General features: G+C 28.4%; 61 protein-coding genes, 3 tRNA genes, 1 other RNA gene and 1 pseudogene (2 of these 66 cut by a window edge). 56 read left to right on the plus strand and 10 right to left on the minus strand.

Going from position 1 to position 57671, the window contains the following annotated elements; genetic code table 11:
• Nucleotides 1-703 carry the 5' portion of a 23S rRNA (guanosine(2251)-2'-O)-methyltransferase RlmB gene (gene rlmB, locus HL033_RS03430; RefSeq protein WP_218193898.1) on the minus strand. The gene continues 65 nt to the left of window position 1, outside the view, so the window shows 703 of its 768 coding nt (coding positions 1-703); the start codon lies at nt 701-703; the stop codon falls past the left edge of the window.
• 154 nt (nt 704-857) lie between these two features.
• On the opposite strand from rlmB, the gene HL033_RS03435 reads away from it, so the two are divergent.
• From HL033_RS03435 to HL033_RS03585, 31 genes are all read left to right on the plus strand, one after another.
• Nucleotides 858-940 (plus strand) — tRNA-Tyr (locus tag HL033_RS03435).
• A gap of 8 nt (nt 941-948) precedes the next feature.
• Nucleotides 949-1019: transfer RNA gene (locus HL033_RS03440), tRNA-Gly, on the plus strand.
• Between the two features lie 49 nt (nt 1020-1068).
• A complete protein-coding gene (gene tuf / locus HL033_RS03445) occupies nt 1069-2253 on the plus strand; it encodes an elongation factor Tu (RefSeq protein WP_218193899.1) in 1185 nt (394 codons plus the stop codon).
• An 11-nt stretch (nt 2254-2264) separates the two neighbouring features.
• Nucleotides 2265-2594, plus strand: coding sequence for a 30S ribosomal protein S10 (rpsJ, locus tag HL033_RS03450; protein WP_218193900.1), 330 nt, complete (start codon nt 2265-2267; stop codon nt 2592-2594).
• On the plus strand, nt 2587-3246 hold the full coding sequence (gene rplC, locus HL033_RS03455) for a 50S ribosomal protein L3 (protein WP_218193901.1): 660 nt from the start codon (nt 2587-2589) through the stop codon (nt 3244-3246). The genes rpsJ and rplC overlap by 8 nt, the downstream gene beginning before the upstream one ends.
• 43 nt (nt 3247-3289) lie before the next feature.
• Entirely contained in the window at nt 3290-3910 is a 621-nt protein-coding gene (rplD, locus tag HL033_RS03460; RefSeq protein WP_218193902.1) for a 50S ribosomal protein L4, read from the plus strand.
• Complete coding sequence (locus tag HL033_RS03465) at nt 3907-4197, plus strand: 50S ribosomal protein L23 (RefSeq protein ID WP_218193903.1); 291 nt, start codon at nt 3907-3909, stop codon at nt 4195-4197. Before rplD ends, HL033_RS03465 begins: the two co-directional genes overlap by 4 nt.
• A gap of 5 nt (nt 4198-4202) precedes the next feature.
• Nucleotides 4203-5033, plus strand: coding sequence for a 50S ribosomal protein L2 (rplB, locus tag HL033_RS03470; protein ID WP_218193904.1), 831 nt, complete (start codon nt 4203-4205; stop codon nt 5031-5033).
• Nucleotides 5034-5040: 7 nt separating this feature from the next.
• Nucleotides 5041-5325 (plus strand): 30S ribosomal protein S19, encoded by a 285-nt coding sequence (gene rpsS, locus HL033_RS03475; protein WP_218193905.1) that lies wholly within the window; start codon nt 5041-5043, stop codon nt 5323-5325.
• A gap of 5 nt (nt 5326-5330) precedes the next feature.
• Nucleotides 5331-5675, plus strand: coding sequence for a 50S ribosomal protein L22 (rplV, locus tag HL033_RS03480; protein WP_218193906.1), 345 nt, complete (start codon nt 5331-5333; stop codon nt 5673-5675).
• Between the two features lie 4 nt (nt 5676-5679).
• Complete coding sequence (gene rpsC / locus HL033_RS03485; RefSeq protein ID WP_218193907.1) at nt 5680-6315, plus strand: 30S ribosomal protein S3; 636 nt, start codon at nt 5680-5682, stop codon at nt 6313-6315.
• A gap of 18 nt (nt 6316-6333) precedes the next feature.
• The gene (gene rplP / locus HL033_RS03490; protein ID WP_218193908.1) at nt 6334-6744 is read left to right on the plus strand and encodes a 50S ribosomal protein L16; all 411 of its coding nucleotides are present in this window, start codon (nt 6334-6336) and stop codon (nt 6742-6744) included.
• Between the two features lie 9 nt (nt 6745-6753).
• Nucleotides 6754-6957 (plus strand): 50S ribosomal protein L29, encoded by a 204-nt coding sequence (rpmC, locus tag HL033_RS03495; protein WP_218193909.1) that lies wholly within the window; start codon nt 6754-6756, stop codon nt 6955-6957.
• Entirely contained in the window at nt 6950-7177 is a 228-nt protein-coding gene (gene rpsQ, locus HL033_RS03500) for a 30S ribosomal protein S17 (protein WP_218193910.1), read from the plus strand. The genes rpmC and rpsQ overlap by 8 nt, the downstream gene beginning before the upstream one ends.
• Nucleotides 7178-7188: 11 nt before the next feature.
• The gene (gene rplN, locus HL033_RS03505) at nt 7189-7548 is read left to right on the plus strand and encodes a 50S ribosomal protein L14 (RefSeq protein WP_218193911.1); all 360 of its coding nucleotides are present in this window, start codon (nt 7189-7191) and stop codon (nt 7546-7548) included.
• Nucleotides 7548-7874, plus strand: coding sequence for a 50S ribosomal protein L24 (gene rplX, locus HL033_RS03510; RefSeq protein WP_410522094.1), 327 nt, complete (start codon nt 7548-7550; stop codon nt 7872-7874). Before rplN ends, rplX begins: the two co-directional genes overlap by 1 nt.
• Before the next feature lie 8 nt (nt 7875-7882).
• Complete coding sequence (rplE, locus tag HL033_RS03515) at nt 7883-8416, plus strand: 50S ribosomal protein L5 (protein WP_218193912.1); 534 nt, start codon at nt 7883-7885, stop codon at nt 8414-8416.
• 9 nt (nt 8417-8425) lie between these two features.
• Nucleotides 8426-8731: a 30S ribosomal protein S14 gene (rpsN, locus tag HL033_RS03520; protein WP_218193913.1), complete on the plus strand. Its 306-nt coding sequence runs from the start codon at nt 8426-8428 to the stop codon at nt 8729-8731.
• Between the two features lie 19 nt (nt 8732-8750).
• Nucleotides 8751-9149, plus strand: coding sequence for a 30S ribosomal protein S8 (gene rpsH / locus HL033_RS03525; RefSeq protein WP_218193914.1), 399 nt, complete (start codon nt 8751-8753; stop codon nt 9147-9149).
• A gap of 12 nt (nt 9150-9161) precedes the next feature.
• A complete protein-coding gene (rplF, locus tag HL033_RS03530; RefSeq protein ID WP_218193915.1) occupies nt 9162-9701 on the plus strand; it encodes a 50S ribosomal protein L6 in 540 nt (179 codons plus the stop codon).
• Between the two features lie 16 nt (nt 9702-9717).
• A complete protein-coding gene (locus tag HL033_RS03535) occupies nt 9718-10083 on the plus strand; it encodes a 50S ribosomal protein L18 (RefSeq protein WP_218193916.1) in 366 nt (121 codons plus the stop codon).
• Nucleotides 10084-10094: 11 nt separating this feature from the next.
• A complete protein-coding gene (gene rpsE, locus HL033_RS03540; protein WP_218193917.1) occupies nt 10095-10619 on the plus strand; it encodes a 30S ribosomal protein S5 in 525 nt (174 codons plus the stop codon).
• Between the two features lie 23 nt (nt 10620-10642).
• Complete coding sequence (gene rplO / locus HL033_RS03545; RefSeq protein ID WP_410522095.1) at nt 10643-11083, plus strand: 50S ribosomal protein L15; 441 nt, start codon at nt 10643-10645, stop codon at nt 11081-11083.
• 14 nt (nt 11084-11097) lie between these two features.
• Entirely contained in the window at nt 11098-12402 is a 1305-nt protein-coding gene (secY, locus tag HL033_RS03550) for a preprotein translocase subunit SecY (RefSeq protein ID WP_218193919.1), read from the plus strand.
• A gap of 8 nt (nt 12403-12410) precedes the next feature.
• Nucleotides 12411-13055, plus strand: coding sequence for an adenylate kinase family protein (locus tag HL033_RS03555; protein ID WP_218193920.1), 645 nt, complete (start codon nt 12411-12413; stop codon nt 13053-13055).
• Between the two features lie 59 nt (nt 13056-13114).
• The gene (rpsM, locus tag HL033_RS03560) at nt 13115-13486 is read left to right on the plus strand and encodes a 30S ribosomal protein S13 (protein ID WP_218193921.1); all 372 of its coding nucleotides are present in this window, start codon (nt 13115-13117) and stop codon (nt 13484-13486) included.
• Nucleotides 13487-13501: 15 nt separating this feature from the next.
• A complete protein-coding gene (rpsK, locus tag HL033_RS03565; protein WP_218193922.1) occupies nt 13502-13879 on the plus strand; it encodes a 30S ribosomal protein S11 in 378 nt (125 codons plus the stop codon).
• Nucleotides 13880-13995: 116 nt separating this feature from the next.
• Nucleotides 13996-15030, plus strand: coding sequence for a DNA-directed RNA polymerase subunit alpha (locus HL033_RS03570; protein WP_218194521.1), 1035 nt, complete (start codon nt 13996-13998; stop codon nt 15028-15030).
• A 10-nt stretch (nt 15031-15040) separates the two neighbouring features.
• Nucleotides 15041-15436: a 50S ribosomal protein L17 gene (rplQ, locus tag HL033_RS03575; protein WP_218193923.1), complete on the plus strand. Its 396-nt coding sequence runs from the start codon at nt 15041-15043 to the stop codon at nt 15434-15436.
• 11 nt (nt 15437-15447) lie between these two features.
• Nucleotides 15448-17814 carry a phenylalanine--tRNA ligase subunit beta gene (gene pheT, locus HL033_RS03580; protein WP_218193924.1) on the plus strand — a complete coding sequence of 789 codons (2367 nt, stop codon included), beginning with the start codon at nt 15448-15450 and terminating at the stop codon, nt 17812-17814.
• An 808-nt stretch (nt 17815-18622) separates the two neighbouring features.
• The gene (locus tag HL033_RS03585; protein ID WP_218193925.1) at nt 18623-20668 is read left to right on the plus strand and encodes a ComEC/Rec2 family competence protein; all 2046 of its coding nucleotides are present in this window, start codon (nt 18623-18625) and stop codon (nt 20666-20668) included.
• 574 nt (nt 20669-21242) lie between these two features.
• Here HL033_RS03585 and HL033_RS03590 read toward each other — a convergent pair.
• The 3 genes from HL033_RS03590 to rpmH are packed head-to-tail and all read right to left on the minus strand — an operon-like array spanning nt 21243 to nt 23086.
• Nucleotides 21243-22550, minus strand: a complete 1308-nt coding sequence (locus HL033_RS03590) for an alanine/glycine:cation symporter family protein (RefSeq protein ID WP_218193926.1) — start codon at nt 22548-22550, stop codon at nt 21243-21245.
• A gap of 30 nt (nt 22551-22580) precedes the next feature.
• A complete protein-coding gene (gene rnpA / locus HL033_RS03595) occupies nt 22581-22961 on the minus strand; it encodes a ribonuclease P protein component (RefSeq protein ID WP_218193927.1) in 381 nt (126 codons plus the stop codon).
• Nucleotides 22952-23086 (minus strand): 50S ribosomal protein L34, encoded by a 135-nt coding sequence (rpmH, locus tag HL033_RS03600; protein ID WP_218193928.1) that lies wholly within the window; start codon nt 23084-23086, stop codon nt 22952-22954. The genes rnpA and rpmH overlap by 10 nt, the downstream gene beginning before the upstream one ends.
• A 561-nt stretch (nt 23087-23647) precedes the next feature.
• Here rpmH and HL033_RS03605 point away from each other — a divergent pair.
• From HL033_RS03605 to pstB, 4 genes are all read left to right on the plus strand, one after another.
• Nucleotides 23648-24508 (plus strand): 4-hydroxybenzoate octaprenyltransferase, encoded by an 861-nt coding sequence (locus tag HL033_RS03605; protein ID WP_458693036.1) that lies wholly within the window; start codon nt 23648-23650, stop codon nt 24506-24508.
• A 25-nt stretch (nt 24509-24533) separates the two neighbouring features.
• Nucleotides 24534-25028, plus strand: coding sequence for a flavin reductase family protein (locus tag HL033_RS03610; protein WP_218194523.1), 495 nt, complete (start codon nt 24534-24536; stop codon nt 25026-25028).
• 1351 nt (nt 25029-26379) lie between these two features.
• Entirely contained in the window at nt 26380-27156 is a 777-nt protein-coding gene (gene dapB / locus HL033_RS03615; RefSeq protein ID WP_218193929.1) for a 4-hydroxy-tetrahydrodipicolinate reductase, read from the plus strand.
• A gap of 53 nt (nt 27157-27209) precedes the next feature.
• A complete protein-coding gene (gene pstB / locus HL033_RS03620; RefSeq protein ID WP_218193930.1) occupies nt 27210-27968 on the plus strand; it encodes a phosphate ABC transporter ATP-binding protein PstB in 759 nt (252 codons plus the stop codon).
• Between the two features lie 1136 nt (nt 27969-29104).
• Here pstB and tgt read toward each other — a convergent pair.
• The gene (tgt, locus tag HL033_RS03625) at nt 29105-30295 is read right to left on the minus strand and encodes a tRNA guanosine(34) transglycosylase Tgt (protein ID WP_218193931.1); all 1191 of its coding nucleotides are present in this window, start codon (nt 30293-30295) and stop codon (nt 29105-29107) included.
• Between the two features lie 555 nt (nt 30296-30850).
• Between tgt and rpmF the strand changes: the two genes are divergently transcribed.
• Genes rpmF through HL033_RS03640 form a run of 3 tightly spaced genes read left to right on the plus strand, consistent with a single transcriptional unit; the run spans nt 30851 to nt 33035 of the window.
• Nucleotides 30851-31033, plus strand: coding sequence for a 50S ribosomal protein L32 (gene rpmF / locus HL033_RS03630; RefSeq protein WP_218193932.1), 183 nt, complete (start codon nt 30851-30853; stop codon nt 31031-31033).
• A gap of 46 nt (nt 31034-31079) precedes the next feature.
• Nucleotides 31080-32075 carry a phosphate acyltransferase PlsX gene (gene plsX / locus HL033_RS03635; protein WP_410522110.1) on the plus strand — a complete coding sequence of 332 codons (996 nt, stop codon included), beginning with the start codon at nt 31080-31082 and terminating at the stop codon, nt 32073-32075.
• The gene (locus HL033_RS03640) at nt 32076-33035 is read left to right on the plus strand and encodes a beta-ketoacyl-ACP synthase III (protein WP_218193934.1); all 960 of its coding nucleotides are present in this window, start codon (nt 32076-32078) and stop codon (nt 33033-33035) included.
• A 670-nt stretch (nt 33036-33705) separates the two neighbouring features.
• On the opposite strand, the gene HL033_RS03645 is transcribed toward HL033_RS03640, so the two are convergent.
• Complete coding sequence (locus HL033_RS03645; protein ID WP_218193935.1) at nt 33706-34134, minus strand: nucleoside deaminase; 429 nt, start codon at nt 34132-34134, stop codon at nt 33706-33708.
• Nucleotides 34135-34287: 153 nt separating this feature from the next.
• Between HL033_RS03645 and HL033_RS03650 the strand changes: the two genes are divergently transcribed.
• The 3 genes from HL033_RS03650 to HL033_RS03660 all read left to right on the plus strand — a co-directional run bounded on the left by HL033_RS03650 (nt 34288) and on the right by HL033_RS03660 (nt 38000).
• The gene (locus HL033_RS03650; protein WP_218193936.1) at nt 34288-34710 is read left to right on the plus strand and encodes a hypothetical protein; all 423 of its coding nucleotides are present in this window, start codon (nt 34288-34290) and stop codon (nt 34708-34710) included.
• Nucleotides 34711-35175: 465 nt separating this feature from the next.
• Complete coding sequence (locus tag HL033_RS03655; RefSeq protein ID WP_218193937.1) at nt 35176-36612, plus strand: replicative DNA helicase; 1437 nt, start codon at nt 35176-35178, stop codon at nt 36610-36612.
• 320 nt (nt 36613-36932) lie between these two features.
• Nucleotides 36933-38000, plus strand: a complete 1068-nt coding sequence (locus HL033_RS03660; protein ID WP_218193938.1) for an FAD-dependent oxidoreductase — start codon at nt 36933-36935, stop codon at nt 37998-38000.
• 66 nt (nt 38001-38066) lie between these two features.
• On the opposite strand, the gene HL033_RS03665 is transcribed toward HL033_RS03660, so the two are convergent.
• A complete protein-coding gene (locus tag HL033_RS03665) occupies nt 38067-38888 on the minus strand; it encodes an FKBP-type peptidyl-prolyl cis-trans isomerase (protein ID WP_218193939.1) in 822 nt (273 codons plus the stop codon).
• A 56-nt stretch (nt 38889-38944) separates the two neighbouring features.
• Nucleotides 38945-39784, minus strand: coding sequence for a polyprenyl synthetase family protein (locus HL033_RS03670; RefSeq protein ID WP_218193940.1), 840 nt, complete (start codon nt 39782-39784; stop codon nt 38945-38947).
• Nucleotides 39785-39925: 141 nt separating this feature from the next.
• On the opposite strand from HL033_RS03670, the gene HL033_RS03675 reads away from it, so the two are divergent.
• The 3 genes and pseudogenes from HL033_RS03675 to ruvX form a co-directional block, all read left to right on the plus strand.
• Nucleotides 39926-39998, plus strand: a tRNA-Glu gene (locus tag HL033_RS03675).
• 273 nt (nt 39999-40271) lie between these two features.
• Nucleotides 40272-42059 carry a ribonucleoside-diphosphate reductase subunit alpha gene (locus HL033_RS03680; RefSeq protein WP_218193941.1) on the plus strand — a complete coding sequence of 596 codons (1788 nt, stop codon included), beginning with the start codon at nt 40272-40274 and terminating at the stop codon, nt 42057-42059.
• A 36-nt stretch (nt 42060-42095) separates the two neighbouring features.
• Nucleotides 42096-42494, plus strand: a pseudogene (gene ruvX, locus HL033_RS03685) (Holliday junction resolvase RuvX); the annotation flags it as partial.
• Nucleotides 42495-43206: 712 nt separating this feature from the next.
• Here ruvX and HL033_RS03695 read toward each other — a convergent pair.
• Together HL033_RS03695 and HL033_RS03700 are read right to left on the minus strand one after the other, a co-directional pair.
• Complete coding sequence (locus HL033_RS03695; protein WP_218193943.1) at nt 43207-44499, minus strand: adenylosuccinate synthase; 1293 nt, start codon at nt 44497-44499, stop codon at nt 43207-43209.
• A 597-nt stretch (nt 44500-45096) separates the two neighbouring features.
• Nucleotides 45097-45579 (minus strand): OmpA family protein, encoded by a 483-nt coding sequence (locus tag HL033_RS03700; protein ID WP_218193944.1) that lies wholly within the window; start codon nt 45577-45579, stop codon nt 45097-45099.
• Nucleotides 45580-46252: 673 nt separating this feature from the next.
• Between HL033_RS03700 and HL033_RS03705 the strand changes: the two genes are divergently transcribed.
• From HL033_RS03705 to HL033_RS03755, 12 genes are all read left to right on the plus strand, one after another.
• Nucleotides 46253-47719 carry a gluzincin family metallopeptidase gene (locus tag HL033_RS03705; protein ID WP_218193945.1) on the plus strand — a complete coding sequence of 489 codons (1467 nt, stop codon included), beginning with the start codon at nt 46253-46255 and terminating at the stop codon, nt 47717-47719.
• A gap of 42 nt (nt 47720-47761) precedes the next feature.
• The gene (gene tkt, locus HL033_RS03710; RefSeq protein ID WP_218193946.1) at nt 47762-49744 is read left to right on the plus strand and encodes a transketolase; all 1983 of its coding nucleotides are present in this window, start codon (nt 47762-47764) and stop codon (nt 49742-49744) included.
• 531 nt (nt 49745-50275) lie between these two features.
• A complete protein-coding gene (locus HL033_RS03715; protein ID WP_218193947.1) occupies nt 50276-50527 on the plus strand; it encodes a monovalent cation/H+ antiporter complex subunit F in 252 nt (83 codons plus the stop codon).
• A 12-nt stretch (nt 50528-50539) separates the two neighbouring features.
• On the plus strand, nt 50540-50830 hold the full coding sequence (mnhG, locus tag HL033_RS03720; protein ID WP_410522096.1) for a monovalent cation/H(+) antiporter subunit G: 291 nt from the start codon (nt 50540-50542) through the stop codon (nt 50828-50830).
• Nucleotides 50831-50839: 9 nt separating this feature from the next.
• The gene (locus HL033_RS03725) at nt 50840-51391 is read left to right on the plus strand and encodes a DUF4040 domain-containing protein (protein ID WP_218193949.1); all 552 of its coding nucleotides are present in this window, start codon (nt 50840-50842) and stop codon (nt 51389-51391) included.
• The gene (locus HL033_RS03730; protein ID WP_218193950.1) at nt 51384-51800 is read left to right on the plus strand and encodes a Na(+)/H(+) antiporter subunit B; all 417 of its coding nucleotides are present in this window, start codon (nt 51384-51386) and stop codon (nt 51798-51800) included. The genes HL033_RS03725 and HL033_RS03730 overlap by 8 nt, the downstream gene beginning before the upstream one ends.
• A gap of 473 nt (nt 51801-52273) precedes the next feature.
• Nucleotides 52274-52576 carry a cation:proton antiporter subunit C gene (locus tag HL033_RS03735; protein ID WP_246575362.1) on the plus strand — a complete coding sequence of 101 codons (303 nt, stop codon included), beginning with the start codon at nt 52274-52276 and terminating at the stop codon, nt 52574-52576.
• Between the two features lie 130 nt (nt 52577-52706).
• Nucleotides 52707-54578, plus strand: a complete 1872-nt coding sequence (locus tag HL033_RS03740; protein WP_218193952.1) for an Rne/Rng family ribonuclease — start codon at nt 52707-52709, stop codon at nt 54576-54578.
• Nucleotides 54579-54687: 109 nt separating this feature from the next.
• Entirely contained in the window at nt 54688-56616 is a 1929-nt protein-coding gene (dnaK, locus tag HL033_RS03745; protein ID WP_218193953.1) for a molecular chaperone DnaK, read from the plus strand.
• 47 nt (nt 56617-56663) lie between these two features.
• Nucleotides 56664-56821, plus strand: a non-coding RNA gene (gene ssrS, locus HL033_RS04585) — 6S RNA.
• 24 nt (nt 56822-56845) lie between these two features.
• On the plus strand, nt 56846-57301 hold the full coding sequence (locus tag HL033_RS03750) for a type II toxin-antitoxin system RatA family toxin (protein ID WP_218193954.1): 456 nt from the start codon (nt 56846-56848) through the stop codon (nt 57299-57301).
• 365 nt (nt 57302-57666) lie between these two features.
• Nucleotides 57667-57671: the start of a proton-conducting transporter transmembrane domain-containing protein gene (locus HL033_RS03755; RefSeq protein WP_218193955.1), read on the plus strand. The gene runs 1498 nt beyond the window's last position; 5 of the gene's 1503 nt are visible here — the first part of the coding sequence; the start codon lies at nt 57667-57669; its stop codon lies beyond the right edge, outside the window.

Genomic DNA, 57671 nt, shown 5'->3' on the forward strand with positions numbered 1-57671 from the left:
CATTTGAAACATTTAAGCTATTAATTTTTTGTGATATTGGAATTTTTAATAAAAAATCACAATTTTCTTTTACAAGTTTCCTTATGCCTTTCTCTTCTGATCCTAAAACAATTATTTTTTTACTATAGAAATTTACTTCATGTAATAATTGTTTTGCTTGAATATCGAATCCATAACACCAATATCCTGATTTTTGCAAAGTTTTTATAGTTTGTACTATGTTTGTCACTTGAATAATTGGTATTAAATCTACAGCACCACTTGACGTTTTTGCAATAACACAATTATCTGATGGAGAATTATAATATGACATAATTACTGCGTCCACATTAAAACAAGCAGATGATCTAATAATAGATCCTACATTGTAGACATCTGTTATTTGATCTAATATTAATATTGTTGAATTTTTGTTATTATGTGAAATTATGTGATGTATATCGGTATTATTCTGTAATATGGGATTAACCTTTAAAGCTATACCTTGATGATTAATATTACGACCCAATATGCTATTGAGCAGGTTGTTATCTGCAATTTTAAATTTTATATTTCTTTTATTTGCACATTGGATGATTTCAAGATTTTTTTTAAAAAAATTTTCTGTAATAATAAGCTCATAGCAAATTCTATCAAGATTTTTTATTGCTATAGTACAAGTGTGTTTTCCGTATATCCATATTGGTTTAGTGCGATAATTCATTTTTTTGATATAAATATAATTTTTTTTGTTAACTTAAGTATTGACATATTGTAGTGTTTAATTTAGTTAAATCAATTCTAAATGAATTTTTTAGTGTTGTTTTATTTAATTTTATGGTATTACAAATAAATATTTGTTAAGATATCCTTTTAAAGGAGGAGTGGCCGAGTGGTCAAAGGCAGCAGACTGTAAATCTGCCCACTTACGTGTACGTAGGTTCAAATCCTACCTCCTCCACGGATGATGCGGGTATAGCTTAGTGGTAAAGTCATAGCCTTCCAAGCTAAAGATGTGGGTTCGATTCCCACTATCCGCTCTTTGTTTTTTGTGTTTTATTTTTTGATGTTTGTTTAGGGATTTATAAAATGACAGATACTAGGAAGCCGCATATTAATGTAGGTACGATAGGGCATGTTGATCATGGGAAGACGACATTGACAGCTGCACTAACAACAGTATTAGCAAAGAAATTAAGTGGAGCTAATAAGGTAGTCAAGTATGATGAGATAGATAAGGCTCCTGAGGAGAGGGCGAGGGGTATAACAATATCCACTGCGCATGTAGAATATGAGACAGAGGGTAGGCATTATGCGCATGTTGATTGTCCTGGGCATGCTGATTATATAAAGAACATGATAACAGGGGCTGCGCAGATGGATATAGCCATATTAGTAGTATCTGCAACTGATGGGGCGATGCCACAAACGAGGGAGCACATATTATTAGCGAAGCAAGTAGGAGTTAAGGACATAGTTGTGTGGGTAAACAAGTGTGATGTTGTTGCGGACAATGATATGTTAGAGTTAGTAGAGATGGAGATGAGGGAGCTATTAACAAATTATGGGTATCAAGGTGATAGTATTGACATAATAAGAGGATCAGCAATAAAGGCGTTAGAGGATGAAGGAGCTGATGGTGAATGGAGTGATAAGATAATGGAGTTAATGGCTGCATTAGAGAAAATAGATTTACCATTAAGGGAGAAGGAGAAGCCATTTTTAATGTCAATAGAGGATGTATTTTCAATACCTGGAAGGGGTACTGTGGTAACAGGTAGGATAGAGAGAGGAGTGATAAGGATAGGTGACAAAATAGAGATAGTAGGGTTAAGGGATTTGCAGAGCACGGTATGTACAGGTGTTGAGATGTTTCATAAGGCATTAGGTGTAGGGGAAGCTGGTGACAATGCTGGTATTTTATTAAGAGGGATCAAGAAAGAGGATGTAGAGAGGGGTCAGGTATTAAGTATGCCTGGGCAAATACGTTCATATAATGGATTTAAGGCTGAGGTATATATATTGAAGAAAGAGGAGGGTGGTAGGCATACACCATTTTTTTCAAATTATCAGCCGCAGTTTTATGTAAGGACTACAGATGTAACTGGTAGTATAAAATTACCTGAGGGGATAGAGATGGTTATGCCTGGTGATAATTTAAGTATAGAAGTAAGCTTAGATAAGGCAGTTGCAATAGAAAAAGGGCTAAGATTTGCAATACGTGAGGGCGGTAAAACTGTTGGGTCTGGTATTATTACTGAAATTTTGGAGTAAATGAGAATTTTATGGTAACGCAGAAGATATATATTGAATTAAGAGCATTTGATCACTGTTTATTAGATAGGTCTGCACGTAGTATAATTTTGACTGTAAAAAGAAGCGGTGCTCGTGTAAATGGTCCAATTTTTTTTCCTAGGAAAATTATGAAATTCATAGTTAATCGTTCTACTCATGTTGATAAAAAATCAAGAGAGCAATTTGAAATTAGAAGTCATAAGCGGTTAATTAGTTTGCCTAAAGCAAATTCTACGATTCTTCAGGCTTTAATGAGTTTACAATTACCTGCTGGTGTTGATGTTAAGGTGAAGGTTATAGGAGGAAGTAGTAATGGCTAAAAGGGTTGGATTGTTGATGAAAAAGGTGGGAGTTACTGCTATTTTTAATTCTGAAGGTAAGAGAGTGCCTGTAACGTTATTATATCTCGATGATTCCTATATTGTAGAATTAAAAAATGATAAGACTCATGGATATAATGCGGTTGTATTAGGTGTTGCTTCTTCTGTTCGCATTAATAAACCTCAAGTAAAATACTTGGAAAAAAATAATATTAATGTTAATTGTAAGTTATTCGAATCTAGAGTTGATAGTTTAGAAAATATACAGCAGGGATCTAAGATATTTGTGAATCATTTTATGAAAGGTCAGTATGTAGATATTACTGGTAATTCTATAGGTAAGGGATTTGCTGGTGTGATGAAGAGGCATAATTTTAAGGGATTGAGAGCTTCTCATGGTGTATCTATATCACATCGTTCTGCTGGGTCTACTGGGCAATGTCAAGATCCTGGTAGGGTTTTTAAGGGTAAAAAGATGGCAGGCCGCTTAGGTAATACTAAAGTCACAATTCAGAATATTGAGGTTCTTGACGTAAATTGTGAAAAGTCTTTATTAATTGTAAAAGGCAATAGTATTCCTGGAGTAGTAAATTCTTATGTTTTTGTAAAAGATGCTGTTAAGTATCATGCATTAAGTAATGCTGTTTCTTGAGTGGGTATGATATTGTAATTCTAGATAATACATGAGATGATATATGGAAGTTAATATAGTTAATCTACATAATGAAAATAAGGGAGTTATAGAATTGAATCCTTTAATATTTAATGTAGATCATAGGTATGATATATTGCAAATGGTAGTAAATTGGCAATTATCTAAAAAACGTTTTGGTAATCATAAAACAAAAGGTATAAGTGATATTTCTGGTACTACAGCTAAGCCTTATAAGCAAAAGCATACTGGCAAAGCGAGACAAGGTAGTTTGCGTAGTCCTCAATTTAGAGGTGGTGCTGTAATATTTGGTCCAGTAGTAAGGGATTATTCATATTCCTTAAATAAAAAAGTACGGTGTTTAGGGTTGAAATCTGCTTTATCTTTAAAAAAATCTTGTAATAAGTTATTGATTTTAGATAATGTTGATGTTAATTTAAAGAAAACAGTGGAACTATTAAGGCTTTTTAACAATTTTAATGGATATAAGTCCTTTCTAGTTATTGCAGAAGGTTATAGTGAAGAGATTAGTTTTGCATGTAGTAATATATATAATATTAATTTATTAAAGCAAATTGGTATAAATGTTTTGGATTTATTGCGACATGATTGTGTGATGTTAACTGTAGGTGCTGTTAAGTATTTAGAAGGTAGATTGCTGTGATTAATTATTTTTCTATTATTAAATCACCTATTGTTACAGAAAAGATAGCATTACTGGGTGAGAAATTTAATAAGTATGCATTATATGTTGATATGCATTCTAGTAAATCTCAAATTAAAAGAGCTATAAAGCTTACATTTGGGGTTGATGTAGTGAATATTACTTCGTTAAGATTAAAAGGTAAGAAAAAGCGTTGTAAAGGTATTTATGGTAAGAGAAGAGACAGAAAAAAGGTTTATTTTTCTTTATTGGAAGGTCAGGATTTTAAGAATTTGGAGATAAAATAGTAAAAATGGGTATTAAAATTTTAAATGCAGTTACTTCATCCTCGCGTGGTACTGTTTTATTGGATAAAAAGTTTTTGTGGCAAGGTAAGCCTGAAAAATCTTTGGTGGTACGTAAACCTTCTCATGGTGGAAGGAATGCAAGAGGAGTTATTACTGTGCGCCATAAAGGTGGAAGGCAGAAGATTCTTTATAGAATAGTTGATTTTAAAAGAAAGAAAATTGGTATATCTGCAGTTGTTGAAAGATTAGAATATGATCCTAATCGTACAGCTTTTTTAGCTTTTATAATATATAGTGATGGGGATAAGTCTTATATTATTGCGCCTCATGGATTGAAAGTTGGTGATACTGTAGTATCTGGAGATGATTCTGATATTTTATTAGGGAATTGTTTATCGTTAAAATATATACCTACTGGTGTACTTGTTCATAATGTAGAATTATATCCAGGCAATGGAGGAATTATTGCTAGGGCTGCTGGTAGTTATGCTCAGATTATGGGTAAGGACGGGCCATATGTGTTGTTAAGATTAAGTTCTGGTGAATTGAGAAAAGTTTTGGCAACATGTAAAGCTACTATAGGTGTAGTGTCTAATGGTGATAATCAAAATGTAAAATTAGGCAAAGCTGGTAGAAGTAGATGGTTAGGAATCAGGCCTACTGTTCGAGGGGTTGCAATGAATCCTATAGATCATCCTCATGGTGGTGGAGAAGGAAAGACTTCTGGTGGTAGAAATCCTGTGACTCCGTGGGGTGTTTCTACAAAGGGTAAAAAAACAAGAAAGAAAAATAAATTAAGTAATAAGTATATTAAGCATTCATCTGCTAAAAGGTAAAAAATTTATGTCTAGATCTGTTACAAAGCCTCCTTTTTGTGCACCGCATGTTTTGCGGCTAGTTGATAAGGCTATTGCAAATAATAAAACTAATGCTATTATAAACATTCATTCCAGGTCTTCTGTTATTTTAAATAAGTTCATAGGGTTTACTTTTGGAGTATATAATGGTAAGAGTTATGTGCCTGTAAAAGTTATAGATAATATGGTGGGGCATAAGTTTGGTGAGTTTTCTCCTACAAGGCGTTATTTAGGTCATGTAAGTGATAAAAAAGTATCTAAAAGGAAGTAAATATTATGAATGATAATGTGTTAATTGCTAAAGGAATAGGGCTAAAGTCTACGCCTAGCAAGTTGGCATTAGTTGCTAATTTAATTAGAGGTAAAGATGTAGGTGTAGCGTTAATGTATTTAGCATTTTGTAGAAAAAAGGCTGCAGGGATGATTGCAAAAGTTTTAAAATCAGCAGTTGCTAATGCTCAATATAATTATAATATTGATATAGATAATCTTTATATAAGAGAAGTATTAGTGGGAAAAGCTTTTTCTTTACGTAGGGTTCATGCGAGAGCGCGTGGTAAAGCATGTAGAGTAAATAAATGTTATGGTAATGTTGTTATAAAATTGTTAAAAAGGATGTAGTGATATGGGACAAAAGTCTAATCCTATTGGATTGAGGTTAAAAATAGTTAATACTTGGGATTCATTATGGTATGCTAATAAGGATTATGCTTTAAAATTACATGAGGATTTTTTATTACGTAATTTTATTAAGAAGATTTTTTATCATGCTGCTATTAGTAAAATTGTAATTGCAAGAAAGGTTGATGTAATTATTATTAATATACATTCTGCAAAACCTGGTGTAATAATAGGAAAAAAAGGTGTTGATATTGATAAGGTAAAGCAAAAAATTACTCAGATGATTCATAATAATGTTGAATTGCATATAGTTGAAATTAAGAAACCGGAGATGAAAGCAGTGTTAATTGCTGAAAGTATTACGCAGCAATTAGAGAAAAGGATTTCTTTTAGGAGAGCAATGAAAAGGGGAGTACAAAATTGCTTAAAATTAGGTGCAAAAGGTATTAAAGTAAGTTGTGCTGGAAGATTGGGTGGTGCTGAGATTGCTAGAACTGAATGGTATAAGGAAGGTAGTGTGCCATTGCATACTTTTAGAGCTAATATAGATTATGGTTTTGCAGAAGCAAAAACTATTTATGGTATTGTTGGTGTAAAAGTATGGGTTTATGTTGGTGATGCTAGATCTAGTATTGAATGATATTGTGAGAGAGTTATTATGTTTGTGCCAAAGAGAACTAAGTATAAAAAGAGTTTTAAGGGACGTATTAGTGGTGATACCAAGGCAGGTTATAGTTTAGCTTTTGGGTCTTATGGATTGAAGGCTTTAGAGCCTGTGAGATTAACATCCAAGCAAATTGAGTCAGCTAGACGTAATATTGCTAGAACTTTAAAACGTGTAGGAAAGATTTGGATAAGAGTTTTTTGTCATATTCCTGTAAGTAAAAAGCCTATGGATGTACGTATGGGAAAAGGGAAAGGTAGTGTTGAGGTATGGGTGTGTAAAGTTAAGCCTGGAAAAATTTTATTTGAAGTTAGTGGTGTTTCATTAAATTTAGCTAAGGAGGCTTTACAAAAGGCTCAATCTAAATTGCCAATGAAATGTAAGTTTATTGATAATAAGTTCTAGGGTTATATGATGAATGATATGCATGAAATAAGTAGTAGATCTCTTGAAGAGTTACATGATATGTTGCTTTCTTTACGAAAAGAATTAGTTAAGAATGTTTTTAATCGTAAATTGGATAAATCTACTGATAATTCTCATGGTAGCTCTATTAAAAAGAAAATTGCACGAGTACTTACTGAGTTAAATTGGAGGAAGAAAGGAAATAATGTCTAAAAGAATTTTAACAGGTATTGTTGTCGGGAAAAAATGTGATAAAACCGTCAAGGTGTCAGTTTTTAATATGGTGTATCACAAAGTATACAAAAAAGTTATGAAAAAATGTAAAACTTACATTGTACATGATGAAATCAATAAGTATAAATGTGGCGATACAGTAACAATAAGAGAGCATATGCCTATCTCTGCTATGAAGAGATGGACAGTAGTAAATTAAGTGGTTGTTTTATGATACAAAAGAATACATTATTGGATGTTGCAGATAATTCAGGTGCTCGCAAGGTATTATGCATAGGGTTATTAGGTGGTAAAAAATCATCATCAGTAGGGGATGTAATTGTAGTTTCAGTTAAGGCTATCAATCCTAGAGGTAAAGTTGCAAAAGGTAAGATTTATAAAGCTGTCATTGTGAGAACTAAAGGTCCTATACGTAAATTTGATGGTACTATAATGAGATTTTCAAGTAATGCTGTAGTATTAATTAATGATCAAGGTGATCCAATGGGTACTAGAGTTTTTGGTCCAATTAAAAAATTACCTTTTGGCTTATTTTCAAAGGTTATGTCTTTAGCTGTGGAGGTATTATAATGAGTAAAATTATAAGTGGAGATGATGTTATTGTTTTAACTGGAAAAGATAAAGGAAAGATTGGTAAAGTAATAAAAGTGATTAAGAAGAATACTGCACGACAGAAGCGCTATTTTCTTATAGTATCGGGGGTAAACATATGTAAAAAGAGTACTAAAGCTACGCAGAGTAGTAAGGGGGGGATTATTAGTATTGAAAGGATGATAGATATTTCAAATGTTGCGTTTTTTGATTCTAAGACTAGTACTCAAACAAAAATAGGATATAAGTTTATTGATAATAAGAAAGTGCGTATTGCTAAAAGTTCAGGAAGAGTTATAGGTTAGGAATTTATATGTTAAAAGATTTATATAAAAGCCATATAGTAAGTTCTCTTAAAAGTAAACTTAATTATAGTAATATTATGCAGGTGCCAAAAATTGTTAAAGTATGTTTAAATATGGGTTTGGGGGTAAAAGCTACTGATAGTAAATTTATTAATTCTTGTGTACATGATTTATCTTTAATTGCAGCACAAAAGCCTGTAATAACTTATGCAAGAAAGTCTATAGCTGGATTTAAAATTCGTCAAGGGTTTGCTATAGGATGTAAGGTTACTTTGCGTAGTAATAGAATGTATGAGTTTCTAGAGAGATTGATATATATAGTATTACCTCGTGAACAAGATTTTAAAGGTTTATCAGTTGCGCAATTTGATGGATGTGGTAATATATCCTTTGGAATCAAGGAGCATATTTCTTTTCTAGAAATTGATTATGATAAAATAGAAAAGGTTCTTGGGTTAGATGTTAGTATTGTGACAAGTGCAGCAAATGATTTTGATGCTAAGTTATTGTTGATGGAATTTGGTTTTCCATTTATTAATTAAAGGAGAGATATGTCTAAGAAGTCTATAATACAAAGGAATAATAAGCGTATAAATATTTGTAATAGTTTGCAAGCTAAAAGAAAGCAGTTAAAAGCTGTAATAAAGGATCAATCTCTACCTATGAATGAAAGGTTTTTAGCGCAAATTAAGCTTTCAAAATTACCAAGGGATTCTTCTTATATTAGAATAAGAAATAGATGTTTAATTACTGGTAGGCCTAGAGGTTATTATAGAAAATTTAAGGTTTCACGTATTGTATTACGTCAGTTAGGTGCAATAGGACAAATACCTGGATTGACAAAATCAAGCTGGTAAAAAGAGGGAGTTATATAGTATGTCATTATCTGATCCTATTGCTAATTTTTTGACAATTATACGTAATGGTCAAATGGCTATGAATAAAGTGGTGGTAGTGCCTTATTCTAGTGTTATTTTAGCAATATTAAAAATGTTATTATCAGAGGGTTATATAGAGGAATTTACTGAAGAATATAAGACTTCTAAGATAAAGTTTTTCAAAGTGAGATTAAAGTATTTTAATTATGTGCCTGTAATTAAAAAGATTATTAGAATTTCAAAGCCAGGTAAGAGAGTATATTTTTCAGCTAAAAAAATGCCTAAATTTTACAATGGATTAGGTATATATATAATTTCTACTTCTAGGGGAATAATGTTAGATTATCATGCTCGTAAGCTTGGTATAGGTGGGGAAGTTTTATGTGGTGTTTTTTAGAGAGTTATTAAAATGTCTAGAATTGGTAGTATGCCTATAGTGATTCCGCAAAATGTATCTGTAGAAGTATCAGGAAATAATGTTACTATAAGTAATAGTAAAGGAAGTTCTAATTTTATTTTAAATTATGGAATTACATGTAATATTCAAGATAATAAGCTATTTTTGATTAATAATGACAAATTTGCTAAAGCAAAAGCTATGTGGGGCACATATAGAAGTTGTATAAATAATTTAATTCAAGGCTATGGTCAAGAATTTTGTATTGAATTAGAAGTTAAGGGTGTTGGTTATAAAATTGAAAATTATGATACCAAGTCTTTATTGATATCTTTGGGATATAGTCATAGCATTATATATTTAATACCTAATGATATTGATGTTAAGTGTATAAAGTCAACACAGGTGCTTATTAAGGGAATTAATAAGGAGAAGGTAAGTATGCTAGCATCTGAGATATGTTCATTAAGAAAGTATAATGTATATAAAGGTAAAGGTGTTTTTATAAAAGGCAAAGTTATGCTAAAAAAAGAAATCAATAAGAAAAAATAATTTTATAGGTGAGAGGATGTTATCTGATGTTAGAAGAGCACAAAAGCGTAAGCAGCGTGTAAGAATAAAATTAAAGAAAAATTTGTCAAGATTGCGGTTGTCTGTTTTTAAATCAAATAGACATTTTTATGTTCAGTTAATAAATGATAAAGAAAGTAAAACGGTAGTTTCTGCTTCAACATTGGAACCAAGTGTTTTATCTATAGCAAAAAGAAAGGTAAATACAGATTCAGTGAAAATTGTTGCAGCGTTGATTGCTGAACGTTTAAGAGATTTAGATCCTTGTTATCAAGAATTTGTTTTTGATAAGGGACCTTATCGTTATATAGGTGTGTTGTCTGTGTTTGCAAGTGAATTAAGGAATTTAGGTTTTAAATTTTAGGTATTATATTTATGGATGTTGCTAAAAAATCTCGTAATACGCATAATTTTCATGATTTTTCTGAGTTATTAGTATCAGTTAGAAGGGTTGCTAAAGTTGTAAAGGGTGGTCGTAGGTTTTCCTTCTCGGTTTTAGTAGTTGTTGGTGATGAAAAAGGCAGAGTTGGTTGCGGCATGGGAAAGCATGCTGAAGTTGCTGAAGCAAAAGTAAAAGCAGTAAATGCTGCAAGAAAGAACATGATAAGGGTACATTTGAGGGAATCAAGAACTTTACATCATGATGTAAAGGCTAAATTTTGTGCTAGTAAGGTGATATTAAGATCTGCAAAAGTAGGTACTGGAATTATAGCTGGAGGATCTGTTAGATTGATTTTTGAGGTTTTAGGTGTGCAGGATGTTGTAGCTAAGTCTATAGGTTCTTCTAATCCTCATAATGTAATTTATGCTGTTTTTACTGCTTTTAAAAATATGCTATCTCCAAAGCAAGTAGCAAGTAAGAGAAATAGAAAAATAGTTGAAATTATCGAAAATAGATAAAAACTTAATAATTGGTATTAATTATGAAATTAAATAATATGTTTGCAGGTCTTTCTCGAAAAAAGAAAGCAAAGGTTTTAGGTAGAGGTATAGGATGTGGAAAAGGTAAAACTTCTGGTAAAGGACATAAAGGTCAAAAAGCAAGATCTGGAAGTTCTATCAATGGATTTGAAGGTGGGCAGCAGTCTATATTTACGAGATTGCCTAAAAGGGGATTTAGATCATTATCTAAATTAAAATATAAGGTTATAAATTTGTTTATTATCCAAGAATTGATAGATAAGGGAAAAATTAATAATATTTCTAATATTACAAAGGAGTTATTGTATGATTTAAAAGTGATATCTTCTATAAATGATAAAGTTAAAGTTCTTGGTAAGGGCCAATTAAACAGTCAGGTAAGAATGGATTATGATTATATATCAAAATCAGCTGCAAAATATATTTTGCCTATTAATATGTAAATAAAGATAATTTTATGTTGAATGAAAACTCATGGAATAAGGATGGCTTATTAAGCAAGTTATGGTTTACTTTAATGGCTCTGATTGTATACAGGTTAGGTACTTATATTCCAATTCCTGGTGTTAATCCTGATGTTATTGAAGGTATTGTACGTGAGCATTCTGTTGGAGTTTTGGGTATATTTAATTTATTTTCTGGTGGCGCTTTAGGAAGAATGACAATTTTTGCATTAAATGTTATGCCATATATAATATCTTCAATTATTATTCAATTATTTTCTGTTACAATCCCTAAGTTAAATGAAATGAGGCAGGATGGTGAATTAGGAAGAACAAAGATAAATTCCTATACAAGATACCTGATGATTGTTTTTTGTTTAGTGCAAGGATTAGTAATTTTGCTTGGATTAGAAAAAATGAATACAGAAGCAATGACTGTTGTGATAAATCCTGGTTTGATGTTTCGTGTGGTTGGTGTAGGTAGCCTACTAGGTGGAACTATGTTTTTGTTGTGGCTAGGTGAAAAAATTAATTCAAAAGGAATTGGTAATGGAATTTCTTTGATAATTTTTGTTGGAATAGTATCAGAGTTACCAGGGTCTTTTTCTTCAGTATTTTTATTAGGGAAAAATGGAAATGTGCCGATTTTTATAATCTTATTGATGCTATTAGCATTTGTTTTATTGTTAATTTTAGTTATATTTATTGAGAGATCTTATAGAAAGGTGCTTGTACAATATCCAAAAAGGCAAGTAAAAAATCGGTTGCATCAAGGTAATTCTACTTATATTCCTTTAAAAATTAACATATCTGGTGTTATACCTCCAATTTTTGCTAATGCATTGTTATTATCTCCTATTACTATTGCTAATTTTCATAAGGGCTCTGTATGGTCTGATTTTATTTTAACGTATTTTTCATCTGGAAAAGTGTTATATGTAATTTTCTATGCTTTATTAATAGTTTTTTTTGCATTTTTTTATACATCTTTTGTATTTGATGCAAAGGAAACTTCAGAAATGCTTAAGAAAAATGGTGGATTTATTTTAGGAAAAAGACCTGGAAAAAGTACTTGTGATTATTTTGAATATTTAGTAAAAAGGTTAACAGTTATAGGATCTATGTATTTGTCAGTTATTTGTATTTTGCCTGAGGTATTTAGATATTATCATGCGATATCTTTTACATTAGGTGGTACGAGTTTTTTAATAATGGTAAATGTAATTATTGATACATTCTCGCAAATACAAACGCATATTTATTCTAGTAAGTATAGTGCATTAATTAAGAAATCTGATTTATGGAAAAAAAATAAATGAATATACTTATGTTTGGCCCCCCAGGTTCTGGCAAGGGAACACAGTCTCGTATTTTAGGGCGTTATTTGGAAGATATTTCTGTAATTTCTATGGGTGATTTACTAAGAATTGAAGTTGATGGTAGTACAAAAATTGGAAGGAAAATTCAAAATAATGTTAAAAATGGCAAGCTAGTTAATGATGATGTAGTTTGTGAAGTGTTGATTGGTTGTTTAAAAAAGGTAAAAGGTAGTTTTTTACTGGATGGGTTTCCAAGAAATTTGCAACAAGCTTATTTTTTAACAGATTTTTTAAAAAAGCTTTCTTGTAGCATTGATATAGTTATTCAGTTAGAATTAGATGTTGAGATAGCAAGAAAAAGGTTAATGGGGCGTGTTTTATGTAAAAAGTGCAATCAGGTTTTAAATTTAAGTTTTTTTACGGAGGAGAAGCATGGTAAAGCATTTTGTAGTTATTGTAGTAGTACTGAATTAATTCGTAGATCTGATGACGATGTTAAAGTCATTGAAAATAGAATTGAGAAATATAATTCTGAAGTTTATGGTCTTATGGAATATTACAAGAAGAAGATTGTAAAAATCAATGCAAATAAGTTAATACCTGAAGTTTCTCAGGATATAAAGAGTAAAATAGATTATTTAATAAATAGTTGACGATAATATTTATGTTTGATATACTACAAAGCATTTGTTTAAAGTATAGGGGAATTTAAGTGGCGCGTATAGCTGGAGTTAATATTCCAATAAATAAACGTATAATAATTGCATTAACATACATATATGGTATAGGCTATTCTTTAGCAGATAAAATTTGTAGCAGCTGTAATATTGATAAAAACGCTAAGGTTGTTGACTTGTGTGATGACGATATAATTAAAATTAGGAATTTTATCAGGGCTAATTATGTCGTAGAAGGTGATTTGCGAAAAGAAGTTAATATGAATATTAAGTTTCTAATGGATCTAGGTTGTTATAGAGGTCTTAGACATAGGAAAGGATTGCCAGTTCGTGGCCAGAGAACACATACTAATGCAAAGACGCGCAAGGGCAAGTCTCGTTTGCCAATTGCAGCTAAGAAAAAATAGTTAAGGTATATTTATATGGTTGCTATTAAAAAAAAGAAAAGAAGTGTTGTAGTTGGTAAGGTGCATATTTATGCAACATACAATAATCTTATTGTAACGATTACTGATCAGCAGGGTCATGCTTTAGTTACTGTTTCTGCTGGTGCTTGTAATTTTAAGGGATCTAAAAAATCAACTCCTTATGCAGCTCAAGAGACTGTTAGTAATGCTGTTCGTAGAGTTATTGAGCAAAATGGTATGAAAACAGCTTCAATTCAAGTATCTGGTCCTGGAGCTGGAAGGGAAGCGGCTATTAGAGCAGTGCAAGCATGTAATTTGAATGTTACGTCAATTAAGGATACTACCAGGTTGCCACATAATGGTTGTAAGCTTCCAAAAAGGCGTAGGGTATAGTTTTAGTATTTTTTATGTGAGGTTGTTAAGTGATTTCAGGTGATTACGATTCTACTAAGGAGTTAAGCTCTGGTAAGGTTAATAATTTATACTCTCATGGAAGTGGGTGTGTATCTATTTCAGATCATTGGGATAAGTTAACTAAGCCTTCCTCAATTAAAGTAGTGAGTGATGATAAATGTATTAACAAGGCTGAGTTAGTAATTGAACCTTTAGAAAGTGGCTTTGCTTTAACTTTAGGTAATGCATTAAGGCGTGTTATGATGTCTTCTTTGCGAGGGTTTGCAGTTTATGGTGTTGAAATAAATAATGTATCTCATGAATTTACTTCTATATCTGGAGTAAGGGAGGATGTTACTGATATTATTTTAAATGTTAGTATGTTAAGGGTGAAGTTAGTTGCTTCAGCTAGCAAGGTATTGCATCTAAATGTTAAAGGTCCATGTGAAGTAAGGGCTAGTATGATTTCTGAGACAGCTGACTGTGAAATATTAAATAAGGATTTATTGATTTGTACATTAGATCAAGGTATTGATTTTTGTATGAAGATTTATGTTAATAGCGGAAAGGGATATGTTCATGCTGTAAAGCGTAGGGCAATAAATAAGGTAGATGTTAGTGGTGTTGGAGTGAATTTTATTGCAACTCATGCTTTATATAGTCCAGTTAGAAAGGCTTCTTTTAAAGTTGAAAATAGCCGTATCGGGCAATTTACAGATTATGATCGGCTAATTATGTATGTAGAAACAGATGGTTCGGTGTTGCCAGATGAAGCAGTAGCGTTGTCTGCTAAAATATTGCAAGATCAGTTTCAGTCGTTTATTAATTTTGATGATATTGAGGATACAAAGAAAAAAGTTGATATTGAAGATAATAATCTTCCTTATGATCGTAATTTGCTGCGTAAGGTTGATGAGCTTGAGCTTTCAGTGAGGTCTTATAATTGTTTAAAAAATGATAATATTACTTATATAGGTGATTTAGTGCAGAAAACTGAATCTGATATGCTTAGAACTCCAAATTTTGGTAAAAAGTCCTTAAATGAAATTAATGAGGTTTTGGCAATAATGAATTTACATTTAGGTATGAAAATTCCTAATTGGCCTCCAGAATCTATAGAAAGTCTTAGTAAGCAATATAGTGAAGATTAGGTAAAATGTTATGAAACATCGTATAAAGCATAGAAAATTTTGTCGTACAAGTTCTCATAGGGCATCAATGTTGAGGAATTTATCAATATCTTTATTAAAGCATGAGAGAATTGTTACTACTCTTCCAAAAGCTAAGGATTTGCGTCCCTATGTAGAAAAGTTAATTTCTATAGCTAAAAATTATAAATTTAAAGATAATGTTTATGGACGTAGGCTTTTGGTATCTAAGCTTCACAATTTAGAGATAATTAACAAGCTTATGGATAGTTTAGCTGATCGTTATAAAGATCGTAATGGGGGATATATTAGAATTATTAAGTATGGATTTCGTAAAGGTGATAGTGCTCCTATTGCGATTATAGAGCTTGTTGATAATGTCAAAAAAACTTTAACAATTGCGAATTAAATATACTTTACATGAAATTTGCGTTATCTTGGCTTTTAAAATATCTTGATTCTTTTGATGTAAAATTGCCATTAAATGTAATAGTAGATAAGTTAAATGATATTGGTTTAGAAGTAAAAGTTATCAACAATGCGAGTTTGCAGTATTTTGTTGTTGTAGAAGTATTAGAGATTAATCAGCATCCTGATGCACTTAAGTTGCAAGTGTGTAAAGTCAGTAATGGAAAAGAAATTATCCAGGTAGTTTGTGGTGCTTCTAATTTAAAGATAGGAATGAGGACAGTTTTGGCTTCTATTGGTAGTGTTATTCCTAAAGGTCAGTCTGTCATTGACTATGTAAAACTACGAGGAATAGATAGTTATGGTATGTTATGTTCAAAAGAAGAGCTGAATTTATTAGGTAAAGGAGAAATTAGTGAAGGAATAATAGAATTATCTAATGAATATAATGTTGGAGAAAAGTTCTTTTTATGTGAGCCTATTATAGAAGTAGGTGTAACACCAAATCGTGGAGATTGTTTAGGAATATATGGAATATCTAGAGAATTGTCAGCAGCTCAACTTGGAAAACTGAGACCTATTAATAGTATTAAAATAAGTTCTACAAATAAATCATATATCAAAGTAAATATGCAGGTAAAAGGTATATTTATGGGCAGATATATTAGTGGTATAAAAAATTGTGAAAGTCCAAAATGGCTAAAAGATTATTTAATATCTTCTGGTATTAAGCCTATTTCTTATGTTGTTGATATAACAAATTATGTGATGCTAACTTTTAACAGGCCTCTGCATGTATATGATGCAGATAAAATATACGGTAATAATATTGTTATAAAAAGATCTAATGAAGAGATTGAGAATTTTTGTGCCCTTAATGGTAAATATTATAATTTAAATAAAGATAATATAATAATTACTGATGGTCATAATAATATTCATGGTATTGCAGGGGTTATAGGTTCTGAGTTTAGTAAATGTACTATGGAAACAGAAAATATTTTTTTAGAATCTGCGTGGTTCGATCCAATTGATATTGCGCTTTCTTCAAAGAGGATAAACTTATCAACAGATGCAAGTTATAGATTTGAAAGATTTATTGATCCTAATTTTGTGAAATTTGGTTTAGATTATGCAACTCAGATGATCGTAGAATATTGTGGTGGTATAGTATCAGATTTTGTAGTAGATCAAAATTATCAACATAAAAATATAAGTTTTGTTTGGAATCCACAATCTGTTAAGCAAGTAGGAAATGTTAGCATCGAGGAAAGTAAAATCTTTGAAATATTAATAGATCTTGGTTTTAGTATAGATAAAAGTAAAGGTGATGATAAGTGGGTAGTTACTTCTCCTTCTTGGAGATCAGATATTAATCATTCTTCTGATCTTGTAGAAGAAGTATTAAGAATATATGGATATGATAAAATACAAGAGCAGCCTATTGTAATGTCTCATGTTAATTTTTATTATGATGACTATGATAAATTACGTGTAGTTATGGCTGTAGAAGGGTTAACAGAAGTGTTAACGCTATCGTTTATTAGTAAGTCTATAGCAGAGAAATTTGCTTATAAAGGGTTTAGCATGTTAATTGGTAATCCAATTAATAATAATTTTAATTTGATGAGGCCTTTTATTGTGTCAAATTTATTACAGATAGCAGCAGAAAATCAGTCTTATGGGTGTGATAGTTTATCTATTTTTGAAATAGGAAAAATTTATACTATTGATGGTGAATATCATATAATAAGTGGGTTAAGATATGGAAATAACTTACCACGCAATTTGTATGGTGCAACTAGATATTTTGATTTCTTTGATGCTAAGTCTGATGTTTTATGTATTTTCTTACAATTAGGTATCCAAGCTAATGATTTAGTATTTAAGAATTGTAATAAGTGTTATCTTCATCCTGTAAAATCTGCAAATTTATATTTTCAAGATGTATTTTGTGGATATTTTGGTGAAGTTCATCCTAATTTTGTTGATATGTTTAAAATAAAATATCCTGTAGTTTGTTTTGAAATTTTTTTAGATAAAATACCAAAAGTTAGAAAATTAATTGATAAATTTACAAATAGTAAATACCAAGTTGTGAAACGAGATTTTGCTTTTTTGGTAAGTAAGGATTTAAGGGTACAGGATCTAATAGAAGTAATAAAAGACAGTAATAAGCAGTTAATTAGTGATGTATCAGTATTTGATATTTATAAAGGTAACAATATACCAGAAGATAAAGTTTCAGTGGCTTTGTCAGTTATTTTAACACCGGTGTACTGCACGTTAACGGAACAAGAAATTAAAGATGTATCAAATTGTATTGTCAATTATGTAAAAAGTAGATTAGGTGGAATTTTAAGGTTAGATTATAGTTAAGTGCTTTAATTAGGAAAGAGTTGTTTATATTAATTGTGTATTTATGTTTTAATAAAAAAAATACTACTATATATATACAATGAAGGTTAATGTTTAATAAATTATTAAAGATTGAGCAAAAGTATAACTTGTAGCATTAAATTATTTAATATATAGAAGTAGAATTATTAGTTGGACAGTGAAGATAAAATTAGTGTATATGGGTATCACTTAATTTTTTAGATTAAAAAGTATTGTTTATATTGCTATGTATCAGGAGATTATGAGTATATTTTAGTCAGATTATTATTTGAAAAAGTATATATTGTCGAATTAGTAAAGATGCTATTGTTATTAAAGTAACTACTACTACTATAAAATTTTTAATTTTATTAGGTATTTTCGCTGAAATTAACGTATTTTAGTGTTAAATTTTTGTAGTTAATGATTTATTATTTTATTAATTTTTAATTAAATTACAATGATATTACAATGCAAAATTAAGAGCATCATTAGCTTTATAACAAATTATAATTTTTTATTATTAAGCATTTAAATAAAAAAATTGATATATTTTTAGTTTTTATAAATACTATTACACAATTATATTTTTATATAAAAAGAAGTTTTTATAATTTTTATGCCATTATTTTAAACAATAAAGTGCTTATTAAATTGGATATTGTTTTGCTATAGGATTTTTTATTATTTTTACAAGATAGTATGTTACATTATTTTAATATGAAAGAATAAATTTTTTATAGTTGATTATTTAGTATTTTAGTTAAATATATTAATATTTATTATATATTTCATTAACTAATTTACAATGACATCTCTATACAAAATTAAGAGAATAGTTAATTTTATAGCAGAAAGTTTTGTTATATCAAAGGGTAGTTTTATAATTTTTATACCCTTGTTTCAAGGTATAGGAATATTATTATATTTTTGTTTAAATTACGAGCCAAATAAATACTTCATTGCTGTTTTAATATTTATAGAAGTTGTACTAATTGTATTAATTGTATTACTAAAGCAGCGTTACGTATTTATATTAGTATTTATGTTATTATTTGGGTTTATTGGAATATATTTTCGTGTTATCTATGTTGCTACTGATATTCTTGAGCATAAGGTATATGTTAATTATGTTATTGGTACAATTAAAGAAATGGATTATCAGCCATTACATGTACGTTTATTACTTTGTAACATAGAAAATGTTAGTTATAAAATTGATTGTATTAGACTAGTAGTGCGTACTAAAATAGACAAAACAGTTAAAATCGGAGATAAGGTTTCTTTTTCTGGAGTACTTTATCCACCTTTTATATCAGCTTCAAAGTATGATTATGATTTTTCTAAGGTAGCTTACTTTAGCAATATAAGTGCACTAGGATTTACAACTTCACGGGTAAAGATTTATTTACAACAAAAAAAAATGGTTTTTTCTGATTATATTGAAAGATTAAGAATGAATATTTATTATCGATTATCTAATGGCTTAAAAAAAGATTATTGTGAAATAATGTCAGCATTGTTAATTGGTAAAAGATTAGGAATTAAAAATTCAACAATGATTGATATTAGAAATGCAGGATTATCTCATTTATTTGCTATATCTGGATTACATTTATCTTTTATTGCTGGGTTATTATTTAGAATTGTGAGAAATATATTGGTGCTATCAGAAGTTGTGGCGTTGAAATTTAATATAAAAAAAATAGCATCAGTTATTGGTATTATGTCAAGTTTTATATATTTAGTAATTGCTGGTGCACCTATTTCTGCTCAAAGAGCTTTTGTTATGGTAAGCTTGGTTTTTGTGGGAATTATTATAGATAGGGAGCATAATAGTTTATGTTCTATTGCAATTGCTGCATTTTTAATATTGTTGTTTAAACCAGAATCTTTATTATTTCCAAGTTTTCAAATGTCGTTTATTGCTGTTATGTCATTGGTAGTGAATTGTGATATTTTTAGTAAGATTGCTATGTCTAACAATTTTGCTAATTATTTTTTATCGATAATCTTAAGTTCTTTTATTGTTAGTATTGCAAGTGCTCCATATGTAATATATCATTTTCACTGTTTTTCTATAGGCGGATTATTAGCTAATGTTATAGCAATACCATTAACGACTTTTATTATTATACCATTTGGGGTATTATACTTATTTATTAGTGGATTATCTTTTAAGTTTTTTATTCCTGATATTATAGAAAAATCTGTTAGTATAGTTCTATTTATAGCAAATTATATATCTAATATTAAAGTACTTATAATAAATTGTCATAGTTTTTCGCCAAGTGCAATTCTTATTATAACTTGTGGTATTATATTTTTATGTTTATGGAAAAGTAGAATTAGGTTATATGGAATAGTATTTATTGTATTAGGAGCTTTGATTGGTATATATTATAATACTCCTGATCTACTTTTTACAAGTAATGATATTGTTGTTAAGGAAGGTGATGGAAAGTTATATTCTATTTTTAGAAATCATAATATAAAAAGTTTTATAAGTTTGTCATGGTCAAGGCAAAATGGTCAAGTTAAAATATATAAAAAAAATTATGTGGGAAAAAATAAAAGATTGTTTTGTGAGCATAATCGAGGTTGTATTTATATAAAGTTTGAGAAAAAAATTTTAATTGCTAATAATGCAAATTATATTTTAGATTATTGTAATAATGTGGATTTTATAATACAAATTTCTGATTTTGTGTATCCTAATGAATGTAATACTAAATATATTAGTAATAAAAAATTACAAGAATATGGTGTACATTATGTATGGGTTGATAAATCTAATATAAAAATTGACAATTCATATGATCATAGACCATGGCATAACATTGTACATTCGTAAGAAGTATTGTATTATTTTTAATAAATGAGCATTTATTGATGTCATTATATAAGATTTTTTCAAGTAGGTTAAATTTATTAGTGCATACAGATTTGGATTAAAAGATTTATTATTGTTTTCAATGAGTTACTTAGATGATTACAAATGTACTATTATCAGATTTTGTAATAGATCAAAATTATTAATTATAATATTGAGTGAAATTATTATGGTACTATTTGATGAGTTTTTTTATTTTTATATACAAAGCATGGGCTTTTATGATCTATTTAAGTGATATATTTGCTTTGGGAAAATATTGCATCTATAATATTTACTATATATAAAGATTTTACAAATCTTTACCACTTACTTTATTTTGAGACAACTAATTTAAAATATATTTTTCAGCTATTCTAGAAGGTCATTTACTAAAATCTTAAAAAAATTATTATATTTTATGATTCTAGTGATAGTAGAAATACATATTACCATCAAATATATCTTAATATAAATCTAATAAATTAATGTAAATTTAATAATTATATTATGAAAATAAGTTAATAAGTAACACTAACCAAAGCAAAATTGATTGCTATTTTAATATATCTGTATGTGCAAATATATCTTTATATTTATGTATTAACATTAATATACCGATAGTATTCATGATAATTGTGAGTGATATTGCTAAATCTGCAATATCCCATAAAAATTGTACTCTGCATATTGATCCAATAGGAATAATTGCTATAAAAAAAATTGTCCATAGTTTTATATAATGATTATTTTTAAAAGTGTATAATATTATATTTTTCGAACAAAAAAACCATGTAAAAATAGTTGTAAAAGAAAAGCAAAACATAATAGTAATGAGTATATAGTTTATGTATTGTGAATGTAAAGCTGTTTTAAATGCTGCTATACACATGTTAGTGCTTTCAAGGTTAGTATCATACCATACATTTGTAACTAATAGTATCATTGTTGTTATGAAAGTTATGAGTACTACAATAAATGGAGAAATTAATGCTATTAAACTTTGTTGTCTATTGAAAGAAATTTTATCTTGTTTATTATGTTCAACAGATGCATGAACTGTGCCTTCAAGTCCTAGTCCTATATCAGTTGCAAAAATACCACGGAATGTTCCTACCTGAATGATATGAAATGTTTCTATAATAAAAGCTGATATAGTTCCGAATGTAATACTATGCCAACTAATAAAATTTTCAAAAATTAATTTAAAAGAAGGAATTATATTATGATTGAATTTATATAATACTATTATTGATAATAATATATAGGATATTGTCATTACTGGTACAAGACTTGAGATAATTTTTGTAATACTTTTTATTTGTAATGTTGTAAGCATTAAAAATATTCCTACCATTAATAATCCAATAATTATAGGAGGTTTGTTGATAAGATGCATAGGTATCGATAAAGAATTAACTTGTACTAGATTGCCTATAGTAAAGGAGCATATTATCATAATAACTGCAAAAACTAAAGAAGCTTTTTGTGACTTAAAAGCATGTTGTAAATATACAACTGGTCCTCCAAAAACTTTACCATTTTGTTGTACTTTTGTTGATATACTTAAATAACAAGTTACATATTTTATAATTGATGTGATCACAATTACTATTATCATCCATAAAATAAACCCTGGACCTCCTGATTTTATTGCAATTGCTGTTCCAGAAATATTTCCTACTCCTAAATTTCCTCCTATTACTGTACATAAAGCTGCAATAGAACTAAACTTTGAGTTATTACTTTTTTTAAATATTAATGAAATAGCCAGTGGTAATTTAAATATTTGCATCCATTTTGATTTTATAGATAGATACAACCCTGATACTATTAATAGTATTGTTGCAGGTACAAATAGCATTAAGCTTAGTGAATACAAAACTGACTCCGCTTATTTATTATTGTATAAACTTAACTTTTTTAGGCAGTAAACTAATCCCATGCGTAACTTTTTAAAATCAATTTGTGATACATAGTTACTTCCTATTAAGACATAATAAAAATTTTTATTGCCATGTTTAACTAAAACGTCTTGTGCTAAAACGCGAAATCTTCTTTTTACTTTATTACGAACAACAGCATTTCCTATTTTTTTACTAACTGTAAAACCAACACGTACAACATTATTATTATTATTATTATTATTATTATGCAACGATGATTCTTTAATGGCCTGTAGAAATAAACCAAACTTTCCTGCAGAAACACCACAGCTACGTGCAAGTACAAATTCTCTTCTTTTTTTTAATGTGACTAAGCCTTTTAAGCGCATAAAATGCGTCTTCCTTGTACACGGCGTCGATTTAAAATTTTTCTTCCCCATTTTGTTGACATTCTAGAGCGAAAGCCATGCCTACGTTTGCGAACAATTCTACTTGGCTGAAAAGTTCTTTTCATTACAAATTACCTATTCAATAGTGCACTTATGAGAGTAAGCTATCATTTTATAGAATAATTTGTCAAGTATCATATTAACAAGATATGTAATAATTTATTTTGAAGTACGAATATTGATTAATAGCTGCCTATGTATTTTTTTTAATTATTGTTAATAACAATAAAAAAATTATAATCAAATTTTACATGTGATAATTTGTTGAGCGAATGAAATAATATATTTATTGTAGCTACTTTACAATGAAGGTTCTTTTATTAAATTCTACAGATTATATTTTATACTTATTGAATAGATGAAAGAGGATATATATTGATAATTATTAAATTAGTTTAATAATTATTTTGATATTTAATAGATATACTTATACACTTGGTTGATAAAATTTTTTGTAATTCTAAATGCTATTATAGCATTATATATTGGTAAATATGTAATTTTATTATAGTTTTTAAAGATATTTAGTTTATTTGTGTATAATATTGCTTTTATGTAATATAAAACTGCAGACTAATTGCCTATACATTAATATGGAGGGTAAGATGATAAATAAGCTAAAAATGATAGATTATCGTGCATATTATTCACTCTTAAGATTGCATAGTGCAGAAATTGCTTTATTGATGTTATTTCCTGCATGTTCAAGTATAGTTTTGGTATCTAATAGTTTTCTCTATAGTGTATATTATTGTATTCTAAGTGTAATAGGTGCATTTGTTATGAGGTCGGCAGGTTGTATAATTAATGATATTTTTGATAGGAAGATAGATTTACATGTTGAAAGAACAAAGGATAGACCATTAGCAAATGGTACTCTTACTGTCATGCAAGCAATAAAAGCTTTATTTATATTATTAATGATAGCATGTGTTATTTTATTGTTAACTAACATGTTTACTTTTTATGTTAGCTTTTTTTTTATGATAATGATTATATTGTATCCTTTGGGGAAAAGATATTTTTGGTATCCACAGGTAATACTTGGTTTTGTAGCAAATAGTGGAGTGTTGATAGGATGTGCTATGGTAATGAATAGGTTTAGTTTTAAATCTGTATTATTGTATATAGGGTGTATTTTTTGGACAATAGGATACGATACGATTTATGCGCATCAAGACAAAAAAGATGATGCAAAGCTTTGTATAAAATCTACAGCTCTAAAGTTTGGGGAAAATACGAAATTTTATATCGGGAAACTTTATATGATGGCTATAACTATGTGGGTATGCATGGGCATTATATCATCATTAAATTATATATTTTATTTGGCAATGTGTATAATTATAGGTATTTTCTATTATCAGTATAAAAAATCAGATTTTGACGATCCAGCAAAATGTATACATATGTTTAAAATGAATATATATGTTGGGATGTTTTTATTTTTTGGTATTTGTTTTGGCAAGCTAAAGTTATTATTATAATTATAGTTTATAATTTGTGAAATTAATGCAGTTAAATAGTGTTTCTAATGCTAGTTTTAAATTATGTGTCGGGGAATTTGTCACAGGTGTGACTGTAGTGACTACGATAGATGATAGTGGTTATATGCATGGTATAACAGTAAATTCTTTTAATTCTGTATCTTTAAATCCACCGATGATACTGTTTTCAGTTGAGAAAACTGCCTCAAGATTTAAAATATTTAATGAATGCCGAGAATTTATTGTAAATGTGTTAAGTGAGAAACAAAAGACATTATCGCAAGCTTTTGCAAAAAAGGATTTATATAATTGGAATGATTATCAATATATTATAATAAATAATATTCCAGTTATTGATGGTATTATATCATATATATATTGTTCAACTCAGTATGTTTATGAGGGAGGGGACCATAAGATTATAGTTGGCAAGGTTATTAATTGTCAAAAATTAACTAATGATAAGCCTTTATTATATTATCAAGGGCGTTATCGGTTAATAGGAGGTCAGTGTTTTTGAAATAGATCAGAAGTCTTTCCTTCCTACCGCATGAGGATTGTCTATAGGGTTAATGCAACGCTATGAACAGCAGGTATAATTTCTAATTATTTACTTCTACCAGCTTTACCTAATTTTACATTATAGGGCTTGTGTATATGTATGATTACATACTTAAGGTATATGGATTTTGTTAATTATTTTATTATTTTATAACTTTATATTAAGATATATTAGATTGATGCAAAATTTACACAAGTATATTTGATGGTAATATGTATTTCTACTATCACTAGAATCATAAAATATAATAATTTTTTTAAGATTTTAGTAAATGACCTTCTAGAATAGCTGAAAAATATATTTTAAATTAGTTGTCTCAAAATAAAGTAAGTGGTAAAGATTTGTAAAATCTTTATATATAGTAAATATTATAGATGCAATATTTTCCCAAAGCAAATATATCACTTGATTAATTTGTCTTTATATTAAGTAGATATTTTTTTGGTTTATTTATAAAATTTTAGCATTGGCTGAATGGTTGTGGAATAAAAAAAAAGTAATTATACTAAGTGTTTCAATGATAAAGTAAAAAAAGTAGTTATTATATCAATATTTTAATAGTGTATTATGTAATAAATCATTTTGATAATATTTTAATTATTGTTTGTCAGATATTGGTAGTAGTATTTTTTTCTAGAATCATATAAATGAAAAAAATTTATATAGTATTTCTTTTTTATTAGAAAACGTTTAAAAGATTGTGTATAGCTTTTAAATTAAGGCAATAAAGATTATGATATATGGTTATTATTCTAAAAAAACTGTTATAACGTTATATTAAGATTTATAAATACAAGAATATGGGTATGTATAGCTTCATTATATTGTAAGCCTTATCTATTAGTACTACGAAAGATATATTAATTGTATGCCAAAGAAATATAAGTTCTTAGTAGAGTTTTTATAGAAGATTATTTTATTTAGAGAGCTTTGTTAAAAGTATTATAGGATAATAGTAAATTAATAAAAAACTTTTCTCATAGGAAAGATTATTTAATTAAATTAGTGTTGTGGATTTTTGTTAGATATACTTAATTGTTAGCTGATTATAAGATTAGAAAAAATTTCTGTATTTGTTAAGAAGAGTGTTTATATATTATTAGAGTAATTTAATTAAAAAAAGCAGCTTATAGCATATTATTTAATGTATTATAGTAATGATGTAAGTACTACTTGATTGTATAATTACAATTGTAGTGTAATATATGTTGTTTTATATATTATTATATATTAATTGAATATAGAGAAATATCATAATTTACTATAAAAATTAGTGTTGTTGTATGCTAGTAATTTAAATGAGGTTGTAATGACTGTTAAAGTAGGAGTTGTTGGGTGTTTAGGTAGGATGGGTAAGGCTATTATTTATGAATTAGCAAAAAATGGTAATGTTGAAATAAGTGGAGGAGTGGTGCGAGCAGGAAGTCCATATGTTGGTGCTGATATGGGTAAAGTGACAGGATGTGGTTATGGTATTAATATTATAGATTCTTTAGAAGATATCTTTGACATTTCTGATGTTGTAATTGAGTTTACTAATCGTGATAATATGATTAAATGTATAGAAGTGGCAGTCAGAAAAAAAAAACCTATGGTAAGTGGTACTACTGGCATAGATGATTTAGATTTTAATAAATATGTGAGCGATATACCATTTTTATGGTCAGGTAATATGAGTGTAGGAGTAAATTTATTAATAAAACTTATAGCACAAGCGGCAGATGCTCTTAAAGGTTATGATATAGAAATATGGGAACTTCATCATAAAGGTAAAAAAGATGCTCCGTCAGGCACTGCTCTTATGATGGGGAGAGCTGCAGCTAAAGGGTTAAAAACTGACTTTAAAATGAAGCAATATGTAAATGGTTATACAGAGAATAGAATAGATGATAGCATAGGGTTTGCGGTGTCTAGAGGAGGAAGTGCTATAGGTGATCATAGTATTATGTTTATTGGTGATGGTGAGCTTGTAGAATTGAAGCACAGATCAATGAGTAGAAATATTTTTAGTGAAGGGGCGGTAAAGGCGGCTTTGTGGATAGTGAATCAGCCAGTAGGTATATACTCAATGTTAGATGTATTATAAAGTTATATTGTAGATAATACTGGTGAAGTAAAATTAAATTAGGCAAGATATCAATGTGTAAAATTCATGCTTCGGCAAAAAATTTAGATTTATGGTACGATAATAAGCAGATTTTATTTAATGTAAATTTAGATGTATATAAAAAAGAAGTTACAGCTTTAATAGGTCCTTCTGGATGTGGTAAATCTACTTTTTTAAGATGTTTTAATCGTATGAATGACTTTATTCAAGGGTGTAGAATTACTGGTTCTATGGATGTAGATAGCATGGATGTATATTCTTGTGATACTAATGTTGTATTGCTTAGAGCTAAAGTTGGTATGGTATTTCAAAAGCCAAATCCTTTTCCAAAGTCTATATATGATAATATTGCATATGGGCCAAAACTTCATAGGTTAGTAAAAAATAAGAAGAAATTAGATGAAATTGTAGAAAAAAGTTTAAAAAGTGTAGGATTATGGGAAGAATTGTATGACAGATTAAAAGATAATGCTTGTCAGTTGTCAGGTGGACAACAGCAACGTTTGTGTATTGCACGTGCTATTGCTGTAAAGCCTACCATGTTATTAATGGATGAGCCATGTTCTGCTCTTGATCCTGTTGCTATAGGTGTTATAGAGAGTTTAATAAAAGAACTGAAAAAAAATTTTACAATTGTTATTGTTACACATTCAATGAAACAAGCACGTAAAATTTCTGATAGGGTAGCGTTTTTCTATAATGGTAAAATTATTGAGTATAATAAAACAGAAGAAATATTTAATAATCCTCAATCTTTAGAAGCAAAAAAATATATTCTCGATAATTTGTAATATTTAATTTATTGTAATGTGGTTATCTGTATAATATAGAAAGTATGCTAAAAAGAGAAATAATCTTTGCAAAGCATCTTTTGATAATTTATGAACTATATATAAATAGGTTTAATGTAAATAAACATTGATGTTAAATGTCTCTTAGTAAGTTAGTGTGAAAATAAAAAAAAAGTTTTTAAGTTATTGTCTAATTTTAATATGGTAATAGTGTGCCTTTATAGAATAAGAGTTATCGATATTTATTGACTATCATGTAAAGTAGATTATAAATATTAGAAATAGGGAAAACATTTATTCACAAATTATTTTTCATATGTAGAGTATAAAAACATCTAGGATAAAAAAATAAAAATAGCAACATTTCTCTGAATGTTTTAAGTTTATAACTCTTTGTAATCATGAAGTTATTAGTATTCTAATACGTAAAAAAGTACTTAAAGTAATTAATGTGTGAATGCTAATGTATAGAATTGATAAAAGTTATTTTAGTCAATGAACTTATGATAGTGATAAGGTAAGTAGTATATGTAATTAATTATATATCATTTTTTTACAATTTTAGAGATTCATTTACTGGATTATTAGTGAAATATTAGTATAACCTTTTTTATATTAATTTTTATCTTACTAAAAAGATAATCTTTGAAAAGCTGTTTTGTACTATAATAAAGTGTAAGTATAAGCCTGTAGTAAAGTCATTTTAGATAGGCAATATATTGAATTAGACTTATTAATTAAAAGATAACTATATCAGCTAATTGTACTGAAGTATTATTGATATATTATTAAATTTTATGAATAAAGTATAAAAAATAAAATTATCTACAGGTAACATGCAATATAAATATTTTTAATTATAGAGCATTTAAACAAAAAATATTAGTATATTTTGCATTTTTGAGTGTTTATAAATAGTATTATACAATTATTTCAAAACATTATATTACATAAATTATGATTTGCATTTAGTTACATTATTAGTCAGAATCTTAATATTTCATATTATTAAAACTCTAAAAATTAATGATATTTGCTATGCAGCATATATTTTAATAATCTTGCTTAAGATATACATAAATGGGAGATTGTTTATAATTTGTAATTTTTTACAGTGCTTTATCTTAATTGAATACCTATTCATAGACCCAATTGTTCTTTTCTTGCTCAAGTGTGTTATTGATTATAGCATTTCTAATGCTTTGCATTAAATTATTCATAAAATGAATATTATGTATGGTAATTAAGCTATATGCTAATAATTCTTGTGCTTTCAAAAGATGATGTATATATCCCTTAGAATGATTAATACATGTAAAGCATAAACAATCTGGTTCTATAGGAGATGTATCTTCTTGAAATCTTGCATTATAGAGATTTATATGTTCTTTATGTTTTGTCTTTTCATATCTATTTTTTACTTTAACTAGCGCTGCTCCATGTCTTGCAATTCTTGTTGGGTGAACACAATCAAAAGTATCAACCCCATACTTTACTCCTTGAAATATGTCATCAATATTTCCAATACCTAATAAGTGTATAGGTTTATTTTTATTTAGATGTTCTATTGTGGAAGATACTGTATCGTACATCTGTTGCTTACATGCTCCTAGAGAACCACCAATAGCATGACCAAAAAATGACATATTATTTATAAAGTCACAGCTTATTTTCCTTAGATCTTGATATATACCTCCCTGTATTACACCGTATAATGCTTGAGTGCCATGATAATTTTTTTTAAATTCTTCAAGAGATCTAATAGCCCACCTGTTACTCATATGCATTGATTGTTTTGTATACTCATAATCAATATTAAATGGTGTACATTCGTCTAATACTACTATTAAATCTGCTCCTAACTTTTCTTGAATATTTATGGATTTTTCTGGTGTGAGGCAGTATTTTTGTCCATTAATATAGGACTTAAAGATGGCGCCAGTTTCATTGATTTCTAGTAAAGTTTTAGGCCTTTTGTTATATCGTTTACCTTTAATTTCATCTGATATTGAACCGTATCCTAAACTAAATATTTGATATCCTCCAGAATCTGTAAGTATTGGGTTATTCCACCCTAAGATTTTATGTAATCCTCCTAATTTTTGTATAGTGTTTTCACCAGGCTGAAGCATCAAATGATAAGTATTTGATAATATAATTTGTGTATTACACTCACTTACTGTTTTAATATCAAGAGATTTTATAGCAGCTTTTGTTGCGCAAAATATAAATGCAGGGGTATGTACTTGACCATGTGGAGTATTAATGATTCCTACTCTGGAGTTAGCTAGTTTATAAGAAATCGTAAAACTGAAGTTTTTATACATGTATTTAGTATGCACTGTAAATTGTTAAATACATATCAAATATTATGATAGTGTCTAGATTTTTTATGAATAAAGATCTACATATTTAATGCAAAATATACTAATATTTTTTGTTTAAATGCTCTATTATGTTAATGTAAAAGTTATATTTAACATTATATATAGCTTATTATGCATAAGAAATCGAAAATTATGATGATTATACGATTGGTAAAATGTAGACTGCTAAAGATATATTAAGTGCAATACATCTAGTAAAGTTTTGTTGGTAAAAATGGAAAAATTTTTTAGATGTTAATTATAGTGGATTGACAAGAAAATTTGTAGGTAGTTGTTACTCTGTGTAATATAGTGAGTAAAAGCATTTTTTATTTTTATACAATTAATATAAATAATTAAGAAATAAATGTACTAGATTATTGGATTTTATTACGTGAGTTTAGCATATAAATATAAGAAGTGGAGGTTACAGGTAATCTTAAATATTAAAAAGTTTTATTGCTAATTCATGTTTTTTAAAGGATAATAAATTATTTGTTATTAAGGAGTTATACTGTGGCTGTTCCTAAAAGAAAAAAATCAAAGTCACGTCGTAATATGCATCGTTCTCATTTAAGGTTGGTTGTTCCTAATGTAGTAGTTGATAATACTACAGGTGAATATAAGTTATCTCATCATATATGTTTAGGTGGATATTATAACAATAGACAGGTTGTTCAAGTTGATAATAATAGTTAATAAATAAAGAGAGATTGTGATAAACATACCAATTGCATTAGATGCCATGGGGGGAGATTTTGCTCCTGAATCAATAATTAAAGGGGCAGACTTTGCTTTGTCGAGTTTGATTTGTTCTGATAATTATAAGGTGCATTTTAGTATTTATGGCCAAGAAGATAAGGTAATGCCTATATTATTAAAATATAAAAAATTAAGGGAAAATAGTACTTTTATTCATGTCGAAGATGTGGTGTTGGCAAGTGATAAACCTTCTTTTGCTGTTAGACATCGTAAGCAATCAAGTATGGCGCGTGCCATTGATGATGTAAAAAAAGGAATTGTTTCTGGAGCTATTTCTTCTGGTAATACTGGGGCCTTAATGGCAATATCAAGGTTTATTTTGGGTACCCTGCCTAATATTGATAGACCTGCAATAACAACAGCTCTTCCTTCTATTGATAAGGATTTTGTGTTGTTAGATTTAGGTGCTAATGTTGAATGTAATGCAGATTCGTTATTTCAATTTGCGGTAATGGGTAATGCTTTCGCAAAAGCTGTACTTAATAGAAAAAATCCTAGAGTAGCATTGTTAAATGTTGGACATGAGGAAATAAAAGGTACAGATACAATTAGGGAGGCATTTTCATTATTAAAAAAATTTGAATCTGGTATAAATTTTTGTGGATATGTTGAGGCTAACGATGTCTTAAAAGGAGACATAGATGTTGTAGTAGTAGATGGATTTTCTGGGAATGTAATGTTAAAAATCATGGAATCTCTATCAGAAAATATTTTTACTTTACTAAAAAAGTCAATAGATTATTCTTTAGCTACTAGATTTGCAGGGTTATTACTTAAATTTCAATTAAAAAAAGAGTTTTATCGATTTAATCCAAAAATTCGTAATGGAGCAATGTTATTAGGATTAAACGGGGTTATAGTAAAAAGTCATGGTAATGCTGATAGTATAGCATTTGCTCATGCTATCAGAGTTGCTGTGAATGCAATTTATAATAATATTAATGTGAAAATTGCAAGTGAATTAAATAGTGTTGAATAAATGAAAAAGTCTGCGCTATTAGGAATAGGTGCTTATTTGCCTAAGAAAGTTTTAACTAATTCTGATGTTGCGTTATTTGTTGATACTAATGATGAGTGGATTGTAAGGAGAACAGGTATTAAAGAAAGGCGTATAGTTCAAGATGGGGAGACGACATCTGATATGGCAGTGCTGGCTGCAAAGGATGCATTATTAGATGCATGTATTGCTGAAAGTGATGTTGATCTTATAATTGTTGCTACAACTACTCCAGATAAGACTTTTCCTAGCTGTGCCACGTTAGTACAATCACAATTACAATGTAGGAATGCTTTTGCCTTTGATATCCAAGCTGTATGTTCAGGATTTGTATATGCGATTTCTGTTGCTGATAATTTTATAAAATCTGGTCAAGTAAAAACAGCTTTAATTATAGGAGCAGAAACTATGTCAAAAATTGTTGATTGGAAAGATAGATCAACATGCATATTATTTGGTGATGGAGCAGGTGCTATTGTAATTAATGATTGTGGTAATGTAAATACAGGTATTATTTCAACTTTATTACGTTCAGATGGTACATTAAATGATTTGTTGTTTACTAATGGAGGTGTTGCTTCTACTGGAACAGCAGGTATTATTCAGATGAAAGGTACTATGGTATTTGAACATGCAATTGAGAAGTTAATTTCCATTATTTCTGATATACTATTTTATAACTCTATTTGTATTGATGAAATTGATCTATTTATACCGCATCAAGCTAATGCAAGAATTATTGACTTAGTTGCAAAAAAGTTGGGTATTTCACATGAGAAAATAGTTATGAGTATAGATAAGCATGCAAATACTTCTGCTGCATCAATACCTCTTGCTTTATATGATGCTAAGAATTCTGGTAGATTAAAATTAGGCAGTCTTATATTATTAGCAACAATTGGTGGTGGGCTTACTTGGGGAGCATGCTTAATACGTTTGTAGCTTATTTGTGCTGATGAGTATAAGTTAGTATTACTAATTTTAAGATAAATATATATAAGTAAATTTACCTTAAAAATATACCATTTTGATTTAGTCATAATAAACATGTATAAAATATTTATCAAGTCATACTTAATAGCTAGGTAATTTATCAGTAAATGAGTATGTTTTAAATATCAAAATATGCTCTATATATTATAGCAAAAATTTATAGTAATAGTTATAATGCTTAAGTTTGTCTAATTGTATTAGACTAAAAGTATTTATTAGGTGAGATTGTTGTTTAATTATATATCTTTAGTATTGATCAAGTAGAGAGTTTATTCTACATGATAGTTAGATTTATAAATGTATGATAATTTTAGTAGCAGTAGTAAAATCTGACTTGTGAAATATATTAATATATTTCAAAAATAAATAATATAATTAGTACTTTTAAGTCTGTGTTTTTAATAGATATAATATAAGTAATTTTTATTTTGGGTTATATCTTGAGTATTTTTTATTGTTAATAGATAACTTTTTTGACTAAAAACTTTGTTATAATCTTATTAATTAACTAGTGTAATATACTGTAAATTTATGACATAACTAATTATTTTAAAAAATCAACTTTTAAGATTGATTATAAATAAGCATTTATTAGCTTATTATTTAATAATGAGTTTAGTTATAAATTTCTTAATCTTATGAAAAAATCTTTTAAAAGTTTTATGTTTTCTTTTTCTAAAAATCCTCCATATATTTCTGGTACATAATGACAAAATTGAAATATTCTTGCTCCATTTTCAATGCTGCCATATTTTTTATTATATGCTCCAAAATATAGTCTACGTATTTTAGATAATGATATTGCTTGTGAGCACATAGCACATGGTTCAAGGGTAACGTACATATCACAATTGTTTAGCATAGTTGTTTCTAATAAAGAACATGCATGTCTAATTGCTAGAATTTCTGCATGGGCAGTGGGATCATTTTTATGTATTGTTAAATTATTACAGCAAGATATGACTTGTTTATTAATTACTATTACAGCACCTACGGGAATTTCTTGTTTTTGTAAATTTTCTTTTGCTTTTTTAAGTGCTAATTTCATGTAAGTGTAATCAAACAATGTTTTAAGGACATATTTATTTAATTAATTATATCATATTTTTCTATTGCATAGAATACAATGAAAAAGACTTGTAGTAGTTACTTTTGTACTAGAAATATGATATAATAAATAGTTATAATATGGAATAGTTTTATGAGTTTTAAAATAGTTGTTTATTTATCCATTATTATAGGATTTTTTGGAGCATTTATTGTACTTTTTAGATTATATAAAGATTATATACATCAGTATATTATAGATATATTTTCTGATTATTATGATGATAAAAGTTTAACAGATGAGGAAAGGTATAGAGATTATCTTAAAAAGAAACAAAAAGAAATTATTAAAAATCAACTTGTATCTAAAAATTTAATGGAGTTATCTTACAAAGATAATGTGAAAATTGTTGAAGTTATTGAGCCAATAGGTAAGTGGACAAAATTTGTAATATCTGAAAAATTAAGAAGACTTGTGGGAATGAGATTTAATAATAAAAACCAAAGTGGATTTTGGCAAATGCTTATAAGGATGCAGGGGCTTGCACAAGGTAGATATAAGGGAAGATCTAGATAAGTGTAATGTAACAAATTGCTATTAATATATGGTATATGCTAATATATTCATGTAATTCTTTAATGTATACTTTTTGTGTGTAGTATTAGAAATTTTTTTAAATAATATTGGAGTGTTATAAGAGTTTGCGTTTTTTAAATTGAGATACTGTAAAGTATTTGTTTTTAAAAAGCATTAAGTACTTTACTACATTGTGTTAGCATATGTTTTATTATTCTACTAAGTCATTATTTATAGTTTAATACTTTAAAAATAGTTATTAGCTTTATATTTTGTATATTTTTTATATGGCGTGATATGTATAGTTTATATTAAAAAATATAAAAATTTATATAATAATTGTGAATAGTGTTATTATTTTGAGAAAGTTTATCAGTATTATGATAAACGTATTGAATTTTAACATAATTATTGTTATCCTGATAAAATGTTATAGCCAATGCTTATTTTGTTAAAAATACTGATGTGTTAAAATTAAAAGATAGTAAGAGTTTTACTTCGATTTCCGAATTACCTTGTAATATTGAAGCAGAGCAAATGCTTATAGGAGCAATGTTAAGAGATAATAGAATTTGTGATGCTATTGAAGATATAATAACGCCTGATATATTTTTTGATCCTTTGCATAAGCGTATTTTTGAACAAATTATTAAAGTGAGTAAGCGCGGATTGGTTGCAAATGAAATAAGTTTAAAAATGTTTTTTGATAATGATAAAGCATTAGTAGAATGTGGAGGAGTAGAATATTTAGCTAAAATAGCAGCAAAAGCTAGTATTATTTTTGATATAAAAAGTATAGCGAAGGTCATTTTGGATGCCTACTTAAGAAGGTGCCTTATTAGTTTTGGGCAAGGTGTTGTTGAAAGAGCATACAATTATGATTCTGATAATACTGCTATCCAACAATTGGAAGATGCTATGCAAACTTTATTTTTATTAAGCAGTCAGGGGAAAATTGATAATAGTTGTCATACTATGCCATCTTTATTAGAGAATATTACAAAAAAGATAGAGTTTGCAAAAAATAATAGTGGCGTACTACAAGGGATATCTGTTGGATTTCAGGATTTAGATCAATTATTAAGTGGACTTCAAAAATCAGATTTATTAGTTTTAGCTGCACGTCCTTCAATGGGTAAGACAGCATTAGCATTAAATATGGCATTGAATGCATGTAAAATATTAAAAGGAAATGATAAAAGTATAGGGTTCTTTTCTTTAGAAATGTCAGCTGAGCAGCTCACTTCTAGAATTATATCAATTGAATCTGAGGTAAGCTCTTATAAAGCTTTAACTGGAAGAATTAGCAATGATGATATGAGAAAAATATTAGATGCTAGTACACGAATATGTGACTTACCACTTATTATAGATGATGTTTCTATGTTGTCAATTAGTGGATTAAGAACACGTATTAGGAGAATGCATCAGTTACATAATTTAGGGGCTGTATTTGTAGATTATCTGCAGTTAATTAAAGGTACCACTAAACGTAGTGGTGAAAATAGAGTACAAGAAGTTTCTGAGGTTACACAGGGATTAAAGGCTATAGCAAAGGAATTGAAGTTACCTGTGATCGCTCTTTCTCAGTTATCAAGAGTTGTTGAACAACGTGATGATAAAAAGCCTCAATTATCAGATTTACGGGATTCTGGTAGTATAGAACAAGATGCGGATATTGTCATGTTTTTATATAGAGAAGAATATTATGAAATTAGAAAACAGCCAGCTGAGGGAACATCAAAGCATGCAGAATGGCAATCAAAAATGAATACAATTGCTAATGTAGCAGATGTTTTAGTTTCTAAACAGAGAAATGGACCTATAGGGAATGTAAAGCTTTTTTTTGAGCCTGAAAAAGGAAAATTTAAGGATTATACATCAAAGTATAATATTTTATAGACTGTATTGTTATTTTATAAGAAATTTGCTGTAGGATAATTAAGATTTAATCTGTTGTGGTAAAATGGTAAAAAGCCCTTCTGGAAATTATATAGATAATTTTTATATTTAAGTATAGTAAATTATAGGAATAGCAATGTAAAATTGTTGAAAATAACAATTATCATCTTATAGTGATTATGAACATAATAGAAGAATTATATAGCGTAAAATTATAATATTATTATATATTAATTATAGATATAGTAAACAGTATGAATAATAAGTACTGAATTAATTGGTAAGATGCTGGTTTTTATGAGCAATGATGTTAATTAAGTATGGTAAAAACAGTAGGAATAGCAGGTGCTGGGTTAATTGGTAGGATGCTAGCTTTGAGATTAGCAAAGGATGGGTGGCATGTATCATTGTTTGATAAAGATGATAGGCGTGGTAGGAAAAGTTGTGGGTTAATTGCAGGGGGTATGTTATCTTTATACTCTGAAATTGACAATATGGATCCTATTGTTTTTGAGTTAGGATTGCAATCAATGACATTATGGCCAAAAATTCTTAATAGTTTATCGAGGTATACACATTTTCAAGTATTAGGTAGCATTGTTGTATCTCATAGTAGTGATTTGCCAGAATTAGAAAGATTACAACTTTTTATGCGAAAGAAGCTAGCGGAATTGTTCGATAATGTTTGTGTTACTAATAGTAAGATTATACAAGAGCTTGAACCAGAATTATTATTTTGTCATGGAATGTATTTGTCTGGTGAAGGTAATATTGATAATACTCAACTGTTTTCTAATCTAGAGTTGACTTTATTACAATTAGGAGTTGCTTGGTGGGAAAAAGTTAATGTAGATAAAATGTATTCTAAAACTATAGTCATAGGTGAACAAGAGTACAATTTTGATGTAGTTATTGATTGTAGGGGATTAGGAGCTAAATACGATATACTTAATTTAAGAGGAGTAAGAGGAGAAATAATTTTATTAAATGCGCCACAGGTGAAATTTAGTCGTCCTATAAAAATGTTACATCCAAGATATAGTATTTATGTTGTTCCAAGACCTAATTATAGATTTGTAGTTGGTGCAAGTGAAATAGAAAGTGAAGATAAGTCTTTACCTTCAGTACAATCGACACTAGAATTATTATCTGCTGCATATTCTTTACATAGAGGGTTTGCAGAAGCAAGAATTATTAAAATGATGAGTAATTGCAGGCCAGCATTTCCTGATAATGTTCCTAAAATATATACTCAGGATCATATTATTAGAGTGAATGGATTGTATAGATATGGTTATTTGCTTGCTCCGGCTTTAGTAGAGGAAGTTATACAATTATTACAAAAAGATCAAGTAAATTATCCTGCAATACATATTAATAAATATTAAATATAAATTGAGGATGGATTTAATATTCAGCTTTAATGTCAGTGAAATTGTTATAAATTTTATTTGTTAATTTATAACTTGCAGATCAATGATTTTTATATTGTTGAGATCTATTTGATTTTTAAAATCTTTTAGTAATTCAGGGGGAATGATTGCAGATCTTGTATGATCAGATGTCATATTTATTACACTAAGCTCTAATGCAAGAGGTACCTGTCCTTTTCCTACTGTGAAGTGAGCTTTGAGATCATTCAATATTGGAGTACCATGAGAATTCCTTATAGTATATTTTATTGATACTGTATCACCACACCTGATTGTATTGACTGTACCTTTATAATTTTTTATTACATTATTAAAAGTTAATAAATTTTTAATACCTTGTATATTATTGGATTTATTTGTAATGACTTTAATGTAGTAATTGCCATGATTTTTTCCACTATTGATTGTAACAATGCGTTCACCATTTTCTTGCATCCCATCAATGGCGTAATTTAATTCTGGAACACTATGGCTTCCTAGTCTTATATTTTCAGGATTAGGAAAATTATTAATAATATTTTCTATATTTGTAGTTGTAGTGTTTGATATCTTATATATAATTACTGATATATCCTGGCCGCAAACAACCATTTTTCCATTGCCTTGTCTGATATCATAAAATGTAAAATTTGTTTTCTTGTATATTTTAGATTTAATTTTATGTAAATATTCCTCAAGTCCATGTTTCTTTATGTAGTAATCAATTCTAGCTTCAATTATTGGTCTTAAAATCTTATATCCTATTTGATATGTAACACTATTGTCAGAAGGGAAAATTTCATAAGGTTTTTTAGATTGTGGATTAGAGTATGGTGAATAAAAAATTGATAATGAGTGTAACATGTATACGAGTACTGAAAACACTAAGATTATAAATATTAGACTGTAAATTATCTTCTTCATATTTTTTGGATAAATTTAACTAAATTACTTAAGAGATTTGCTTTGTGCGTAAAAGGTTTTAAGTACTCTATGGATTGATTAAAGAGATCATTCATGTAATTTTCAGATTCTTCGATGCCTATTATGTTCACTATATTATTTAATTGATGATCTTGATGTATGTCTTTAATATCATCCTTAATCTGAAAAGCGCAACCTAAGGTTCTACCATAATTGATTAGGTAATCTGTTTCTTTTTTTGAGGCTTTTCCTAGTATTGCTCCTAATTCACATGCAGCAGAAAACATTTTAGAAGTTTTTAGTTCATGCATTTTTTGTATTGTACATAGATCTGTAATAGGACTAACTATATCTAATAATTGACCATTGATCATTCCTTGATAGCCACATGCTTGAGATACAGCTTTTATCATTTTACATTTTATATAGTTACTTTCTCTTAAATCAGATATTAGCTCAAATGCTAATGTAAGTAAAGCATCTCCAGTGAGTATAGCAACATGTTCGCCAAACTTTTTATGACAGCTTTTTTTACCACGTCTTGTACTTGCATTGTCCATGGATGGTAAGTCATCATGTATTAAAGAATAAATATGGATTATTTCAATGATAGCACTTACTGGTAATATTCTTTTTATATCTACATTGAATATTTTTGCGGATGCATTTACAAGAAATGGGCGTATGTATTTACCTGGATTTAAAATAGTATAGCACATTGCTTTATGTAAAATATTTTCAGGTTTAGTTATAGGTGATAAAATTGTAATTAACTCTTGATTAAGTAACTTACTGAAATATTGTATTGATTTTAATGTTTCATTATGTGTGTTCATGGTAATAAGTAAAATTTTTGATATTGTATATTACATAAAAGCTGTTTTAATTACTAGATGTAAAAAATTTAAGAAGTTATATTAGAATAATGTTTGACTACAGATACATTAGTAATATAATTTTCTATGACATAAAAATTTGACTCCTTCGTCTAGTGGTCCAGGACCCCACCCTTTCACGGTGGTAACGCGGGTTCGACTCCCGTGGGAGTCACACTATGTTTATTGTTAATAGCCAACAATATAATTTTCCTTACCTGCTTTATTATCATAAGATGTATGATCTTTGCTTTGGATAATTTTAGAATAGTACAGGTAGTATTGAAATATGTATATGTATATTAAAAATTACAGTTAATGATTTGTTAATCTTTTATTTGATACTATATATTGTGTTTATTTATAGATATAAATACTATATATATTATTATATAAAAAAATTTGTGTATTGTATATAAGATGCTAATCTTACAAGAGGTATTTGCAGATGACATCGATTATTGTTGATTATAGTCGTGATAATAATTTAACAAATTTTGGCAAGGCTATGCTTTCCGATAGATATTTATTGGATAATGAAAATTATCAGCAGCTATTTGTGCGTATTGCTCAATATTATTCTGATACAAATGAACATGCGCAAAGATTATATGATTATATGAGTAAATTATGGTTTATGCCTGCAACTCCAATATTGAGTAATGGTGGTACAAATAGAGGGCTGCCAATTTCTTGTTTTTTAAATGAGACTGAGGATAGTTTAAAAGGTATAGTTGATTTATGGAATGAAAATGTATGGTTAGCATCTTGCGGTGGAGGAATAGGAAGTTATTGGGGTAATTTGCGTTCTATTGGTGAAAAGGTAAGAGGTAGTGGAAAAACTTCAGGTATAATTCCTTTTATTGTTGTTCAAAATGCGTTAACTCTAGCAATTAGTCAAGGATCATTGCGTAGAGGAAGTTCTGCTGTATATTTACCTGCATGTCATCCAGAAATAGAGGAGTTTTTGGATATAAGGAAACCTACTGGGGGGGATCCTAACAGAAAAGCCCTTAATATACATCATGGAGTTACTTTATCGGATGACTTTATGTTAGCTGTAGAAAAAGATGAACCGTGGAATTTACTAAGTCCTAAGGACAATTCTATTATCTGCACAGTAAAAGCACGTGACTTATGGATAAAAATTCTTACTAATAGAGTTGAGACAGGAGAACCTTATATAGTCTTTATTGATGCAGTAAATAACAATAAACCTGATATATATAAAAAGTTAGGATTAAATATTAAGATGTCTAATTTATGTACGGAAATTACTCTTGCGACAGGATATGATCATCTCAATCAATCAAGGACTGCTATATGTTGTTTAGCATCATTAAATCTTGAATATTATGAATCTTGGCAAGGAAATAACTTTTTTATTGAAGATGTTATGCGGTTTCTTGATAATGTGTTAACTGATTTTATAGAAAAAGCGCCACGAGGAATGGAAAGAGCAAAGTATTCCGCAATGCGTGAACGTAGTATTGGTGTTGGAGTAATGGGATTTCATTCATTTTTGCAAAGTAAAATGATACCATTTGAATCTTTTGCTGCAACAATATGGAACAAAAGAATATTTTCTCATATTAAGAGTCAGGCTGATAAAGTTTCCTATAAGTTAGCTTTAGAGAAGGGTCCTTGTCCCGATGCTATAGATGCAAATATGATGGAAAGATTTACAAATAAACTATCTGTTGCTCCTACTGCTTCAATTTCAATTATTGCTGGTAATACATCTCCTGGTATAGAACCATATGCAGCGAATGTATTTACTCATAAGACTTTAACAGGCTCTTTTATTGTACGTAATAAATTTTTACAAATGCTTTTAGAGTCTAAGCAGCAAAATAATGATCAGGTATGGTCTTCAATTTCAACAAATGAAGGCTCTGTTCAGCATCTTGATTTTTTAACTGATGATGAAAAGTTAGTTTTTAAGACTGCATATGAGCTTGATCAACGTTGGATTATAGAGCATACTTGTGATAGGTCGCCTTATATATGTCAAGCACAATCAGTGAATCTTTTTTTACCTGCAAATGTTCATAAAAGGTATCTACATAAAATACATTTTTTAGCATGGAAAAAAGGTTTAAAAAGTTTATATTATTGTAGATCTAAATCTATTCAAAGAGCTGATAAAGTGTCGCATAATATATTTCATAAATCTGTAGTGCATCAAAAGCAAATAACTAATTTTGAATATGATAAATGTTTATTGTGTCAGTAATGCTATATAGAAATATTGAAGATTTTTTTTTAAATGTTTGGTGAAAGAAAATTTGGTATTGCATTAAGTGATGCAACTAATCTAATAGCTATACCATATATTGTATATGAGAGGTGTAATACTAGAAAAGATATAGGAGTATTATATAATATATTTAGTAGTAACAATGCTGGATCATTTATTGTAGGATTTCCAATTCAACTTAATGGACAAGAAAGTGTAATGTGTGAGAAAGTGCTTAGTTTTGTTAATAAAATTATCAAAAAGTATAAAGTAAATATATATTTACATGATGAAAGATATACTACTGCCATGGCAACTAGAATTGCTAAGGAAGCTAAAATTTGTAGAAAAAAATCGCAAAAAATAGATGATAAAGTGTCTGCTGCGTTAATCTTACAACAAGTGCTTGATATTATGAAACTATATCAATAAAATTACTTGTAATAGTTTATGTAATATAAGGTAACGAAGGTATTATTTATAGTTTATATGTTAGATTAATATGTAAGCACTGTATTAAGTTTATATTATTATGTACTACATATGTAATTAGTAGATGGTAAATTAAGTTCTTTAGTAATTTATATGTATATTTCTTAATGCTATTATAAATGACTTATGTTGCAAAAATTAATAACTAGGGTGCTAGTGTATATATAAATTATATTGTGATTACATGCAGTTTTATATTACGAAGTAATGCTGTATATCCTATACAAGTACATAAAATAGCAGTTAGTATTTACGAAGATTATATTAATAAGTGATAACGAAGGATATCTTGTATACATATAAAACATACATTATCAAATTTAAGTTAAATATGTATTTAAGCTTATGTAGAACATAATTTGTAAGAGTGATAATAAATATTAAAAAACACCAATTCTTATAATACTCAATATAATTTGAAAAAAATTTTCTAATGACAGATAATCTATATTTCCTTTCATGGGAATAATATGATGTTTGCAATAGGATGGAAAACTTATATTTTTAATATGATAAGATCAGTATAATTACAAAGATTAAGCAATTCATCAGTTTAATAATTGTTACTAGTGATGAGATAATAGTATGTTATATATAATGCTGTTTTAAAAGTATTAGATATTTTATTGAATCTTATAGTTAGCAATGACAATTAATTTATTAAAAAGTTATTTAATGTAATTGTATGATTTCTATCCGGTCCTGTTGATATTATATGTATTGGTACACGAAGTAATTCTTCTAATTTTTGTATATAGAGCTTAGCATTTGTAGGTAAATCATTATATGAAGTAGCACTAAAAGTTGTGCTGCGCCATCCTGGTAGCTCTATATATACAGGTTTTAATTCTTTTTGTATGTGTGGTGATGCAGGTAAGTAATCATAAAAAGTACTATTATGTTGATATTTAGTACATATCTTTATTGTGTCCATATGATCTAGCACATCAAGCTTTGTTATAGCTAAACTAGAAACTCCAGACAATATTATGGCTTGACGAGTTAATACAGCATCGAACCATCCACATCTACGTCGCCTGTTGCTAACAGTACCTATTTCATTACCTTTTTGAAACATTATATCTCCTATGGTATTGTTTTGCTCAGTAAAAAATGGACCATTTCCTACTCTAGTTGTGTATGCTTTTGCTAAACCTAAAACATATAATTTATTTGATATACCTATTCCACATCCCGCATAGACTTGTGATGCTAAAGTATTGCTTGATGTAACATATGGATAAGTTCCATGATCAATATCTAATAGGGTACCTTGTGCTCCTTCAAAAATAATTGTTTTATTGTTTTCTATTAAGTTATTTACTATTCTCCATACAGGGCGCATAAAAGGAGTGATGTGAGGAGCAATATCTACAAGTTCTTGTACAATCTTGCTTACAGATAATACAGGTTTATTTGCTGCTTTTCTAAATATGTTATGATAAGAAAGCATATGTGATACTTTATTATATAATGATTCTTGATCTAAAAGATCGCATAGCCTTATTGCTCTACGACCAACTTTATCTTCGTAACATGGCCCTATTCCTTTGTGTGTAGTGCCTATTACATTATTTCCTCTCATTTCTTCAAAAATAGCATCTGCTTCTCGATGAATGCTAGTTACTATAGGACACAACTCTGACACAATTAGATTTTTATTGCTGATTTCAGTATTAATACTTTTTAGTGTATTAATTTCTTTTATGAAAGCATAAGGATCTATAGTTGCACCATTACCTATAATTGATAGTTTATTACTATATAGAATGGACGAAGGTAAAGAATTTAACTTATATATTTTATTGTTGAAAATAATGGTATGGCCTGCATTATTTCCTCCTTGAAACCTAATAACAGCATCTGCATTTTTTGATAACCAGTCTACTATTTTACCTTTTCCCTCATCTCCCCACTGTAAACCTATAACTACAATATTTTTCATTATGTGCTATTATGTAAAAACCCAAGCTAAGCTAACAAAATAAAGAAATGATGTCAATAATTTAAAAAGAGATTAGTTTACTATAATTAGTATATGTATTAAGTTATGATAAGAAAGGTTGCTTTCTTTAACAAAAATTTCTGTGTATATACTATAAAATATCCTGATATTATGTTATGAAAAGGCAAAAATTTATGTTTATAAAAGCTTATAATTAGTATATATGGTTTTATTTATATCTATTTTATATAACATATAATTAAGTACGTTATGATAATTTAGAATATAAATATTATTAATTTTAAGCATTTTGTGATTACTTAATTTTATTAAGTATATAATGTACAGGAGTACAGGAACCATGCAATCAATGCTCTACTAAGGATTTAATTAACTTATTAGGAAATTCAACTGCCTACAAAATTAAACCATATCTACATAAAGATTATTGTATAGAAACTATATAATTAAGTAATCTTCAGAAAATATAAAGAAAATGCAAACACGATTACAAATGCTTATAGAAAACAAAAAACATCCTTTAGTACAAGAGGCCAGACCAATAAGTCCAGCCATTATTTCTCTACAGTGGGATTACTAATTAGCTGAAGAATCTTCAAGCATAATAACAGCCCTACGGTTTTTTGAATGAGCCTTTTCAGCTTCCTTATTATCTTCAGAATATACTAAGACGTCAGGTTCATTTTTTCCTTTAGATTGTACAGTAATTTTTTTATCCAATGACTTATCACAATTTACAAGGAATTTTTTAACTGCGTTTGCTCTTCTTTCTCCTAAAGCCATGTTATACTCTTCAGTACCTCTTATGTCTGTATGTCCAACAATAAGAATAGTAGTATTAGGATCACCTTTTAGTGTTTGTACTACTTTTGATAGTATAACCTTATCAGTTTCTCTTAATTCTGATTTGTTATAATCGAAATATACCTTTTCGATATTTTTAGCATTAAAAAAAATCTTATCAGCATTTACTTGAATTTTATCCTTAGGTAAACTTGTACAGCTGGTCATTAAAAAAGATAGTATTAAAAAATAAATAATAGGCTTGTACTTCCGCATATAAAAACTCCTACATAATAATCTGAAACATAAAAAGCTAATTTAATGAATAATATCATTACTTAAAATAGCATTAAGTCAAGTTTTTTTTTACTAATTTCTTTATAATAATATAGCTATTATCCAGCTATTAAGTAATTTTTATTTATTTTATATTAAAAAAGGATTTTTTTAAGATAGTGATAGTCGTAAATCAAATTTATATTAACGTTATTCTAAATAAATAATGTAATTCACATTTTGTTCAAAGTCTGAATTTTGTTATTATTAATTAGTTATATTGTTGTTTAGTATAATAATTATTTATGGTTCTTTATTTAATTATGTATTATAATGCGATGAAAAATGTAGCTTTTGATGATTTTATTAGATATAGCACTTTAGAGTATCTTATGAATGATTCTAGGGAATAAGAAATATATTTTTTAAACTTAGTTCATTGATAAAAACATTGATTATTAATACAATTTAGTATTGCAGTTATTGATAGTAAGAAATAATTTTTATGACATTACTTTCATAATGATTTATTGTAATTAAGATAATATATATACTGGTGTATTTATTTATTTATTTATTTATTGTAGTAGGTCTGTATGCATATTATATGAATATTAAAAATATGTATTTTATATCAAAGGCATGAAAAGTATTTTTATGGATTGTATTGTTTATGAAGCATTATAAGTTTTTAGAGCAGGTTTTTAGTAAAATTAATATTATTGATGATATTGTAAGATTATTATACTGTAGTAAGTTGGATATTGAGAACAAGATAGATCGTATTAATACCCTTCAAGAAATCAGACAAGAAATTATTGCAGATGACATGATAGATGAGATGATTAGTTATTCCTTGAATGATAAAAAAAATCTTAATGACTGGGAAATTGCTAACTTAAATCATATACATAGAGTATATCAGCACAGCAGGAATATACCTGTCAATTTAATAAAAGATTTATCAAAGGCAAGAATAAATTGTATACAACAATGGGAATTGTTTCGTATAAAAAGCGGAACTTTACAAAGCGTGATGAATAATTTATCAGAGGTGATAAAGTTAGTATCTGAAGTAGCTAGTATCAAGTCAACAAATTTAAAAATTAACAATAAATATGATGCTCTATTAAATATGTATGATACTGATCTAAATGAAAAAAAAATAGATGAAGTATTGACTGATATTGGTGCATTTTTGCGTCAGTTTGTGCATGAAGCTGTTGAAAAGCAAAGTCATTCTAAAGTATATTATGCAAAAAATGTTGATAAAGAAAAACAAAAGGCTTTAGGAGATTATTGTTTGTCTTTATTTAAAATTCAAAGTGATACCTTTTTTAATAAGTTGTATAGTGGTTGTATTATTAAGGCAGGATATAAATTTACTATTGATTATGATGAGACTAATTATAAATACGGAATTGAAAATTTATTGAGAAATGTTGGGTATTTTTTATATGAGTTAAATTTTCCAAAGCAGTGGACTAATCAATTAGTAGGTATGTGTTCAGGAAGTATTATGTATGAAGCTCAAGGAATGTTGATGTCATATCATTTAATGCATGATAAAAATTTTATTAATTATATAACTTCTAATGTGAAAAAGTTTTTATCATTACGCGGAAAGGTTAGTACATATGAAAATATATATTCATATTTTACTAAGATTCAATCTAGTGCATTATTTAATGGATCTGATGAAGTAACTTTTCTCGCGCACATAATGTTAAGGTATACCTTGGAAAAGGAAATGATAAATGATGATTTGCAAGTAAAAGACTTACCTGATGCTTGGTCGCAGGGTATAAAGTATTATTTCAATCTTACTTCGGATAATGATTTTGAACAGTTAATGCAGGATGGTTATTGGGTAAGTGGATTATTTGGTTATGTGCCTTGTATGGCAATATCTGCTATTGTTGCTGCGCAAATTTTTGATACTATTAAAAAAAGTGATGCAGAAACTTTTGAAGAGATTTCTAAAGGGAATTTTCAAAATTTCTTTATGTGGCTCAATAAGAATTTATATTCTTATGGTGCTAAATACAGTAGTATGGTATTACTGCAAAAAATCACAAAGCAATCGTTAAATGTGGATTTTTATAAAAATTATTTAATTAATAAGTATCTTAACATATAAAATTTAGTAGTGTTTGTTAAAAGAGTAATTTTAAGTGAAGAAATGAATAAAAAATATACTGTTATGGCTAGTGCTGTAAGGATTTTATCAGTAGATGCTATACAAAAAGCTGCTTCTGGTCATCCAGGTATGCCTTTAGGTATGGCAGATGTAGCAACTATTTTATTTCATAAATTTTTAAAATTTAGTTTAAAGAATTATAATTGGTTTAATAGAGATAGATTTATTTTATCAAATGGACATGGGTCAATGTTATTATATTCCATATTATATTTTATGGGATATTTAAGTATTCAAGATATAAAGCAGTTTAGGCAGATTAATTCTTTAACTCCTGGTCATCCAGAGTATGGATGTACGCCAGGGATTGAAGTTACAACTGGTCCACTTGGTCAGGGATTTGCTTCCGCTATAGGATTTGCAATTGCAGAACGAATATTATCTCAAAGATTTGGATCTGATTTAGTTGATCATTATACTTATGTAATGGTTGGAGATGGATGTTTAATGGAGGGAGTTAGTCATGAGTCTGCATCTTTAGCAGGGCACTTGCAGCTAAATAAATTGATAGTTCTCTTTGATGATAATGGTATATCAATAGATGGGAGTACTAACTTGTCTATGTCTGATGACATAAAAACTAGATTTTTATCATACGGATGGGATGTGCAAGAGATAGATGGTCATAATTTTGATAGTATTACTCAGGCAATAGTGAATGCTAAATTAACTAATAAACCATCTATTATTTGTTGTAAAACAATTATTGGAAAATTTATGTCATCCAAAGAAAATACTTGTTCTGCTCATAGTTGGCCATTCGAGGAAGATGATGTAGAAGCAATAAGACAGCAATTAAACTGGAAATATGATGCATTTGATATACCGGAAGAGATAATGTTTTTATGGCAACAAGCTGCAAAAAGGACAGAAGTAGAATATGATGAGTGGGTAAAGAAATTTCAAGAATATAATAAGCATTCTTGTGATTTTTTAGAGGTAATTACAGATGGTGTTTCTGAAAGTGTATTTTTAGAGTTAAATAAATTTAAAACGCAGTTGCATAAATTATGTATAAATGAAGCTACAAGAAAATCTTCTGGTAGAGTATTGGAAATTTTAACAAAGATGTCTCCAAAATTTGTTGGAGGATCTTCGGATTTAACTAATTCTAATTATACAAAAACTAATAATATGAAAGTCATTGCTAAAAATGTTTTTAATGCTTCATATATACATTATGGGATTAGAGAACATGCTATGGCAGGATGTATGAATGGCATGGCTTTACATGGAGGTATTATTCCTTATGGAGGTACTTTTTTAATTTTTTCTGATTATTGTAGACCTTCTATTAGGTTGGCAGCTTTAATGAAGCAACAGGTTATCTATATTATGACACATGATTCTATAGGAGTAGGTGAAGATGGTCCAACTCATCAACCAGTAGAACATTTGATATCTTTAAGAGCAATACCTAATTTATATGTTTTTAGACCAGCAGATGCGGCTGAAGTTATAGAATGTTGGGAATTAGCATTAAGGTTAACTAAATCTCCATCGTTATTTGCACTTTCAAGACAAAATGTAAGCTACTTACGTAAGATAGAATCTAATGTTAATCTCTGTAGTAAAGGAGCATACATTATATGTGATTATGATAATCAATTAGATGTTACAATTTTTGCTACGGGTTCAGAAGTAGAAATTGCGTTAAAAGCCAAAGAAATTTTGTGTAATAGAGGATTGGGAGTTAGGGTAGTTTCTGTTCCTTGTTGGGAAATATTTGACCAGCAAAGTGAGAGTTATATATCAAATTTATTAAATAATGATAGTGTAAAAGTTGCTGTAGAAGCTGCAAGTGCTTGTGGATGGCATAAGTATATAGGTTCTAATGGAATATTTATAGGAATGGAAACCTTTGGCGCCTCAGGTAGTTATAAGGATTTGTATGAATATTTTGGTATTACTCCTGATAATATAGCAAATAAGGTATTGCATAAATTAACAAGTTTACATAAATAAATCTCTAAGTTTAAGCTTTGTTATGTAGTTATTGGGATATTTTGATATCACTCTTGATAATATAGCAAATAAGGTATTGCAAAATTAAGCAATTATAGCGTATATGAATAAATTTCTAGGGCTGCTACTATTAGCTAAAAATAGAACTGAAGAAAACTATAAGATTAGATTTTTTTTAGAAATTAAACTGTAAGTTAGCATAAAATACACAACGCTTTATATAATTTAACAAAATGTATTTTAAATAGGAAATCAATTTAAGGATTTTATAAATTTTAATCATTTTCTAAATCAATAAAAGACTTACTTAATGCTTATTATTTGTTAAGTAATATAATAAAAAAGTATTAAATTATGCAAAAACAAATGATGATTATTAATTGTAATTTTTTTATTAATATTTAAGTGCTATATTGAGATTTTGAAAAAAATATCTTAAAAATAAGTTTGTAATAGTACAATTTACATCTAGTATGTGTATTGATATTTTTAATCAAGGCTTTAGTAATTCTAATAAAATACGGGGTGATTATGGTAGTATTTACTGCATATGGCTTATTAGTATGTATGCTGTTAATGTTGGTTGTAATAATACAAGGGCATTGTATATATAATAGGATTCTTGCTGCGAATTTATTTAGTACATATACTATAGTACTTATAGTAGTATTAAGTGTTATTAAAGATACACTGTCATTTATAGATGTGGCTTTAATATATGCGTGTATTAATTTTATTGCAATTATAGGATTTATGAAATTTTTTCTTTATGATAACTTTTAGGATATATTAATGATGACATATTTTAGCTTAGTAATTATGGGATTAGGATTATTTTTGATGTTAACTGCTGCAATTGGAGTAATGAGGTTTCCTAATTTTTATACTAAAGTGCATGCTGCAGGTATAGCAGATTCATTAGGATTAGCTTTAGTTTTAAGTGGGGTGGTGATTGGGTATAATTTTTTGTCACTCTTTACAGTAAAAGTAATATTGCTAATTTTTATTTTATGGATTACCAATACTACATCTTGCTATATGTTAGCTCATTGTGTCTATTATGATAAAGATAATAATGAAAGTTAAAGAGTTGTTATGCTAGGGGATCATGTTTTTAGTTTCAATTTAGTATTATTAGTTTTGTTATTAATAACATCTTCTACTTTAATTTTTTTGAAAAACCTAACTAGTAATGTAGTTGTAATGTGTATATTTAGTCTAATTATGACTGTTTTATATTTAATTCTTGATGCGCCGGATGTTGCAATTACAGAAGCTTCTGTTGGTGCAGGATTAAGTACAGTATTAATGCTTTATGCGTTATCATTAATAAAAGTGCAAATTGCAATAAATAATAATTGTATTGTAAAGCTGTTTATTGCAGTTATATGTTCAGTGTGCATGTTATTAAGTTTATTGTACGCTATTAATGATCTTCCAGAATTTGGCAGTTTTTACTCTGCTGCAAATCAGAACGTTGTACCATACTATATGCAAAATACAAATAAATATATGGGTATTCCTAATGTAGTTACGGCAATTTTAGCTAGTTTTCGTGGGTATGATACATTATGTGAAACAATAGTTGTATTCACAGCAGCATTATGTGTGTTTTTGTTATTAAAAAGAGAAAATATTAATGATTAAAAATATTATTTTACGTACTATTGTAACTTTTATGATGCCTATTATACTTTTATATGGATTATATATTCAAGTACATGGTGACTATAGTCCAGGAGGAGGATTTCAAGCTGGTGTGATTATTGCATCAGTTATAATTTTATATACTATGGTATTTGGGATTAATTCTGTTTTTAGAATAATGTCGATATCTAATATTAGGTTGATTGGAGCTATAGGGGTATTAATGTATATTGTTACTGGTATTATTACTATGTGTTTTGGCAGTAGGTTTTTATCTTATTCTGTATTGCTAAGTGATTCTTTGGCAGCGCAGCAATTAGGTATTTTTATTGTAGAGCTTGGTGTAGGAATGGCAGTATGTAGTTCTATGATCAGTATTTATTTGAGCTTTGTATCAAGAAAAAAATAGGGTGACGTGTTTTATTATGGTAATTTTTAGATATTTGTATTTTATTACATGATGTAAATTTGTATATAAATAGGTTTATTATACTTAATTAGCTTTTTTTAATGAATGATATTATGTGTTGGTAATAAAAGTAGATTAATGAATGATTTTATTGATAATAAATGGTAGGTAATGTATTATATTATATTGTAGGGTTATGCTGCTGAATAATACAGTAGTTTTTTTTATATGATTAAAAAGTGTAAGTTACCAATAGTGATCTAGCTAGGTGTGTTTTAGGTATGAATAATTTGTCTTGTGTAAATTTTCGTAATGCTGTAGGGTTGTATTATTAATAATACAGCATTTTTATATTGTTAAAATGTGTCTACCGATAGATGTTCTAAGAGGTAGGTGTAGTTTAGGTATAGATAGTTTTTATGTAGATTTGGGTTAATGCTGTGGGGGTTTATTATATTAATTATATAGTATCAATGATATTAATGGTGATAGGATTATATATTACTATTGTTGATGAGAATTATGTAAAAAAATTACTGGGATTAAACATTTTACAATCTTCTGTGTTGTTATTTTATATATCTATAGGGTATGTTGCAAATGCTTCAGTTCCTATTTTAAATTTGCATGCTACTATATACAGCAATCCATTGCCTAGTGTGCTAATGTTGACAGCAATAGTAGTAGGAGTTGCAACTTTTGCAGTTGGACTTTCAATTATTATTAGAATAAAAGAAGAGTTTTCACATATTCAAGAAAGCAAACTGCATGTATAAGATTTAGTGGTAATTATTTTATGTTATATTATTGAGCATTAGCTTACATAGTTTAATTATTTGTATATTGTATTGTCAATATGTTTTTTTTGTATTGTTTCTTGGATTATTAAAGAGTGGTGTGGTTTTTGTGTCAAATCATGGTAAAAGAATATTAATCGATGCAGTATGTCCTGATGAGGTAAGAGTTGCAGTATTATCCAATGGCCAAATTATAGAATTTGATCAAGAGATAAGAAATAAAAGACGACTTAAAGGAAGTATATATTATGCTATAGTAAAGCGTATAGAACCATCTTTGCAAGCAGTATTTATAGAATATGGCATTAGTAAGCATGGGTTTTTGCCTTTTTCCGAGATATCAGTTGAATATTATCATATTTCTCAATGTGAAAAAGAAAATTTACTACAGTTAATGTATAATGAAGATCAAGATTTTGCAAAAGATGTTGTAAGAAATGATGATAAACTTGAAAGCGTATACGGAGATAATGACCAATATGAAGGTAGTATAGACATAGATGGCAATAACATTATAGATGATAAAATTAGTTGTCATAAGAAAGAAATGAATTTACGGGGTAATAAGTCAAGAGCTCTTTTTTATAAAATGTATAAGGTGCAAGATGTAATTAAAGTTGACCAAAAAATTATGGTACAAATTATTAAGGAAGAGCGTGGTAATAAATGTGCAACTTTTTCTACATTTATTAATTTAATAGGTAGATATTGTATATTTATGCCTAATTCTGGTAAAAAAAATAGTGGAATATCTCGCCGTATAGATGATGCTAATGATAGAAAAAATCTGAAAAATTTACTTAATACTATAAAATTACCTAAGGAATCAGGTGTTATTATTAGAACCGCTGGTCAGCATAGGAATCAAAAAGAAATAGAACAAGATTTGTTATATCTACAATCTATATGGAAGAATATATATAATAATTGTTCAAACGTTAATCCTCCTGCGCTGCTTTATATTGAGGGAGATATTATTAAACGAACATTGAGAGATTTTTGTGATGAGAGTGTTCAAGATGTTATTGTTTCAGGTAATGAGGCCTATGAAATAGCAAAAGAATGCGTAAAATTCATGTTTAGAAATAAGCTGCGTTTAAAATTATATAAGGGAAGTATACCAATTTTTACATATTATAAAGTTGATTCTCAAGTGATTGATTTATATAGTAATAAAGTAAATCTTCCATCAGGAGGATATTTAATTATAACATCTACAGAAGCTTTGGTATCTATTGATGTTAATTCTGGACGTATGACAGGTGAAGATAGTATTGAAGAGACTGCATATAAAACAAATATAGAAGCAGTCAAGGAAATTGCGAAGCAAGTAAATTTAAGAGGGTTATCAGGATTAATAGTTATAGATTTTATTGATATGTTAAAATATCGTTATTGTAGAGTAGTAGAATCCGAACTTAAAGAAGCATTTAAATATGATAGAGCAAAAGTACAGTTTGGTTGTATTAGTGCATTCGGATTGATGGAGATATCAAGGCAAAGGGTTAAACAAAGTATATTTGAGGCCAATACCATACAGTGTACACATTGTAATGGAGTAGGGCGGGTAAGATCTTTAGAATCAATATCAGCTGATATATTAAGGGAAATTAGATATTCTGCAAATAAGCATAGGAATAAAAGTATAAATATAAATGTTGTTACTAATGAGCAAATGATCTCTTATATCTTTAATAATAAACGTAATCATGTATATGATATTGAAAAAGAATTTAATGTTATTATAAAATTATCAGTTAATCGGGTATTTAATATTTCTGATTTTAGTCTTAGTATAGAAAAAGGGTGCGAGAAGGATGTTTATAGTGAAGATGTAGTAAATTTATTTACTGTGAATTATAAGAATACTAAAATTATTGCAAGTGTTGAAAAAGATCGTGATATGAATCATAATGTTAAAAATAATCATGTAGATACATGGAGCAGAAAGTGGTTACGTAAGATATTTTATGCATCATAAATTTTCTTAATCTATGTAAAGAATGGGGGTTGTAATATGATAATTTGGTGATTATATGATACATCAAGTTATTGTTGATTTTTAGAGGTTTCTTAGGGGGAAGTTTATTATGGCTGTTATAGGTATAGATTTAGGTACAACAAATTCTTGTGTTGCAATAATGGAAGGAGGAGATGCTAAGGCTATTGAAAATAGCGAAGGCGCTAGAACAACGCCTTCTATAGTTGCATTTACTGATGCTGAAAGGTTAGTAGGTGACTCTGCAAAGCGTCAAGCTACTACAAATGCTAAAAATACAATATATGCTAGTAAAAGGTTGATAGGCCGCAGGTATCAAGATATTAAAGATATTAAATCATCATATGAGATTGTATCTGCTAAAAATGGTGATGCATGGATTAAGATACGTGATAAAGAATATTCTCCTAGTCAGATAGGTGCTTTTATATTAGAGAAAATGAAAGATACTGCAGAAAGTTATCTTGGACATAAGGTTGAGAAAGCAGTGATTACAGTACCTGCTTATTTTAATGATGCTCAACGTCAAGCAACAAAAGATGCTGGTAGGATAGCAGGGCTTGATGTTATTAGAATAATTAATGAACCTACAGCAGCAGCATTAGCGTATGGGTTAAATAAGAGTGATAGGCAAAAGGTAATAGTAGTATATGATTTAGGTGGTGGAACTTTTGATGTTTCAGTGCTAGAAATAGCGGATGGAGTATTTGAGGTCAAAGCAACAAATGGTGATACCATGCTTGGCGGGGAAGATTTTGATTATGCAATTATGAATCATTTAATGGAGCATTTTAAAAATGAAAATGGTATAGACTTAAGAAATGACTCAATGGCGGTTCAAAGAATAAAAGAAGCATCTGAAAAAGCTAAAATTGAGTTATCTAGTAGAATGGAAACAGATATAAATCTTCCTTTTATTTCAAGTGATAGTAGTGGTCCTAAGCATTTAAGTTTAAAGTTAACAAGAGCGAAATTTGAAAATTTAGTCACTAATTTAATTGATAAAACAATAGCTCCATGTCAAAAAGCATTAAAAGATGCAGGTATTTCTGCAGATAAAGTAGATGAGGTAGTTTTAGTTGGTGGAATGACTAGAATGCCTAAAGTAATACAAAAGGTAAAAGACTTTTTTGGGAGAGAGCCTCATAAGGGAGTTAATCCTGATGAGGTAGTTGCAATTGGGGCAGCAATACAGGGCAGTATACTTTCTGGAGATATTAGAGATGTTTTATTGCTAGATGTTACACCATTATCATTAGGTATTGAAACTTTAGGTGGAGTTTTTACGCGGCTAATTGATCGTAATACAACTATACCTACAAAAAAGTCACAGATATTTTCTACTGCAGAAGATGGTCAAACTGCTGTAACTATTAAAGTCTTTCAAGGGGAAAGAGAAATGGCCATTGATAATAAATTATTAGGTCAATTTAGTTTAGAAGGTATTCCTTCAGCGCCTAGAGGTATGCCACAAATTGAAGTGACTTTTGCTGATACATGCACTATACCATTAGCATCTATATCAAAAGTCACTTCAATTTGTGGCATACCTCTAGGCGCTGAAGGAAAAGAGCAGGCAATAAAAATACAATCTTCTGGTGGATTAAGTGATGATGAAATTAAAAAAATGGTTCAGGAAGCACAAGAGAAAGCTGAAGAGGATAAAAAGCGTAAAAAATTTGTTGAAATGAAAAATAATTCAGAAAATCTTATACATTCCACAGAAAAATCTCTTAAGGAGTATGGGGATAAAATTTCTGAGTCTGATAAATCTGGTATAGAAAACGCTGTTAAGGAATTAAAAGATTGTATTAATAGTGACAATATAGATGATGTAGAATTAATTCAACAAAGGTTTGATCATTTATCAAGTATGTCAATGAAGTTAGGGGAAGTAATATATTCTGCTAATAATAGTAAGTCTTCTGATAATGCTAGTGGTAATACGACAAATAATGCAAGCAGTGAGGAAAAGGTTGTTGATTCAGATTATCAAGAAATTGATAAAAATGATAAATAATTTTTAATAATTTGACGTGTGTACTATATAATGCTATAAGTAGGGTGGAGGTGCTGCATTGTACGTTGAAGTTAATAGTTCCTCGAGCCCGTTTTATTTTTTTAGGGAACTGTCACTGTCAGTTCATTAGCAATTGTTATATAGTGCCCACGTTAACTTATGTCTCAGGATACTCAGAGAATGCGGCGGCAAATGCGGCTCTTCCTTCTGCTTCTTTGTGTTATGTATTATGTTAGATGAATATAGGTTTTATAGTGAAGATGTCATGGATTTTTTTGCTATAGATTTATTTTCTGTAGTACTAGATATAGAAAAATATCCTGATTTTCTTCCATGGTGTAAATCAGTATACATTAGGGAGCGTAGAGATAAGTTTATTGTTGCAGATTTACTTGCAAGTTTTAAAGGTATCAAAGGGAGTTATTCATCTTATATACAATATTGTGCTCCTACTTCTACTAATGATGGGTGGATAAAAATAGAATCATTAGAAGGTATTTTTGATTTTTTGTATAGTAACTGGGTCTTTGTACCTTATGATGGTAAAAAATCACTAGTAAAGTTTTCTATAAACTGTTCTTTGAAGTATAAGGCTCTGCATTCTGTGTTTAATTTTACTTCTCCTGTTATACAGAAAAGCTTAATCCTAGCTTTTAAAAATAGAGCAAGCGATTTATTTAGTTAAACAGCTAATAGTTTTTCAAACAATAAGAACATAAAATTTGTGTTATTTTTTATATAAATCAAAATTCTGTAATTCTTTATTTAATAAACATAATGGTATATAAGTGATTTTTTTATAGCAAAGTTTAAAAATAGATTGATATGCTGTTAGTATGGTAAAACTTTATTATGTTTTATGACGTAGATGGAGTTTTGATATATTGTCAGTTATACAATAGTTCTTATGTGAACTAATATGATTGGTAATATTGAAGTCTTTGTATTTATTTGATGATAAAATTAGATTTACTGTGGCCTTATAATTATGTTACATAGGTGTGTAGCTTATTTATCTGTGTTTCATTGTTACTTAAAGCGGGTATATTGATGTC

Source organism: Neoehrlichia mikurensis (genome assembly GCF_019186785.1).
GTDB lineage: Bacteria > Pseudomonadota > Alphaproteobacteria > Rickettsiales > Anaplasmataceae > Neoehrlichia > Neoehrlichia mikurensis.

What these genes read in the sequence shown, in the direction of transcription:
- tuf (WP_218193899.1), top strand. Translation starts at nt 1,069, where the DNA reads ATGACAGATACTAGGAAGCCGCATATTAATGTAGGTACGATAGGGCAT.
- rpsJ (WP_218193900.1), top strand. Translation starts at nt 2,265, where the DNA reads ATGGTAACGCAGAAGATATATATTGAATTAAGAGCATTTGATCACTGT.
- rplC (WP_218193901.1), top strand. Translation starts at nt 2,587, where the DNA reads ATGGCTAAAAGGGTTGGATTGTTGATGAAAAAGGTGGGAGTTACTGCT.
- rplD (WP_218193902.1), top strand. Translation starts at nt 3,290, where the DNA reads ATGGAAGTTAATATAGTTAATCTACATAATGAAAATAAGGGAGTTATA.
- rplB (WP_218193904.1), top strand. Translation starts at nt 4,203, where the DNA reads ATGGGTATTAAAATTTTAAATGCAGTTACTTCATCCTCGCGTGGTACT.
- rpsS (WP_218193905.1), top strand. Translation starts at nt 5,041, where the DNA reads ATGTCTAGATCTGTTACAAAGCCTCCTTTTTGTGCACCGCATGTTTTG.
- rplV (WP_218193906.1), top strand. Translation starts at nt 5,331, where the DNA reads ATGAATGATAATGTGTTAATTGCTAAAGGAATAGGGCTAAAGTCTACG.
- rpsC (WP_218193907.1), top strand. Translation starts at nt 5,680, where the DNA reads ATGGGACAAAAGTCTAATCCTATTGGATTGAGGTTAAAAATAGTTAAT.
- rplP (WP_218193908.1), top strand. Translation starts at nt 6,334, where the DNA reads ATGTTTGTGCCAAAGAGAACTAAGTATAAAAAGAGTTTTAAGGGACGT.
- rpmC (WP_218193909.1), top strand. Translation starts at nt 6,754, where the DNA reads ATGAATGATATGCATGAAATAAGTAGTAGATCTCTTGAAGAGTTACAT.
- rpsQ (WP_218193910.1), top strand. Translation starts at nt 6,950, where the DNA reads ATGTCTAAAAGAATTTTAACAGGTATTGTTGTCGGGAAAAAATGTGAT.
- rplN (WP_218193911.1), top strand. Translation starts at nt 7,189, where the DNA reads ATGATACAAAAGAATACATTATTGGATGTTGCAGATAATTCAGGTGCT.
- rplX (WP_410522094.1), top strand. Translation starts at nt 7,548, where the DNA reads ATGAGTAAAATTATAAGTGGAGATGATGTTATTGTTTTAACTGGAAAA.
- rplE (WP_218193912.1), top strand. Translation starts at nt 7,883, where the DNA reads ATGTTAAAAGATTTATATAAAAGCCATATAGTAAGTTCTCTTAAAAGT.
- rpsN (WP_218193913.1), top strand. Translation starts at nt 8,426, where the DNA reads ATGTCTAAGAAGTCTATAATACAAAGGAATAATAAGCGTATAAATATT.
- rpsH (WP_218193914.1), top strand. Translation starts at nt 8,751, where the DNA reads ATGTCATTATCTGATCCTATTGCTAATTTTTTGACAATTATACGTAAT.
- rplF (WP_218193915.1), top strand. Translation starts at nt 9,162, where the DNA reads ATGTCTAGAATTGGTAGTATGCCTATAGTGATTCCGCAAAATGTATCT.
- HL033_RS03535 (WP_218193916.1), top strand. Translation starts at nt 9,718, where the DNA reads ATGTTATCTGATGTTAGAAGAGCACAAAAGCGTAAGCAGCGTGTAAGA.
- rpsE (WP_218193917.1), top strand. Translation starts at nt 10,095, where the DNA reads ATGGATGTTGCTAAAAAATCTCGTAATACGCATAATTTTCATGATTTT.
- rplO (WP_410522095.1), top strand. Translation starts at nt 10,643, where the DNA reads ATGAAATTAAATAATATGTTTGCAGGTCTTTCTCGAAAAAAGAAAGCA.
- secY (WP_218193919.1), top strand. Translation starts at nt 11,098, where the DNA reads ATGTTGAATGAAAACTCATGGAATAAGGATGGCTTATTAAGCAAGTTA.
- HL033_RS03555 (WP_218193920.1), top strand. Translation starts at nt 12,411, where the DNA reads ATGTTTGGCCCCCCAGGTTCTGGCAAGGGAACACAGTCTCGTATTTTA.
- rpsK (WP_218193922.1), top strand. Translation starts at nt 13,502, where the DNA reads ATGGTTGCTATTAAAAAAAAGAAAAGAAGTGTTGTAGTTGGTAAGGTG.
- rplQ (WP_218193923.1), top strand. Translation starts at nt 15,041, where the DNA reads ATGAAACATCGTATAAAGCATAGAAAATTTTGTCGTACAAGTTCTCAT.
- pheT (WP_218193924.1), top strand. Translation starts at nt 15,448, where the DNA reads ATGAAATTTGCGTTATCTTGGCTTTTAAAATATCTTGATTCTTTTGAT.
- HL033_RS03585 (WP_218193925.1), top strand. Translation starts at nt 18,623, where the DNA reads ATGACATCTCTATACAAAATTAAGAGAATAGTTAATTTTATAGCAGAA.
- HL033_RS03590 (WP_218193926.1), bottom strand. Translation starts at nt 22,550, where the DNA reads ATGCTATTTGTACCTGCAACAATACTATTAATAGTATCAGGGTTGTAT.
- rnpA (WP_218193927.1), bottom strand. Translation starts at nt 22,961, where the DNA reads ATGCGCTTAAAAGGCTTAGTCACATTAAAAAAAAGAAGAGAATTTGTA.
- rpmH (WP_218193928.1), bottom strand. Translation starts at nt 23,086, where the DNA reads ATGAAAAGAACTTTTCAGCCAAGTAGAATTGTTCGCAAACGTAGGCAT.
- HL033_RS03610 (WP_218194523.1), top strand. Translation starts at nt 24,534, where the DNA reads ATGCAGTTAAATAGTGTTTCTAATGCTAGTTTTAAATTATGTGTCGGG.
- dapB (WP_218193929.1), top strand. Translation starts at nt 26,380, where the DNA reads ATGACTGTTAAAGTAGGAGTTGTTGGGTGTTTAGGTAGGATGGGTAAG.
- pstB (WP_218193930.1), top strand. Translation starts at nt 27,210, where the DNA reads ATGTGTAAAATTCATGCTTCGGCAAAAAATTTAGATTTATGGTACGAT.
- tgt (WP_218193931.1), bottom strand. Translation starts at nt 30,295, where the DNA reads ATGTATAAAAACTTCAGTTTTACGATTTCTTATAAACTAGCTAACTCC.
- plsX (WP_410522110.1), top strand. Translation starts at nt 31,080, where the DNA reads ATGGGGGGAGATTTTGCTCCTGAATCAATAATTAAAGGGGCAGACTTT.
- HL033_RS03640 (WP_218193934.1), top strand. Translation starts at nt 32,076, where the DNA reads ATGAAAAAGTCTGCGCTATTAGGAATAGGTGCTTATTTGCCTAAGAAA.
- HL033_RS03645 (WP_218193935.1), bottom strand. Translation starts at nt 34,134, where the DNA reads ATGAAATTAGCACTTAAAAAAGCAAAAGAAAATTTACAAAAACAAGAA.
- HL033_RS03650 (WP_218193936.1), top strand. Translation starts at nt 34,288, where the DNA reads ATGAGTTTTAAAATAGTTGTTTATTTATCCATTATTATAGGATTTTTT.
- HL033_RS03660 (WP_218193938.1), top strand. Translation starts at nt 36,933, where the DNA reads ATGGTAAAAACAGTAGGAATAGCAGGTGCTGGGTTAATTGGTAGGATG.
- HL033_RS03665 (WP_218193939.1), bottom strand. Translation starts at nt 38,888, where the DNA reads ATGTTACACTCATTATCAATTTTTTATTCACCATACTCTAATCCACAA.
- HL033_RS03670 (WP_218193940.1), bottom strand. Translation starts at nt 39,784, where the DNA reads ATGAACACACATAATGAAACATTAAAATCAATACAATATTTCAGTAAG.
- HL033_RS03680 (WP_218193941.1), top strand. Translation starts at nt 40,272, where the DNA reads ATGACATCGATTATTGTTGATTATAGTCGTGATAATAATTTAACAAAT.
- HL033_RS03695 (WP_218193943.1), bottom strand. Translation starts at nt 44,499, where the DNA reads ATGAAAAATATTGTAGTTATAGGTTTACAGTGGGGAGATGAGGGAAAA.
- HL033_RS03700 (WP_218193944.1), bottom strand. Translation starts at nt 45,579, where the DNA reads ATGCGGAAGTACAAGCCTATTATTTATTTTTTAATACTATCTTTTTTA.
- HL033_RS03705 (WP_218193945.1), top strand. Translation starts at nt 46,253, where the DNA reads ATGAAGCATTATAAGTTTTTAGAGCAGGTTTTTAGTAAAATTAATATT.
- tkt (WP_218193946.1), top strand. Translation starts at nt 47,762, where the DNA reads ATGAATAAAAAATATACTGTTATGGCTAGTGCTGTAAGGATTTTATCA.
- HL033_RS03715 (WP_218193947.1), top strand. Translation starts at nt 50,276, where the DNA reads ATGGTAGTATTTACTGCATATGGCTTATTAGTATGTATGCTGTTAATG.
- mnhG (WP_410522096.1), top strand. Translation starts at nt 50,540, where the DNA reads ATGACATATTTTAGCTTAGTAATTATGGGATTAGGATTATTTTTGATG.
- HL033_RS03725 (WP_218193949.1), top strand. Translation starts at nt 50,840, where the DNA reads ATGCTAGGGGATCATGTTTTTAGTTTCAATTTAGTATTATTAGTTTTG.
- HL033_RS03730 (WP_218193950.1), top strand. Translation starts at nt 51,384, where the DNA reads ATGATTAAAAATATTATTTTACGTACTATTGTAACTTTTATGATGCCT.
- HL033_RS03735 (WP_246575362.1), top strand. Translation starts at nt 52,274, where the DNA reads ATGATATTAATGGTGATAGGATTATATATTACTATTGTTGATGAGAAT.
- dnaK (WP_218193953.1), top strand. Translation starts at nt 54,688, where the DNA reads ATGGCTGTTATAGGTATAGATTTAGGTACAACAAATTCTTGTGTTGCA.
- HL033_RS03750 (WP_218193954.1), top strand. Translation starts at nt 56,846, where the DNA reads ATGTTAGATGAATATAGGTTTTATAGTGAAGATGTCATGGATTTTTTT.